Raw genomic sequence first — 55,639 nt, forward strand, 5'->3', positions numbered from 1 at the left:
CATCGCCTCAATCCAACTCTTCACCCGCCGCATCGCAAGGCTATGAAATCACGACCGATAATTATGAATCAGGCTCTTAGAGAGGGAGTAGCCGAACGGCGCAACCAGGTTGTTCATGGTGCCCATAAGGATGCGGAAGGCGTCGAAACGACGCTAACCATGGTGCGATGGGCAGGTGACCGCCGCGAGAAACGAATGACCGCGATGGAGATTTCGCAACTCGCAACCGAAATTCATGAGCTTGGCTCGGAAGTGTGGGCGATACAGATGGAAATCCTAGCGCGCGCGCTTCGAAAACATGGCGCGGAAAATCGCGATGACGATCTCGCTGGCCGTTGAACCATCACCTTCTTCGAAGTCAATGTAGGCATACACCCCCGCCTCAATCATCTCGGGCGTGATAAGGATATCAGCATCGGCCTGTCGGCTTTCGTTCTGCATCTGGTATGTCCTATGTCAAGTATATAATGTCCAGAACTCTTGTCAGGTAACGGGAGCGAGTCGGCGTTGGAAAACCGCATCAGGGATCATCGCGAGGCTCGCGGGTGGAGTCAGGGCGAACTGGCCCGGCTGCTGGGTGTATCGCGGCAGACGATCAATGCGGTGGAAACCGATAAATACGATCCCAGCCTGCCGCTGACATTGCGCATGGCCAAGCTGTTCGGCGTCGCGGTGCCCGATCTGTTCATCGATCCATGGGAGCCGGAACAATGAATGCCGATCAATCTCGATCCGCGCGAAAGGATATGGCCTGGTGGGCGAAGCTGGCGCTGTGGGGCGCGGCTGGCGGCTTGGTGGGTTACGCCGTGGGCCGCTTCTGGCCGGCGGAGGATCCCGGCCTCGACGCCTCCGGCCTGATCGCCCTGCTCGTGGCGACGATGTATGCGGTGCCCGGCATTCTGGTGTTGGTCGGATGCCTTGTCCCCCGCGCAGGCATCGCCCTGAGGATGTTTGCCGATCACGAGGCATGGGAGGATGAGCGCGCGATCACGCTGCACAGCGGTATCGGCTGCCTGCTGATCGCGGTGTTTCTGATGACCTTGATTGCCGCGCATCCGCTGGGGCTGCTGACCGCAGAAGCCGCGTTTGCCCTGTGCCTGCTCACCGGCGCAGCGGCCGGCTGGATGACATGGCGCAGCTGGGCGCTGATGGATGAATTGTGGCGGCGCGTATCGGCCGAGGCGACCGTGGTGGCGTTCTATCTGGTGCTGGTGCCGGGCCTTGCCTGGTCGCTTGCCGCGCATCTGCAACTGGCCGCCGCGCTGGCCCCGCTTGACTGGATCAGCCTGATCCTTGCCGCATCGCTTGTTGCCAGCGTGATTGCCACGGCGCGGCGCGGGATGCTGGAAGACCGGATCTAGAACGCGCCCACGGTGAACAGGGTATAGGTGCCGTAAAGCGCCACCAGGGCCGCGCCTTCCAGCCGGTTGAGCCGCCCCCCGGTCAGTGCGAAAAGCATGACCGCCAGAGACGCGCCCAGCACCACCCACAGATCGACTGCCAGTATCGATGGCGGAACCACGGTTGGTGCAATCGTGCCGGTCACCCCGCCAATGAACAGCACGTTGAAGATGTTGGAGCCGAGCACATTGCCCAGCGCAATCTCGCCTTCCTTCTTCAGCGCGGCGATCACCGATGTCGCCAGTTCGGGCAGCGAAGTCCCGATCGCCACAACGGTCAGCCCGATCACCTCGTCGCTCACGCCCAGTTCGGCCGCAATGGTGATCGCCGATGTGACCAGCAGGTTGCCGCCGCTGACAATCAGCACCAGCCCGATCAGCACCAGCGCGATCGGCTTCCACAGGGTTTCCCCATCGGGTTGCTGCGGTGTCAGCGCGGGGTCGGCTTCAACCACGGCGGTGGCCCGGTCATAGGCGGCGCTATGGTCGCGGCCCAGTCGTTCCTGGCGGTAGGCAAAGACGATGTAGCCGACGAGACAGGTCAGCAGCGCCAGCCCGGCCACGCGGCTCAACCCCAGCGTATGCCCGCACAGGATCAGCGCGATGGTCGCCGCCACGCCCACGCCGCCATCGCGCCAGAGCGCGCTGCGCGGCACCAGCATCGGCGCAATCAGGGCAGATGACCCGAGGATCAGAAGCAGGTTGGCGATATTGGAGCCGGCAATATTGCCCAGCGCAATGCCGGGTGAACCCGCAAAGCTGGCCTGCACGCTGGCGGCCAGTTCGGGGGTGGAGGTGCCCATGCCCACCACCGTCAGCCCCACCAGCATCGGCGATATGCCGATATGTGCCGCGATCCGCACCGCGCCGCGCACAAGGAATTCGCCCCCCAGCACAAGCAGGACAAGACCGGCGACAAGCAGGAGCGAGGTCAAAACCATCGAGGCTGTGTGCTTTCAGGCAGAGGGGCAGGCGCGGTGTTCGCGCGACGCCTAGCAGGTGTCAGACGGCAAAAAAAGAGGCGTCCGGATCGCTCCGGCCGCCTCCCTTTTCGTGTGATCGCAAGCGTGGCTTACGAGCTGTAATACATATCGAATTCGACCGGGCTGGGGGTCTGTTCCCAGCGATACACATCGGCCCACTTGAGTTCGATATAGGCTTCGATCTGGTCCTTGGTGAACACATCGCCCTTCAGCAGGAAGTCGTGATCGGCTTCCAGCGCGTTGAGCGCTTCACGCAGGGAACCGCACACGGTCGGCACGGTGGCCAGTTCTTCCGGCGGCAGATCATACAGGTTCTTGTCCATCGCATCGCCCGGATGGATCTTGTTCTCGATCCCGTCGATGCCTGCCATCAGCAGCGCGGAAAAGGCGAGATAGGGATTGGCCAGCGGATCGGGGAAACGGAACTCGACGCGCTTGGCCTTCTCGCCCGAACCGTAGGGGATGCGGCACGAGGCCGAGCGGTTGCGGGCCGAATAGGCCAGCAGCACGGGCGCTTCAAAGCCCGGCACCAGGCGCTTGTAGCTGTTGGTGGTCGGGTTGGTGAAGGCGTTGATCGCCTTGGCGTGCTTGATGACGCCGCCGATGTAGAACAGGCAGGTTTCCGAAAGGCCGGCATAGCCATTGCCCGCGAATGTCGGCTTGCCGTCCTTCCAGATCGACATATGGGTGTGCATCCCGCTGCCGTTGTCCATGCGGATCGGCTTGGGCATGAAGGTCGCGGTCTTGCCATAGGCATTGGCGACCTGCTGCACGACATACTTGTAGATCTGCACGTTGTCGGCGGTCTTCACCAGCGTGTCGAAGGTGATGCCCAGTTCGTGCTGCGCGCTCGCCACTTCGTGGTGGTGCTTGTCCATCGGCAGGCCCATTTCGAGCATGGTCGAGACCATTTCGGCGCGGATGTCGACGCAATGGTCAACCGGCGCGACGGGGAAATAGCCGCCCTTGGCGCGCGGACGGTGGCCCAGATTGCCGCCTTCATATTCCTTGCCGGTGTTGGTCGGCAGTTCGATATCGTCGATGGCGAAGCCCGAACCGGCATAGCCATCTTCGAAGCGGACATCGTCGAACATGAAGAATTCGGGTTCCGGGCCGACGAACACGGTGTCACCGATGCCGGTGGTCTTGAGATAGGCTTCGGCGCGCTTGGCGGTGGAACGCGGATCGCGGCTGTAGAGTTCGCCGGTCGAAGGTTCCACAATGTCGCAGTTGAGCACCAGCATCGGGGTGGCGCTGAACGGATCGATCCAGGCGGCATCCAGATCCGGCTTGAGGATCATGTCGCTCTCGTTGATTGCCTTCCAGCCTTCGATCGACGAACCGTCGAACATCAGGCCTTCTTCCAGATTGTCTTCGTCAATCGCACCGGCGCAGATGGTCAGATGCTGCCACTTGCCCTTGGGATCGGTGAAGCGCAGGTCGACCCATTCGATCTCTTCTTCCTTGATACGCTTCACGATTTTGGATGCACTCGACATGTCGTTTCCTTCCTTCAGATCACAGGATCATTCGTGTCATGGGCATTGCGAGCAAGGTGCGACCCGGCTCGGCAAAGGTATTCAGAGCAAAGGCTCAGATAGCGGCATCGTCCTGCTCGCCCGTGCGGATGCGCAGGGCGGACTGGATTTCGGATACGAAGATCTTCCCATCGCCTATCCGGCCGGTATGCGCCGCCCCGGCAATGGCATCGACCACGGCCTGCGCCTGGCCATCGGCAACCACCACTTCCAGCTTAACCTTGGGCAGGAAATCCACCACATATTCGGCGCCGCGATACAGTTCGGTGTGGCCTTTCTGGCGGCCAAAGCCTTTTGCTTCGGTCACGGTGATGCCGGATACGCCCACATCGTGCAGCGCTTCCTTCACCTCGTCCAGCTTGAACGGCTTGATGATGGCTTCGATCTTCTTCACGCTTTTGTCCAACTCAATGTCGGGGCCGGTGGCCCGGTATCATCTGCCTGCCAAATGGTGCGCGCGAGACCGCGCCCCGGCGTTTACGATCCTTCAAGAATCGTGCCAGCTTTCTGATGTCGATTAGACAATCGCGGGCGAAACAGGAAGGCGTATTCGCAAGAATGGAACGATTTCCGCACGGCCACAGAAAGAAAATGGCCTGCAAATGATCAAATATTGCCCAAAATTTCAGCAACGCTTTGCCTAAATATTGAGCAGGGTCGGGCGCTACAGAACCAGCCCGGCGGTTTGTGCGCAGCCGCTCATCAGATTGAGCGACTGCACCGCCGCACCGCTGGCGCCCTTGCCCAGATTGTCCAGCATGGCGATCAGCCGCGCCTGCGTGCCATCGGCATTGCCCAGCACGAACACATCCAGCCGGTCGCTCGGCCCCATCGATGCGCGCAGCAGCAATTCGTCGGGTGTGTCCTCGCGCACGCGCACAACCGGGCTGCCGGCATAGAAGGCTTGCAGCGCTGCACGCAATTCTGCCGGGGAAGCGGCCCCCGGCATCGCCATGAGCGGCAGAGGGATTTCCACCACCATGCCGCGATGCGCGGGGATCACCGCGGGGGTGAACAGCGGCGGGAGGGCAAGGCCGCATTGCGCCTGCATTTCGGGCACGTGCTTGTGCCCCAGCGCCAGCGCATAGCCGCGCCAGGCAATGTCGGGATCGGCGGCATACCGCTCGATCAGCGCCTTGCCGCCGCCCGAAAAGCCGGAGACCGCGTTGCAGGTGTAGGGCCAGTCGGCAGGCAGCAGCCCTGCGCGCACCAACGGGGCGAGCAAGGCGATAAAACCGGTGGAATAGCAGCCCGGATTGCTCACCCGGTCAGCCTGCGCAACCGCATCACAGCCTACCACCTCAGGAAAGCCATAGGTCCAGCCACGCGCCACGCGGTGCGCGGTGGAGGCATCGATGATCCGCACTGCGCTGCCCTGCGCCAGTTCCACCGCTTCGCGCGCCGCGTCGTCGTGCAGGCACAGGATGGCGAAATCGGCCGCGTGCAGGGCGTCGCGCCGCGCCTCGGCCGATTTGCGGCTGGCATCATCGAGAATCAGCAGATCGAATTCGGCCCGGCCTTCCAGCCGCTCGGCAATTTCGAGGCCGGTTGTGCCCGCTGCCCCGTCAATAAACACCCGCAGCGCCATCAGGATACCGGCTCCAGCCGGTCGATATGGATATAGCCCGCCGGGCCATCCAGAGAGAGGCAGCCCCACGCCCATTGCCCGGTAATGTCGAGCAGTTCGAAGCTGTCGCCTTCCGCCAGTTCGGCCAGTACCGGCGCATCCGCCCTTGGCGCGGCCATCAGCGATGCGCCGCCGGGCATCACGCTGCGCGGCTGGGGCACGGCGTAATGCGGCACGAAATAGCTCCCCGCCAGGCCAATATGCGCCAGATCGCCGCGGATCGGCACGCGCGTTTCATCGGGCTTTGTTACCGGGCCAGCCAGCACAAAGGGGCCCTGCGGATGCGTGGCGGGAAGGGATGAGGATGAACTGCTGGTCACGTGTGCCAAATTACCTGCAAGATTGCTCGGCTGGCGCTTAGACGCGGGCGCGGCCAAGGGCAAGTTTGCGTGGGGCGGCCGGCGCGCATGGCGTTAACCGTATCGTCCTTTCAGCATATGGAAGCTGGCGCGAAGGCCCAGCGCCGCACCGCCTTTCGGACGGCCGGGCCGCGCCGCGGGGCGCCAGGCAAAGGTATCGAAATGCGCCCAATCAATGCCATCCCCCACAAACCGGTCGAGGAAGCTGGCGGCGACGCTGGCCCCGGCAAAGCCGTTGCTGTGCGTGTTGTTCAGATCGGCAATGTCGGAGGCGAGATATTCGGCATAGGGCGCATGAAGCGGCAGGCGCCAGCACGGATCGTCCTGCGCGCGGCCAGCGGCCAGCAATTCCTCTGCCGTGGTGTCGGCCCGTGTAAACAGGGCGGGCAGATCGGGCCCGACCGCTACGCGCGCCGCGCCGGTCAGCGTGGCGAAATCGAGGATCAGTTCGGGCGATCCCTCGCTGGCATAAGTCAGCGCGTCTCCCAGGATCAGGCGGCCTTCGGCATCGGTATTGCCGATTTCCACAGTGAGGCCCTTGCGGCTTTTCAGCACATCGCCGGGGCGGAAGGCATTGCCCGAAATCGCGTTCTCCACCGCCGGCACGAGGCATTGCAGCCGCACCTTGAGGCCCGTCTGCATCACCAAATCGGCCAGCGCCAGCGCGTGCGCCGCGCCCCCCATGTCCTTTTTCATCAGCAGCATTCCGGATGCAGGCTTGATATCCAGCCCGCCCGTATCGAAGGACACGCCCTTGCCCACAATGGCGATGCGTGGATGGCTGTCCTCGCCCCAGTTCAGCTCGATCAGGCGGGGTGCGTGCTCGCGCGCGGCGGCGCGGCCCACCGCGTGCACCATGGGAAAGCCGGTTTCCAGCGCATCGCCGCGCACCACGGCAAAGCCTGCGCCATGCGCCTCGGCAATGCGGCGGCCCTCGGCCTCCAGCGCTTCGGGGCCCATGTCCTCTGCCGGCGTGTTGACCATGTCGGCCACCAGCGCGCAGGCGCGCACTTCAGCGGTGATCGTCGGAATCTTCCCGACCTCGCCGGTCAGCAGGATGCGCGGGCCGGGTGCATCCGCCGGGGCCGCGCGGTAGCGGGTGAAGCGGTATTGCGCGCTCTGCCAGCCGAACATGGCTGGCCCGGCTTGCGCATTGGCGAGCCGGTAGGTGCCGCCCGGCAGGGCTTCAGCGCATTTGGCAAGGCACCAGCTGTTCAGCGCCTGCGGATCGGCCACGCCCGCCACCACGAACCAGCCCTCGCCATCGGGCACCACGGCCACCTGTCCCGCGGCACCGGTGAACTTCTGCCCCGCCAGCAAAGCGCGCTGCGGCCCGCTGAGGCTGCGCGCGAATTCGGGCAGGCTTTCCTTGGTGACAAGGTGGATCGCGGCGGCATCCTGCCCACGATCCGGCTGGATCAGATCATCATTGTCGCTCATAAGGCCGCTTGTGCCCCGGCCGGGGCGGTTTGAAAAGGCAATCGAGAAGAGAATGATGAGGGTTTGTGCGGGGATGGTTGCGGCAGCCTTGTTGGCATCGTGCCGGGAATCGCCTCCTCCACCGCCGGAGCCGACGCCCACCGTTTCGGCTACCGCGACCGCGACCGCGACCGCTACGCCCGAACCCAGCGGCGCGCGCAGCGTGGCGGAGGAGACGGACGATTTCCTGTTCGAATACGCCTATCCCGCCGAAGCCGGGAATATCCCGGCGCTCGCCCTGTTGCTCGACGCCCGGCTGACCCGTGTGCGCGCCGGTCTGGCGCGCGAGGCGGCGGAAGGGCGCGCGGCGGCGCGCGACAACGGCTTTCCCTTCAACAAATATTCCACCGGCATCACCTGGGCGGTGGTGACCGATACGCCGCGCTTCCTCAGCCTCTCGGCGCAGATCAGTTCCTATACCGGCGGCGCGCACGGCAATGCCGGGTTCGATGCGCTGGTGTGGGACCGGGAAGCGGGCAAGGCGCTGAAGCCGGAAGATTTTTTCACCTCGACAGAGGCGCTGGACGACGCGATCGGCACGCGCCTGTGCGAGATGTTGCAGCGCGAACGCAGCGCGCGGCGCGGCGGCGAGGCGATGGGCGGGCAGTTCGACGACTGCGTGAAACTGGCTGACACGACCCTGCTGCTCGGTTCCAGCAATGGCCGCGCCTTCAACCGGCTGGGCGTGATGATGGGGCCATATGTGGCCGGGCCTTATGCCGAAGGCACCTATGAATTCACCGTGCCGGTCGATGCCCGCGTGATCGCGGCGGTGAAGGAGGAATATCGCAGCGCCTTTGCCCCCTCTCGCAATTCGGGCGCATAGGCGCTACATCCCTGCCCATGGTCGAATATCAGCACGTAACCGCCGATATGTCCGTCTACCGCGACGGCACCATCAAGCTGCACGGGCCGGAAGGCTTTGCAGGGATGCGCCGTGCCGGCAGGCTGGCGGCGGAAATCCTTGATGAACTTACCACCTTTATCGTCCCCGGCGTGACCACGCAGGCAATTGACGACAAGGTGCGCGGCCTGATGCTGGATGGCGGCGCGGTGCCTGCAACGCTGGGCTATCGCGGCTTTACCCATTCGTGCTGCACCTCGATCAACCATGTCGTGTGCCACGGAATACCCGGCCCGAAAGTGCTGAAGGATGGCGACATCGTGAATGTCGATGTCACCCCGTTGCTCGATGGCTGGCATGGCGATACCAGCCGGATGTATCTGGTGGGCGATGTTCCGCTGAAGGCGCGGCGGCTGGTCGATGTGACGTATGAATGCCTTATGATCGGCGTCAACATGGCACGCCCCGGGGTGCGGCTGGGTGATATCGGTGCGGCGATTCAGGCCCATGCTGAAAGCCACCGCTACGGCGTGGTGCGCGAGTTTTGCGGCCACGGCCTCGGTCGCCTGTTCCACGATGCGCCCGAAGTGGTGCACGCCGGGCGCCCCGGCACCGGGCCGGAATTGCGCGCCGGTATGTTCCTCACGATCGAACCGATGATCAATCTGGGCCGCGCACCGGTCAAGATGCTGAGCGACGGGTGGACGGCGGTAACGCGCGACAAATCCTTGAGCGCGCAGTTTGAACATTCGATCGGCATTACCGAGGATGGCTGCGAGATTTTCACCCTCAGCCCCAAGGGCCTGCACAAGCCGCCTTATTGATAGAGGTCAAGGCAATGGCGCGGCGGCACTCTAGACCGGATGCTGGATCAATCGGGAGAAATGCCATGAAACTTCGCCTTGCCGCCGCGGCCCTTGTGCTTGCTGCCAACACTCTGCCTGCCGCCGCATCGGCGCAGGGCGATACATCGGTGCAGGAACTCGCCAACCGCTGGACGGCAGCCTATAATTCGATGGATATTCCGGCGCTTGCCCGCCTCTATTCCGACAATGCCGAACTGTATATCCACTGCGAGGGGCGCATCATCGGCCAGGCCGCCATTGGCGATTACTGGGCCGCAGACGTGCAGCGGGCGCACCCCATCACCGTGCTCAATGTCACCGATTCGGTCGTCGATGCCGAAATGATGCTGGTGCATGGCAATTACCAGGTGCTTGACCGCAATACCGGCGTCCCGCTGGGTGGGGGGCGCTTTGCACATATCTGGGTGCTGGGCGAGGATGGCTGGATGCTCGACCGCGATGTGTGGGTGGATCGCAGCCAATGAGGCGAGGAATTGCCTTGCTCGGTGCGGTTTCTTCCGGGTTGGCGGCGTGCCAGCCGCTGCCTGCCGCGCAGGAACCGGCACCGCCTCCGCATCACGAGGTGCTGGCCTTTGCGCAGGCGGCCTGCGGGGGATGTCATGCGGTGGAAGCCGATGCGATTTCCCCCGTGGCCGAAGCGCCCGAATGGCCGCGCATCGTCAATGCGCAAGGGCTGACGCGCGCCACCTTGCGCAGCTGGCTGGTGGATGCGCACAATTATCCCGAAGAGATGGATTTCACGCTCGACCCTCCGCAGGTGGACGATCTGGTGGATTATATGCTCACCCTGCGACGCAGCGATTACCGCCCGCCCAGCCTTTGAGGCTCGGCGTTTAGCCTTCGCGCGCGGCGCGGATGGCAGCCCCGCCGGCAAAGGGGGCAATCGCCACCAGCAGCAGGCTGATCGCCGCGGTGAGCGCAAGGCCGCCTTGGCCGCCGGTGGAGAGGCTTCCCGCGCCAAACACCAGCAGCGGCACGGCGAGCGGAATCACAAGCAGGCCCGCCAGCGCCGCCCCGCCGCCGCGCAGGCTTGTCGTGACAGCGGCGATGATGATGCCGATCGCGGCAAGCCCCGGCGTGCCCGCCAGCAGCCCAAGTTCCACCGTGCGCAAGGTCTCCCCGTCAATCCCCACCAGCGCGGAGGCGGGCAGGGCGGCGAGCATGATGAACGGCCCGAAGCTGAGCCAGTGCGCCACCAGCCGCACCGCGACCACGACTTCTTCCGCTATGCCGCGCAAGGCCCACTGGTCGAAAAAGCCCTGTTCCAGATCGGGGGCCAGCAGCCGGTCAAGCGGCAGGATCGCCGCCAGCAGCGCGGCGACCCAGATCACCCCGCCGCCTGTGCGCGCCAGCAAGGTGGGGTTCGGCCCTACGGCAAAGGGGTAAAGCATTGCCACCGCCAGGAAGAACAGCAGCGGCAGCAGCGTGCCTCCGCCGCGCATCCCCGGCAACAGCCGCGCCAGATCGCGCCAGAACAGGGCGGCCAGCAATCTCATGGCACATATTCCTGCAATTCCAGCCGGGTAAGGCCCGGTATGGCGAAAGGCTGATGGCTGGCGATCAGCGCAATTCCGCCGCTTTCGCAATGCTGCGCCACCAGCGCCTGCACCAGTTCCACGCCCCGCGCATCCAGCCCGTTCAGCGGTTCGTCGAGAAGCCAGATCGGTGCCGCCTGCCCGATCAGCCGGGCCAGCGCGGCGCGCTTCCTCTGGCCCGTGGAGAGGTACCGCACCGGTACATCGAGAAGGTCGGCAAGGCCGAGTTTCTCCAAAGGGACAGAAGCGGGGTCCAGCCGGCCCCAGAAGGCAAGAGAGGCACCGAGCGGCTGGTGTTCGTCCAGAGCGGGCCGCTCATCCAGCAGGCCCGCCATGCCCACCCGTTCCACGCTGCCGGCAAAGGGCCGCGCAAGGCCTGCCAGCAGCCGGATGAGGCTGGATTTGCCAAGCCCGTTCGGCCCCGCCACATGGCAGGCCTCCCCAGCCGCCATTTCCAGCGACAGGCCCGCAAACAGCACGCGGTCCCCCCGGCGGCAGGCAAGGTTGGTGGCGGTGATGCGGCAGGCTTCCATTGGCGGCAGCGTTAGGGCAAGCTCCCCCGCTCGACAAGCAAGCTGAAGGAGCGCCTGTGAACCCGCTGACCGCAGACGAACGCGCCGCCGCACTTGCCGCGCTGCCCGGCTGGACACTGCGCGATGATGGCAAGGCGATTTCGCGCAGTTTTGCCTTTGCCGATTTCCGCGCCGCCTTCGGCTTCATGGCGCAGGTGGCGCTGCTGGCGGAAAAGCAGGATCACCACCCGGAATGGGCGAATGTCTACAACAGGGTCGATATCACGCTGACCACGCATGACGCCAATGGCCTCACCCAGCGCGACATACGGCTGGCCACGGCGATAGACCGGCTGGCCTAAAGCCCCGCGATAAACTCGCGCCCCGCCGGGATCTGCGCGGTGGAGGCGGCAAGCTCTTCCGCCATCGGCTCGCACCGCCCACCCAGATTGGTCGCCAGAAACCCTTCGACCACCGCGTTGAACGCGATGGAATTTTCCGGCCGGGCAAAGCCGTGCCCTTCATCGGGGAACAGCACATAGGTCACCGGGATGCCATGCCGCTGCATCGCGGCGACGATCTGGTCGCTCTCGCTCTGCTTCACGCGCGGATCGTTGGCGCCTTGCCCGATCAGCAGCGGGCGCACGATCCTGTCCGCGCGGTGGATGGGGGAGCAGTCCTTCAGCAGTTGCAGCCCTTCCGGCGTGGTCGGGTCGCCCATCCGCTCGTGAAACTGCTTCACCAGCGGCGCCCAGTAAGGCGGGATCGTCTCCAGCAGCGTCTCCAGATTCGACGGTCCCACAATATCCACCCCGCAGGCGAACAGTTCGGGGGTGTAGGTGAGGCCCACCAGCGTGGCATAGCCGCCATAGCTGCCGCCCATGATCGCCACCTTGCCCGCATCGGCAATGCCGCGCGAAACCGCCCATTCCACTGCATCCACCAGATCATCGTGCATGGTCTTCGACCATTGCCGGTTGCCCGCATTGATGAAGCCTTTGCCAAAGCCGGTGGAGCCGCGGAAATTGACCGACAGCACGCCGTAACCCCGGTTTGCAAGCCATTGATGCGTGCGGTTGAACCCATAGGCATCGCGCGCCCACGGCCCGCCATGCACCAGCAGCACCAGCGGCACGGGCGCATCGGGCACACCGTCGCCATCCGCATCGCTGGCCGGCGGCAGAGTGAGATAGGAGGGCAGCACCAGCCCGTCGCGCGCGGTAATCTCAACCGGGTGCATCGGCTGCAAGGGCGCGCCTTCCAGCGCGGGCTTGGTGACATAGAACAGGCGCAGCGAATCCTTCGCCCGGTCATACAGGTAACAGCGCACAGGCGCGGTCAGCGGATCATTCCACACCAGCCATTTCAGATCATCATCGCTGCGCGACAGCACGCCGAAATCGCCATCCAGCTGCGCACGCAGCCAGTCGAAGGCCGAACCGATGCCTTCGTCGATGCAATGCCATTCGGTGCGCAGATAGGTGACGCTGAAGGCCTGCACCACGCCCGTCTTTGCATGGCGCAGCGTGCCGCCAATATCGGCCCGCGGGTCTTCGGCCAGCAGCGTGCGGGCGCCGGTGGCGGTATCTTCCTCTAACAAGGCGGCGGTGTCGCGGCCCCGGCTGTCGAGCCAGTAAAGCACGCTGCCATCGGTGGTGTAACCCGCCATATGCGTGGTCAGCGCATCGTCCATCGGGATGACTTCACGCGGGGCTTCGGCAATCACGCCATCGGTAATCTCGTGCAGATCGGTGCCGCCGCTTTCGTTCTGCCGCATCGCCCAGCGCAGGGTCAGGGTGTCATCGGTTTCAAAGCCTGCCCAGGCGTTGTTCTCCAGCACCAGTTCCAGCGCGCCGGTCGTCAGGTTCAATGACCAGACATCGTGCCATTGCGGATCGCGGTTGTTGAGGCCCACCAGAATCCGGTCGCGGATCGTCTCGGACGCGCCGACAATCTGCACGCGCGTATTCTCGAAAGGGGTGAGGCAAGTCTCCTCAGCCGTGGCGACATCGACCTTGTAGAGCAGGTAATTCTCGTCCCCCGCCTTGTCCTGCACATACAGGATGGCGGTGGAATCGGGCGACCAGAAATATTGCGGGATCGGGCGATCCTTGGCGCTGGTCATCCGGCGGGCGGAGGCGGGATCGGTGAAGGGGGCCATGAAGACATTCATCACGCCTTCCCACGGCGCCATCCAGCTCAGCCACTGGCCATCCGGGCTGATCTGACCGCCCGCGCGTTCCGGATTGCCGAACAGCACATCGCGCGGGATCAGGGGAATTGCGGCGACGCGTTCGGCGGCATTGGTGGCGGTCATGATGGCTCCGGCAGATAAGGCGTTACGCCGTGGCAGGTAGGGAGCGACGGCCGCCAAGGGAAGGGCGCGCGGTGTGAAAGCGAGGGATTGTGGGGTTAATGCCGGCTCTCAACCTGTCGTCGCCCCGTGCTTGACACGGGGCTTGGCTTTTCTTTCTAGGCCGTTGAGGCGATAGTTGCCGCATGGAAAAGGGTGGCTGGGTTTACATCATGGCGAACCGCTACCGCGGCGGGATGTATGTCGGGGTAACTTCGGATGCGCTCGCCCGCGTGCATCAGCACCGCGAGGGCATGGGTTCGCGCCATGTCGCTGATTTTGGCAAGACCCGGCTTGTTTATGTCGAGCACCACGAGGAAATCGAACAGGCCATCGCCCGCGAGAAACTGGTCAAGAAATGGCGCCGCGAATGGAAGTTTGCGCTGATCGAGGCGAACAATCCCGCTTGGGACGATCTTTGGGAACAATGGTTCGCACTCCCGGCGGATCAGAATAAGCCAAAGCCCGGATTAAGCCCGGGGTTACGGAGCGGGAAAGGCGGGTTTCGGGATCGGGCGATGGCTCCGGTTCTGACTGGATGTGGGTGGATAGGCGACCTTGCGTCAGAGCGCGGGTTCCGTGCCGTCTCCAAGGTGTAAGCGACCGTGCCGAACCGAGAACCAGCGGGGCAAGTCATCCCGGCGGTCCACTAAGTCCCACTGCGGCTGACCGTCGGTGGTCGAGAACGATAGAAAGCGGACTCCTCGGTCCGTCAATAGTTCCACCTCGTGCAACCTGCCGAACAGCTTCAAGCCTGCGACCCGCGCGTTGCGAAGTAGAGCGAAGGTTGGCTCCCACAACTCCTCCTCGCTCCAGCTGCCGCAAAGGATGCTGGAGTCGTCTTCAACCCGCCAACTCCATTCGACGCCAAGCGAGATTTGACCTTCAGGATGTCCCGGAGAGCCGTCCCGATTAGCCCTCGGTGACAGGTATCCAAACTCAATGAAGACCGCTGATCCATAGCCCCGCCAGATGTAACTAATCGGCTGCCCTATTAGGCTTGCAGCCAGTCCTTCGAAGGCATTTGATGCTTCCATTTGCGGCTAACTGCCTGAGCAGCCTCAGGTCCGCAACGGAGTCGTAAACTGACCGGCAACTTTTGCACCGCAAATGCCGCTTGCAGACACCCCTTCACACCGGCGCGCGGCTTTGCGCATACCAGTGCCAGGTAAAGATCGCCACCGCGCCCCGGTGCGGGCGCCAGTTTTCGGCGAGCAGGCGGGTGGCCTTTTCGTCTGGCCGCTCATCCAGCCCCAATATCCCGCCCAGCGCCGCCATCACCGCCAGATCGCCCGCGGGCCAGATGTCGGGCCGCCCTTCGGCAAACAGCAGATAAATTTCGGCGGACCAGCGGCCCACGCCCTTGATGCGCGTCAGCTGCGCAATCGCTTCCTCGTCATCATCAGGCAGGTTGCTGAAATCGAGGCCGCCTTCCACCAGTTCGCACAAACTGCGGGCATAGGCCTGCTTCTGCCGCGACAGGCCGCAGGCGCGTAAGCTGTCGAAATCGCGCGCCAGCAGATCGGCGGCGCGCATATTGGTGCCCAGTTCCGCCTCCAGCTTCGCCCACATCGAATTGGCCGCCGCAACCGATACCTGCTGGCCCACAATGGTGCGCAGCAAGGTATGCCAGCCGCGCGGGCGCAGGCGCGGGGCGGGGTAGCCTGCCGCCTCCACTGCGCGCGCAATCGCCGGTTCGCGCGCGGCAACCCAATCGAGGCTGTTGCGGATCTGTTCGGCGCTGAGGCCCATTGTGCTTCCTCCTTTGGCCCTGCTTGCGAAACGCGGCGCGATTGCCTAGCTGCGCATCTCACATCACTGCAAAAACGCAAAGCCACAGGATAGGTGCCCATGCCCAAGCTGATCGTCGTCAACCGTGCCGGGGAAGAACGCGCCGTGGATGCGGGCGATGGCCTGACCGTGATGGAAGCCATCCGCGACAACGGGTTTGACGAATTGCTGGCGCTGTGCGGCGGGTGCTGTTCCTGCGCCACCTGCCATGTGCAGGTCGACCCCGCCTTTGCGGAACTGCTGCCGCCGATGAGCGAGGACGAGAACGATTTGCTCGATTCCAGTGACTTCCGCGTGGCGACCAGCCGCCTGTCGTGCCAGATCCCCTTCACGGCGGAGCTGGATGGCTTGCGCGTGACGATTGCGCCCGAAGATTGAGTTCATCCCGGCCAAGCGCAACTGCCGTTGCGCGTCGCCGCCATTGGGCTTAACCCGCTTGCCATGACCACTGCCGCTGCCCGCACCAAAACGCTCGACCTGATCGGCAACACGCCGATCGTGCTGCTCGAAGGCCCCAGCAAGGCTGCGGGCTGCGAAATCTGGGGCAAGTGCGAATTCGCCAATCCCGGCGCATCGGTGAAGGATCGCGCGGCGCTGTGGATCATCCGCGATGCCGAGGCGCGCGGCGAACTCACGCCCGGCGGCACGGTGGTGGAAGGCACGGCGGGCAATACCGGCATCGGCATTGCGCTGGTCGCCAATGCGCTGGGTTACAAGACGATCATCGTCATGCCCGACAACCAGTCCAAGGAAAAGATGGACACGCTGCGCGCGCTGGGGGCCGAACTGGTGCTGGTGCCGCCGACCAAGTTTGCCGATCCCAACCACTTCGTTCACACCAGCCGCCGTCTGGCAGAGGAAACGCCGGGCGCGGTCTGGGCCAACCAGTTCGACAATGTCGCCAACCGCCGCGCGCATATTGACGCCACCGCGCCCGAAATCTGGGAACAGTTGGGCGGGCGCATTGATGGCTTCACCTGTGCGGTGGGCACGGGCGGCACGCTGGCAGGCACCGGCATGGGGCTGAAGGCGTTTGACGAAAATATCCGCATTGCCCTGACCGATCCGCACGGCGCGGCGCTGTTCAATTACTACGCGCATGGCGAGTTGAAGGCCGAAGGCACTTCGGTGGCCGAAGGGATCGGGCAGGGCCGCATCACCGCCAATCTCGAAGGCGCGCCGATCGATACGCAGTTCCGCATCTCGGACGAGGAGGGGCTGCAATGGGTTGCCCGCCTGCTGCGCGAAGAAGGGCTGTGCCTTGGCCTGTCGAGCGGGATCAATGTCGCGGGCGCGGTGGAACTGGGCCGGCAATTGGTGGCCGAAGGGCGCGAAAATCCGCGTGTGGCGACGATCCTGTGCGATACCGGTTTCCGCTATCTCTCCAGCCTCTACAATGCCGACTGGCTGCGTTCCAAGAAGCTGCCGGTTTTCGACTGGCTAGGTTAATCTGCCTGCGTTAGAATGCCCGCAATGGCATTCGACCCCCACCAGATCCTGCGCGGCGGCGCGGATTCGTCGGCAGGCGCTGCCGGGGAAACCGGCTTGGCGCAACCGCTCGGCGGCACCCGCCGTCAGCGCATCCAGCGGCTGCAATTCGGCTTGTTCGGCCTGTCCGCCGTGCTGCTGATGGTGGGCCTTGCCAATATCATCATTGCCAGCGTGGAGCAGAACCGTGCCGCGCTGCCCGAAGAACTGCCGCCCGTGCAGAACGAGGACGTGCCGCGCCCGCGCGATCCGCTGGCCAATGCGGGGGTGGTTCCCGAATTGCCTGCCGGGTCGTCTGCCGAACCGAATGGCGCGGCAACCTCGATGGGCACCGATCCGGCGGCTGTCGCTCCTTCTTCGCCGGCATCGCCCAATGCGCCGGGCAATTAAGGCCGCGCTCGCCGCGGGCGGGGTGCTGCTGGCCGGGCTGGTCAGCCCGGTTCTGGCGCAGGATGCCGCACAGGATATGGCCGAACCGCGCCCCGTGCTGGCGCTGATGGGCACAGTTCCGATCTATTGGGGCGAGGCCGAGGGCCTGACCGATCTGCTTTCCGGCGCGCAGGAGGGGCACTGGGCAAGGCCCGTGCTGGAACGCCGCTTCACTCTGGAGCCGGTATCCTATCTCTCGGCAGAGGCGCTGGCCGGGCACAGTCTGTTGCTGCTGGCGCAGCCACGTGCCTTTTCGGCGCAGGAAAATGTGGCGCTCGACGCCTGGGTGCGCGCCGGCGGGCGACTGCTGCTGTTTGCCGACCCGATGATGACGGGGGAATCGCGCTTCAATCTGGGCGATCGGCGTCGCCCGCAGGATGTCGCGCTGCTGTCCCCCATCCTGACCCATTGGGGGCTCGCCCTGCGATTTGACGAGGAACAGGACGATGCCTTGCGCGCAGTCGATCTGTGGGGGGCGGCGGTGCCGGTGAAGCTGGCGGGCCAATTTGCCCTGCTTTCGCAGGAATCGCCGTGCCGCCTGCTGGCCCAAGCCGTGATCGCGCAATGCCGTCTGGGCGCGGGCGAGGCGCTGATCGTGGCGGATGCGGCCCTGCTCGATATCGAAGGGCCGTGGCCCGCTGCCGAGGACGCGCTGGGCGCGCTTTCCGCCCTGCTTGCGGGAGAGACTGGGGAAATTGCGGGAAGCGGCGTGATTCCGGCTCTGGCGGCGCGGGAAATCGACGGAAATCCGGGCCTTTCCGGCATGGCCCCTGATGCCCGAAGCGGCACGGGGCCGCCCTAGAAGCCACAGGATTCCGAAGATTTGCGGGCCAATCCCCAAAAATCCCGCAATTTCCCCTTCCATACCGCATCTGCCCGCGTTACAACCGTCTCAATCGGACAGGCCACCCGCGTTGCATCCTGATTCCTGACGGACGGATGGACGGGCCGCGCACCCGCGCGGCACGAAGCGGGGAACCTGTATTTTCCGGGATGGCGCAACACCCGCCAGTGGGGGACGGGGCTTGGTACAGGGGTTTGCAGGATACGGAGGACAGGGCTTTTCGCTTCGCGGCGAAAAGGATCGCTTCGTGCTGCCCCCCAAGCTGCGCAACACCATTGCCGAACGTTCCGGGCAGCGCGTGCTGTGCATCGGCGTCCACGAAAAATGGCCCTGCCTCACCGGCTTCGGCAAGGAGCGGGAGGAGGATTTTGCCCGCATCCTCGACCGGGAAGAGAAGCGCCGCACCGATCTGGGGCAGGAGTTTGATCGCGCCGCCTATATGATGAACCTGTGGGATTTCGAGGAAGCGCCCTTCGATTCCAGCGGCCGTTTTGTCCTGCCCGCCGTGTCCGGCCAATTGGGCGGCATTGGCAATGCGCTCTATTTCCAGGGTGCTGGCGATTACATCACCATCTGGAACCCCGAAACGCTGCTGGCGCAAACCGATCCGGTCTTTGCCGGGCCGCAGGCGCGCTGCCGCGCGGAAATGGCCAACGCCAAGGGGAAGGGCAAGTGACGGCTGCTGCCCACATCCCTGTCCTGCTCGATGAAGTGGTGGCCGCGCTCGCCATTCAGCCGGGCGATGTGGTGATCGACGCTACCTTTGGTGCCGGCGGCTATACCCGCGCCTTCCTCGATGCCGGCGCCACCGTCCATGCGTTCGACCGCGATCCCGATGCGATTGCCGCCGGCGCAAACTGGCCCGAAACGCGCGAGGACCCGCCCCGGCTGGTGCTGCATCCGCGCCGCTTTTCCGAAATGGTTGGTGCGATGGCGGAGGCGGGAATTTCCCGCGTGGATTGCGTGGCGATGGATATCGGCGTCTCCTCGATGCAGCTTGACCAGGCGGAGCGCGGCTTTGCCTTCAGCCAGGAAGGCCCGCTGTCGATGCGGATGGATCGCGGCCATCCCGATGCCGCCGATTTCCTGAACAGCGCGGACGAAGGCGAAATTGCCGATGTGCTGTATCTTTATGGCGAGGAGCGCCAGTCACGCCGCGTGGCCCGCGCCATCGTGGCGGCTCGCCCGCTGTCCACCACCACGCAGTTGGCCCAAGTGGTGCGCCGCGCGCTCGGCTATCGCCCCGGTGCGCCGAAGGATCCTGCCACGCGCAGCTTTCAGGCGATCCGCATCCATGTGAACGGCGAGCTGGACGAGCTGGCGCAGGGGCTTTCCGCGGCGGAATCGCTGCTGCGCGAAGGCGGGCGGCTGGCCGTCGTCAGCTTTCACAGCCTGGAAGACCGGATCGTGAAGCAGTTCCTGCGCGATGCCGCCAATGCCAGGGCGGGCGGGTCGCGCCATATGCCGGTGCAGGCGCCCGCCGCGCCCGCGCGCTTTATCCGTGTGTCGAAGGCCATTCGCCCCTCCGAGGCCGAAATCGCCCGCAATCCGCGCGCGCGTTCCGCCACCTTGCGCAGCGCCACGCGCACCTCCGCCCCCGCTCTCTTGCCCAAAGGACAGGCCGCATGACCCCGCAAGCCCGCCTTCGCCGCATCGGATGGTTCGCCTTGATGGCGGTGTGCACCGCGCTGTACGGCGTGCTGCATTTTCAGGTCTGGTCGGTGGCAAGCGAGGTGAAGAAGGCCGAGCGGCGGATCGTGATGCTGGAGCAGGGCAACCAGCTGCGCGAGACCGAGTTTCTCACCCGCTCCAGCCAGGTGCAACTGGCCGCGTGGAACCGGGTGGATTTCGGCTACAGCGCACCCAGGTCCGACCAGTTCATCGATGGCGAGCGGCAGCTGGCGCAATTTGCTTCCGCGCGCGGCAGTGACCTGCCCGAGCCGATCCGCCTGGCCGGGTTCAACGCGGATGAAGAGGCCGAACCTTTTCCGCAGCTTGTTTCCCCCATCACCGGAAAGCCGGTGGATGTGGCGTTGATCGATCCGGCTGCCGAGGATGACGGGGGCAGGGTGATCCTGTCGGCCGCTTCCGGTGCGGGTGGCGAGCCGGTGCGCGTGCCGCTGAGCAGCCGTTCCGCCACTGGCGCGGTGGTGCGCATCGCCCTTGGTGGAGGGCGGCCCTGATGGCATCGCAGCCCAGCTTTGCCGCGCAATCCCGGTGCTTTGCGGGCGGACGTGTGCGGCTGGTGGATTACCGGCGCAAATCGCTGCTCACAGCGCGCCTACGCGTGCTGATGATCGCGGCCGGATTTCTGCTCATCGCCAGCGCCGCCATGGCGCGGATCACGTGGCTGGGGACGGTGCAGCCTGCGCCTTCGGAAATCAGCATGGCCGAAGCATTGCTGCCGCCGCGTGGCGAGTTGACCGATCGCAATGGCGTGCCGCTGGCGCGCGCTTTCCCCGCTTATGCGCTGTGGTTCAACCCGCGCGCGATGGATGATGGCGGATCGCCGCTGGTGCGCCCGGTAGAGGACGTGGCGCGCGATCTGGCCGCCATCTTCCCCGATCTCGACCCGGCCGAAATTGCTGCCAAGCTGCGCAGCAAGCGCGGAAGCTATATCCGCCGCCGCGTGTTGCCCGAAGATGCGAACAAGGTGATGGCGCTGGGCGAACTGGCGCTTGAACTCCCGCGCGAGACCGATCGCTATTACCCGCAAGGCTCGCTCGCCGCCCATGTGCTGGGCTTTGTGCAGGATGGGCAGGGCCATGTCGGGATGGAGGAGGTGCTCAACGCACGCCTGACCGATCCGGCGCAGCGGTCGCGTCCGGTCGCATTGTCGATCGATGTGCGCGTGCAGGGCGCGCTGGAGGATGAACTGTCACGCGGTATGCTGGCCGTGGAAGCGCTTGGTGCGGCGGGGATCGTGCTGGATGTGGACAGCGGCGAAGTGCTCGCCATGGCCTCCTTTCCCGAATTCGATCCCAATTCGGTCAAGCCCAGCGATCTGACCGTGTCGCCCGATCTGGCCGCACAGGGGGTGATGCCTGCCGCCTTCAACCGCGTGACCAACCAGGTGTACGAGCTTGGCTCCACCTTCAAGCCGCTGACCGTGGCAGCCGCGATCGATGCGGGCTCCATCACCAATCTGGCCCGTCCCTATCAGTCAAGCCAGCCGGTGCGCATCGGTGGCCACCAGATCCGCGACAGCCACCCGATCGGATCCTATCTTAACGCGCCGCAATCGCTGATCCATTCCTCCAACATCGTCACCGCGCAGATTGCCGACGAATTGGGGCCGGATGTGCTGCGCCGTTACATGATGGAATTGGGCTTTGCCGAGCGGCCCTATATCGAACTGCCGGGCCGCGGTTTTCCGCTGTGGCCCAAGGGCAATTGGCCGCGCATCACCGGCATGACGGTGGGCTTTGGCCACGGTGTCGCGGTCACGCCGCTGCACCTCGCCAGCGCTTACGCCGCGATGGTGAATGGGGGCATCTGGCGCCCCGCCACCCTGCAAAAGGTGGAGCCGGGAATGGCCCCGCGCGGCCGCCGCGTGTTCAAATCCAGCACCAGCGCCCGGATGAACCAGCTGATGCGGATGATCTCGGTCTATGGCACCGGCCGCAACGCGAATGCGCCCGGCTTCCGCGTGGGCGGCAAGACAGGCTCTGCCGAAAAGCCGGGCGCGGGCGGATACCGCCGCTCCTCGCTGGTGGCGACCTTTGCCGCCGCGTTTCCGATGGACCGGCCGCGCTATGTCGTCATCATCATGCTGGATGAACCGAAAGGCACCGCTGCCAGCTCTTATCAGCGCACCGCCGCCTGGAACGCCGCGCCGATTGTGGGCCGGTTGATTCCGCGCATCGGCCCGCAATTGGGCGTTCTGCCCGATGAAACGCGCGATATCGACCTCACCGACCTTGCCCCGCTGGTGGGCGGCGGAGAGCATTGATGCGGCTGGCTCAGCTGGCTGCGGCGCTAGGTCAGGATGCCGGAGAGGCAGGCAGCGCCGCCGTCACCGGATTTGCCATCGATCACCGCAAGATTGCCCCCGGAAATGTGTTCGGCGCGTTTCAGGGCGCGGCGGTGAACGGGGAGGATTTCATCCCCGCCGCCATTGCCGCAGGCGCGATCGCCGTGGTCGCCCGGCCAGAGGCGAAGGTCGAAGGCGCGCTGCATCTGGCCGATCCAAATCCGCGCCGCGCCTTTGCGAAGGCTGCCGCGCCCTTCTTCCAGCCAGTGCCCCCCGTGGTCGCCGCGGTGACCGGCACCAATGGCAAGACATCCTGTGTCGAGATGCTGCGGCAGATCTGGCGGATGTGCGGCCATTCCGCCGCTTCGATCGGCACGCTGGGCGTCACCACGCAGGATGGCAGCATCTCCACTGGCCTCACCACGCCCGATATCGTCACCTTCTTCCACAATGTGTCGGGCCTTGCGCGTGAAGGGGTGACGCATCTGGCTTACGAGGCGTCGAGCCATGGCCTTGCGCAATACCGGAACGAGGGCGTGCCGGTGATGGCGGGGGCCTTCACCAATCTGTCGCGCGATCACCTCGATTACCATGGCACGATGGAGGAGTATTTCGCCGCCAAGATGCGGCTGTTTGCCGAAGTGGTGCAGGATGGCGGCCATGCGGTGATCTGGGCGGATGACGCCTGGTCCGCCCGCGCCAATGCAGCCGCGCAGGCGCGTGGTCTGGCACTGTTCACCGTGGGCGAGGCGGGCGAGGCCTTGCGCCTGATATCACGCAAGCCAAGCCAGTTGGGGCAGGAACTTGCCATCGTCTATGAGGGTTTGGAGCGCCGGGTCAATCTGCCGCTGATCGGCGCCTATCAGGCCGCCAACGCACTGGTCGCGGCGGGGCTGGCGCTGGTCACGGATTGCGAGGCGGCACAGGTGTTCGATGCGCTGTCGCGCCTGCAACCGGTGCGCGGGCGGCTGGAGCGCGCGGCGATCTGCCCCAATGGCGTTCCCGTCTATGTCGATTACGCGCACACGCCCGATGCGGTGGCAGCGGCGATTGCGGCGCTGCGCCCCCATGTGGCTGGACGGCTCATCACGGTTCTGGGCGCCGGCGGAGACCGCGATGCGGGAAAGCGTGCCCCCATGGGTGCGGCGGCTGCGGCGGGCAGCGAACTGGTGATCGTGACGGACGACAATCCGCGCGGCGAAGACCCCGCTGCCATCCGCGCCGCCGTTCTGGCAGGCGCGCCGGGCGCGCGCGAGATCGGTGACCGGCGGACAGCCATTGCCGCCGCGCTCGCCGCGGCCCGGCCGGGCGACATCGTGCTGGTAGCCGGCAAAGGGCACGAACAGGGACAGATCGTGGGATCGGGTGCCCATGCCCGCATCCTGCCTTTCGATGATGTGGCCGTGGCGCGCGAATGCGCCGCTGAACTTTCTGGAGCGTCTTGACCATGAATGCCCTCGCCAAGGTTCTGCGCTGGCCCGCATCGGATGCCGACAGGCTGCGCGCGGCGCTGTGGACATCGGCCGAAATCGCCGCCGCGACCGGCGGGACCGCTTATGGTGAATTTCAGGTTAGCGGCGTGGAAATGGACAGCCGCGATGTGCGCAGCGGCGATATGTTCGTGGCGCTTCGCGGCGAGGCGATGGACGGCCACGCCTTTGTGCAGAAGGCCTTTGCCAATGGCGCGGTGGGCGCGCTGGTCGATCGTCCGGTTGACGGGCCGCACGTGCTGGTTTCCGATACCTCAAGTGCACTTGAGATGCTGGCGGCCGCGGCGCGGAGCAGAGTGCAGGCGCGCATTGTCGGGGTGACAGGTTCAGTCGGTAAAACCGGCGTCAAGGAAGCAATCTTCGCAAGCCTTGAAAGGTGCAGCCGGGGCGCAGCGCACCGCTCGATCCGTTCCTACAACAACCATGTCGGCGTGCCTCTGTCGCTTTCGCGGATGCCGCCGCGCAGCCGCTTTGGCGTGTTCGAAATGGGCATGAATCACGCAGGTGAAATCACCCGGCTTACCGCGCAGGTGCGCCCGCACGTCGCCGTCATCACCACCATTGCGCCCGCGCATATCGAAAATCTGGGCAGCATGGAGGCGATTGCGGATGCCAAGGCCGAAATCTTTGGCGGATTGGAACCCGGCGGCACGGCGGTAATCCCGGCGGACAGCCCGTGGTTTGCCCGATTGCGCGATGCAGCCGTGGCCTGCGGTGCGCGCATCCTGTCCTTCGGCACGGCGGAAGGGGCGGATATGCGGCTGCTTGATGCGCTGCCGCTGGCAAGTGGCGGATCCTTGGTGACAGCAGCGCTGATGACCAAATCAGGCCCGCAGCGCCTGTGCTATACCGTGGCCGAACCGGGCGAGCATTGGGTCGCCAATTCGCTGTGCGTCATGGCGGCGGTTCATGCAGCCGGAGGCGATCTGGGCGCGGCGGGCCTTGCGCTGGCCAGCATGGGCGGGCTGAAAGGACGGGGCGCGCGGCTGCGCGTGGCGGTGCCCGGCGGCCATGCGCTGCTGGTGGATGAGAGCTACAACGCCAACCCCGCATCGATGCGCGCCACGCTGGCGCAATTGGGGCACACGCCCGCCACGCGCCGGATCGCGGTGCTGGGCGCGATGAAGGAGCTGGGCGATTTCGCGCCCGGTTTCCACGCGGCCCTTGCCGAGCCGCTGATGGCGGCAAATGTCGATTTTGCCGTGCTGGTGGGCGATGAAATGACCGCTTTGGCGCGCGAACTGGGGAAAGGGCTTGCCAACCCGCTTGGCAAGCCCTTGCACTTTGCGCATTGCGCTGATGCGGGCGAAGCGATTTCCGCGCTGGAGGAATACGGACTGGCTGGTGGGGACGCCGTGCTGGTCAAGGGCTCCAACTCGGTCGGCCTTGCGCGCGTGGTGGCGCATTTCGGTGCGCGGGAAGGCTGATCGACGGGAACCGATGCTGTATTTTCTTGCCTCTCTGCTGGAATTCGAGGGCCTCTTGAACCTCATCCGGTATCAGACGTTCCGCGCGGGCGCGGCGATGATGACCGCGCTGCTGATCGGCCTGGTCATTGGCCCCAAATTCATTGCCATGTTGCGTGTGCGGCAGGGCAAGGGCCAGCCGATCCGCGAGGACGGGCCGCAAAGCCACCTCGCCAAGCGTGGCACGCCCACAATGGGCGGGCTGATGATCATCACCGCGCTGGTGCTGTCGATGCTGCTGTGGATGGATCTGCGCAGCCCGTTTGTGTGGGCCTGCATTGCGGTATGCCTGGGCTTTGGCGTGATCGGCTTCCTCGACGATCTGGACAAGGTGACCAAGGGGCACCACAAGGGGCTGTCGGGCAAGGCGCGGCTGCTGGCCGAGTTTGTGGTGGCAGGGATTGCCGCCTGGCTGATCGTCAGCGAGATCAACACCAACCTCTATATCCCCTTCGTCAGCGGCTATTCGATCCCGCTGGGGCCGTTCTATTACGTGTTTGCCGCCGTGGTGATCGTGGGTGCGGGCAATGCGGTGAATCTGACCGACGGGCTGGACGGCCTGGCCACAATGCCGGTGGTGATCGCGGCGGGCGCCTTCATGCTGATCTGCTATCTGGTGGGGCGTGTCGATTATTCCGCCTATCTGGGGATTCCGCACGTTCCGCTGGCGGGCGAACTGGCGATATTGTGTGCCGCAATCATGGGGGCGGGCCTTGCCTTCCTGTGGTTCAACGCGCCCCCCGCGGCGGTGTTCATGGGCGATACCGGATCGCTGGCGCTGGGCGGGGCGCTGGGCGCGATTGCGGTGGCGAGCCATCACGAGATCGTGCTCGCCATCGTGGGCGGATTGTTCGTGCTGGAAGCGGCCAGCGTCATCATTCAGGTGTTCTGGTTCAAGCGCACGGGCAAGCGCGTGTTCCGCATGGCGCCGATCCATCACCATTTCGAACAGCTCGGCTGGAAGGAATCGACCGTGGTGATCCGGTTCTGGATCATTGCCATCGTTCTGGCCGTGATTGGCCTGTCCACGCTGAAAATCCGATGATCACCGCGCGCGCCTTTGCCAACAAGCACTATGCCGTCCTCGGCCTGGCGCGGTCGGGCATGGCGACGGTGGAAAGCCTGCTGGCGAGCGGCGCGCGGGTGACAGCGTGGGACCGGCAGCAGACCCCGCGTTCCAAGCTGGAAGGGCGCTGCACGCTGGCCGATCCGATGGAGATCGACTTGGCAGGTTTCGATGCGCTGGTCGTGTCGCCCGGTGTTCCGCTCAACACCCATCCGCTGGCGGACAAGGCGCGGGCGGCGGGCGTGCCGATCATTGGCGATATCGAATTGTTTGCACTCGCCCGGCCCGAACTCCCCCCGCACAAGGTGGTGGGCATAACCGGAACCAACGGGAAAAGCACCACGACCGCGCTGGTGCATCACCTGCTTGAAGCGGCGGGCCTGCCAACCCGCATGGGCGGCAATATCGGCCTCCCGATCTTGGCGCAGGACCCGCTTGAGCAAGGCGGTGTCTATGTGCTGGAACTGTCGAGCTACCAGATCGACCTCACATACAGCCTCGATTGCGATGCAGCCGCGCTGACCAATATCACGCCCGATCATCTGGACAGGTATGACGGCTTTGCCGCCTATGCCGCGGCCAAGGCGCGCTTGTTCGCCATGCAGTCGGCACAGCACTTTGCCAGCTTTGGGTGCGCGGATGAGCCGACGCGCGCCATTCAGGCGGCTGAGGCGGCGCGTCGCCCGGCGGGGCGCGCGGCCTGTGCCGATCTGGCGGCGCTTGCGGTGCATCAGGGCGAATGGCCCAGCCTGCAAGGGCCGCACAATCTGCAGAACGCCGCGATTGCCGCGTCCCTGGCTGAAGAAATCGGGCTGTCACGGGAACAGGTGCTGGCGGGCCTCGCCAGTTTTCGCGGATTGGCGCACCGGATGGAAGTGCTGGCGACGCACAAGGGGGTGCTGTTCATCAATGACAGCAAGGCCACCAATCCTGCCTCTACCGCGCCCGCGCTGGCCGCATGGCCGCCGGCACCGCAACCGCGCATCCACTGGATCTGCGGTGGTGTGCCCAAGGCGGACAATCTGGACGAATGCGCGCCCCATTTCGGCAATGTCGCGGCCGCTTATACCATCGGGGAGGCCGGCCCGATGTTCGCCAGACTGCTTGAACCGCATTTGCAGGTGGAACGGTGCGAAATGCTGTGCGAGGCGGTGACGCGCGCGATGGCGGCGGCACGGCCCGGCGATGTCGTGCTGTTCAGCCCTGCCTGCGCCAGTTTTGACCAGTTCCGCGATTACGAGGTGCGCGGCAATGCCTTCCGCGAGCTTGTCGACGGGCTGACCGGCGCGGGCGATCCCGAAAGGCCCGCGGCATGAAATCGGCGCGGCCCTATGTCCCCATGCCCGGTGTGCGGCCCGCACCAACCCCCGCCTTTCCGCAGGATCGACGGCGGCAATTGCTGGTCTGGTGGCGCGAGATTGACCGGGGCCTGCTGGCGCTGGTGCTGCTGCTTATGGTGGCAGGCACGATCGCCGTATACGCTGCATCGCCCGCCAGCGCGGGTCGCCTGTCCACATCGGAAACGGCGCTGGGCGAACATCACTTCTTCTGGCTGCATCTGCGCTGGCAGGCGCTGGGCCTGATGGTGCTGTTCGCCACCGCGCTTCTGCCGCTGGATCGGGCGCGGCGTGGGGCGATCCTGCTGGGCGCGCTGATGCTGGCATTGCTGGTGCTTGTCCCGCTGATCGGGGTGGAGCGCAACGGCGCCACGCGCTGGCTCAATCTAGGCCTCACCTTCCAGCCTTCGGAATTCCTGAAGCCTGCCTATGCCGTGGTGCTGGCGTGGATCCTGTCGTGGAAGCTGCGCGATCCCAGCCTGCCCGTGATCGGCGTGACGGGCGCGCTGCTTGGCCTGATCGTGATGCTGCTGATGCTGCAACCCAATCTGGGCGAGGCGATCCTGTTTGTCGCCTGCTGGTTCGTGCTGGTATTGCTGGCAGGCCTGCCGATCCGCAACATTACGATTTTTGTAGGCATCGCGTTTGCCGCGCTGGCGCTGGCCTATGCCTTCTACGACAATGCGCGCAACCGCATCAACGCCTTCCTGGGCGGCGGCACGGCTTATGACCAGGTCGATCTGGCCAAGCGCACGCTGCTGGGCGGCGGATGGACGGGAACAGGTCTTGGCCTGGGCAACCAGAAGATGCGCCTGCCCGAAGCGCATACAGACTATATCTTCTCCGTCATCGGGGAGGAGTTCGGCCTGCTGATCTGCGCCGCACTGGCGCTGCTGTATCTGGCAATCGTGCTGCGCGTGCTGGTGCGGCTGGTGGAGGAGGACCGGCTGTTCATCATTCTGGCCGCCACGGGCCTGATCGCGCTGTTCGGCGGGCAGGCCTTCATCAATATCCTGATGAACCTGCAACTGTTTCCGTCCAAGGGGATGACGCTGCCGCTCGTCTCCTATGGCGGATCGTCCACCATCGCGCAGTGTTTTACCATCGGGCTGCTGCTGGCGATCACGCGGCGCAACCCCTTCCTCAGCCGCGAGGCGTTTGATTTCGGCGCGGCGCTCGATACGGAACTGGGGCGCGAATCTGCGCCCAAGGAGAGAACACGATGACTTCGGTGACGCGCCACTATGTGCTGGCCGCAGGAGGCACGGGCGGGCATCTGACCCCGGCTTTCGCGCTGGCGGCAGAGCTGGCGGCGCGCGGCCATCATGTGGCGCTGGTCACGGATGATCGCGGTGCGGCGATTCCCGGAAAGCCCGATTTCCTGCCCGCGCATATCCTGCCCGCAGGCCGTTTCGGCAAGAACCCGCTGGGCTGGCTGGCCGCGATCCGTGCGGTGCTGGAAGGGCGGCGGATGGCACGGCGGCTGAACGAGACGTTCCAGCCTTCCGCCGTGGTCGGCTTCGGCGGCTACCCCGCTTTGCCCGCGCTGCTGGGTGCGCAGGCCGATGGCATCCCCACGATCATTCACGAACAGAACGCGGTGCTGGGCCGGGTCAACCGCCTGCTGGCAGGCCGGGTGAACGCGATTGCCACCGCTTACCCGGATGTGGCCCGGCTGAAGGGCAAATTCGCGCCCAAGGTGCATCTGGTGGGCAACCCCGTCCGGCCCGAAGTGCTGGCCCTGCGCGACCGCGAATATCCGCCCTTCACGGCAGAGGGCATCTTCCGCGTGCTGGTGACCGGCGGCAGCCAGGGCGCGCGTGTCCTGTCCGAAGTGGTGCCCGATGGCCTCGCCATGCTGCCGCCTGCCTTGCGCAGCCGCCTGCAAGTGACGCAGCAATGCCGGCCAGAGGATCTGGACGCCGTGCGCGCACGCTATGCCAGCCACGGCATTCCGGCGGAACTGGGCACTTATTTCGAAGATATGCAGGCCCGCCTTGCCGATACGCATTTGTTCATCGGGCGCGCCGGGGCCAGCACGATTGCCGAACTCACCGCGGTGGGCCGCCCCGCCATCCTTGTGCCGCTGCCGATTGCGACCGACGATCACCAGACCGCGAATGTGCGCGAAATGGTGAAAGCGGGCGGCGCGCGCGCCATCCGGCAGACCGGCTTTACCGCGCCAGAACTGGCGAAGCAGATACAGGCTATCGCGCAAAGCCCGGCATCACTTGCCAATGCGGCCCATGCTGCGTGGAATTGCGGGCGGCCCAAGGCGGCAAGCGATCTGGCCGATCTGGTGGAAAGCTTTGGCGCCGCGCCCATTCAGGACGTGATCCGCGTGGGTGCATCGCCCGGCCGCGCCACCGATGGGGTGGCCGCTGCCACGGCAAGGGTGCGCGGCGAATGAAGGGCGTTCCCACCGATATCGGCACGATCCACTTTGTCGGCATTGGCGGCATCGGTATGTCGGGCATTGCCGAGGTGATGCACAATCTGGGTTACAGCGTGCAAGGCTCCGACATGGCGGAAGGCTATGTCGTGGAAGGGCTGCGCGCGCGTGGCATTCCGGTATTTATCGGGCATGATGCGGCCAATCTGGGCGATGCGGCAGTGGTGGTCACCTCCACCGCGGTAAAGCGCGACAATCCCGAAGTTGCCGCCGCGCTGGAGGCACGCATCCCGGTGGTGCGCCGCGCGGAAATGCTGGCCGAACTGATGCGGCTGAAAAACACCGTCGCAGTGGCGGGCACGCATGGCAAGACCACGACGACCAGCATGGTGGCAACGCTGCTGGATGCAGGCGGGGTCGATCCCACGGTCATCAATGGCGGCATCATCGAAAGCTACGGCTCCAACGCGCGGCTGGGGGCGAGCGACTGGATGGTGGTGGAGGCTGACGAAAGCGATGGCAGCTTCCTGCGGCTGGACGGCACCATTGCCGTCGTCACCAATATCGATCCCGAACATCTCGACCATTACGGCAGTTTTGATGCGGTGAAGGACGCCTTCCTGCAATTCATCGAGAATGTGCCGTTTTATGGCGCGGCCGTGCTGTGCATCGATCACCCGGAAGTGCAGAACCTGATCGCCCGCGTGCGCGACCGGCGTGTGATAACCTATGGCTTTTCCCCTCATGCCGATTGGCGGGCGGAAAATCTGGTGGCCGAGGGCGGGGCCAGCCGGTTCGACGCGGTGCACCGTGACCGTGACGGGCGCGAACAGCGCATCGCCAATATCCTGCTGCCCATGCCGGGCCGCCACAATGTGCAGAACGCGCTGGCCGCGATTGCCGTGGCGCACGAGATGGAGTGCGCCGACGACACGATCCGCGCCGGGTTCGCCCGGTTTGGCGGGGTGCGCCGTCGCTTCACGCTGGCGGGCGAGGTGGACGGGGTGCGCGTGATTGACGATTACGCGCATCACCCGGTGGAAATCCGTGCCGTGCTGTCCGCTGCGCGCGAGGCGGTGGGTGCGGGTGGCCGCGTGATCGCGGTGGTGCAGCCGCACCGCTTTACCCGGCTGCGCGACCTGATGGGCGATTTCCAGTCCTGCTTTGGCGATGCCGATATCGTGCTGGGCGCGCCGGTATATCCTGCGGGTGAGGCACCGATCAATGGCGTGGACAGCGCCGCGCTGGTGGCCGGGATCAAGGCGCGGGGCCATCGCCATGCCGCCACGATTGCCGGGGCGGACGCGTTGGCGGAGGAACTCGCCGGGCTGATCGCGCCGGGCGACATTGTGGTGTGCCTTGGCGCGGGTGATATCACCAAATGGGCGGCGGGTCTTGCCCCTGCCATTCGCGCGATCCGGGCCAAGGGGGCGGCGGCATGAACTGGTCGATGCAGCCCGGCGATTTCGATCCCGCGATGAACGCACCGGGTGCCGGTTCGGGCGGAGCGGGTGCCTTGCCGCCCATGCCGCCCGTGCGGGGGAAACTGACGCCGCACGCGCCGCTCGACAAGCTGGTCTGGTTCAAGAGCGGCGGCCCTGCGGACTGGTTGTTCGAACCGGCCGATCTGGATGACTTGACGACCTTCCTGGCGCATCTTCCCGAAGACACGCCGGTCATGGCCATTGGCCTTGGCTCCAACCTCATCATCCGCGATGGCGGGGTGCCGGGCGTGGTGGTGCGGCTGGGCAAGGCCTTTTCCACCGTTGAGGTGCGGCGCGACCATGTGCTGGAATGTGGTGGCGGCGCGCCGGGCATTCTGGTTGCCTCCACCGCGCGCGATGCAGGGATTGCGGGGCTGGAGTTTCTGCGCGGCATCCCCGGCACGGTGGGCGGCTTTGTGCGGATGAACGGCGGGGCCTATGGCCGGGAAGTGGCCGATATCCTGATCGATTGCGACGTGGTGCTGCCTGATGGCAATTGCGTGAACATCCCCAAGGCTGATCTGGAATATTCCTACCGCCATTCGCGCCTCCCCGAAGGGGCCATTGTGGTGGCCGCGCGGTTTCAGGGGACGCCGGGTGATCCAGCTGTCATCGGCGCGGAAATGGACCGCATCGCCGCCGAGCGCGAGGCGAGCCAGCCTTTGCGCAGCAAGACGGGCGGATCGACCTTCAAGAACCCGGCCGGGAAAAAGGCGTGGCAATTGGTGGACGAGGCAGGTTGCCGGGGCCTCGCGATAGGCGGCGCGCAGGTGAGCGCGAAGCACGCCAATTTCCTGATAAACACCGGCGAGGCGACCAGCGCCGATATCGAGGGGCTGGGCGAGGAAGTGCGCCGCCGCGTGGCGGAGAAAACGGGCGTCAGCCTTGAATGGGAAATCAAGCGGGTCGGAAGGCCCTGAAATATGCCTTTGAAGGTGACAGAAGAATGAGCCGTTTGCCGCATCTCCACGTTGTTGTCCTGATGGGCGGCCCTGCCAATGAGCGGGAGGTGTCGCTCATGTCGGGCAAGGGCGTGGCCGACGCGCTGGAAGGGCTGGGCCACCGCGTCACGCGGATCGACCTTGGCCGCGATGTCGCTGCAAGGCTGGCGCAGGCAGCGCCCGATGTGGTGTTCAACGCGCTGCACGGCGTGCCGGGAGAGGATGGCACGGTCCAGGGCATGATGGATCTGATGGGCATCCCCTACACCCACAGCGGGATGGTCACATCGGTGATCGCCATCGACAAGGAATTGACCAAGCAGGCGCTGGTGCCGCACGGCATCCCCATGCCCGGCGGGCACGTGGTGCGCAGCGAGAGCCTGTTTGCCGGCGATCCCCTGCCGCGCCCCTATGTGCTCAAGCCGGTCAACGAAGGCAGCAGCGTGGGCGTCGCCATCGTGATGGAGGACAGCAATTGCGGCAATCCCATCCGCCGCGATGCCGCAGGGCCGTGGCAGCAGTTTGATGAGCTTCTGGCCGAACCCTATATTCGCGGGCGTGAACTGACGGCAGCGGTCATGGGCAGCGGGGACGATGCACGGGCGTTGCTGGTGACCGAACTGGTGCCCAAGAGCGGCTTTTACGATTTCACCGCCAAATATACCGATGGGATGACACAGCACGTGTGTCCTGCGGATATTCCCGACAGTATTACGCGATTGTGCCAGCAATTTGCGCTGGCGGCGCACCGCAAGCTGGGCTGCCGGGGCGTGTCGCGCTCCGATTTCCGCTGGGATGACAGCCAGGGCGAGGATGGATTGTTCCTGCTGGAAACCAATACCCAGCCCGGCATGACGCCGCTCAGCCTGGTGCCCGAACAGGCGCTGGCCTGCGGCATTTCCTATCCCGAACTGGTGGAAATCATCATCGAGGATGCGCTGAACCAGGCGGGGAAGGGCATCTGATGGTGCAGACCGTCCGCCGCAATTCCTCCGGCGTGCGCCGCCAGACGCGGGCGCAGGGGCGTGCCGGGCAGGTGCGCAGGGCGCGTGCGCAGACGGCAGGCTTCCTCGACCGGACGATGAACGCGCTGCCTTTTACCGAGGAACAGTGGCACCGCTTCTTCACCGTGCTGATTCTGGCGGCGGCGCTGGCTGTTCTCGTGGTGGTCGCGCGCGTCACCGGGCTGACCGCGCTGGCAGAGCGGCAGGTCGCGGTGATGGCGGCCAATGCCGGGTTCAAGGTTGTGAATATCGATGTGCGCGGCACGCAGCGCATGAACCCCGCGCGCGTCTATGAAAAGGCGCTGGCGGCCGAAGAATCCTCGATGGTGCTGCTCGATCTGGCGGCATTGCGTGAAGATATTCTGCGCCTGAGCTGGGTGGCCGATGCCCGCGTGTCGCGCCAATTGCCCGATACGCTGGTGATCGACATTGTGGAGCGGCAACCCCACGCCGTGCTGCGACGGGGTGACCGGCTGGTGCTGATCGACCTGGACGGGGTGGAGCTGGAGCCGGTGGCGGCGAGCGAGATTGGCGATCTGATGGTGGTGCAGGGGCCGGGCGCGCAGGGGCGCGTGCGCGATCTCGAAAAACTGCTCGATGCCGCCCCCGCCTTGCGCCCGCAGATCCGCGCGGCGGAATGGGTGGGCAACCGCCGCTGGAACCTGACCTTTGCCACCGGGCAGCAATTGTTCCTGCCCGAAGGACGTGAATTGTCCGCCGCCTCGCTCATCAGCTTTGCCCGCGCCGACGGGGTGCATCGCCTGATCGGCGGCGAAGTGGTGCGGTTCGATATGCGCAACGCGCCGCGCACCTATTTGCAGGTGCCGGGCCGGGCGGACCGTGAACTCGATATGCAGCAGGGGAGTGAAAGCTGATGGCCAGCCAGCCGCGCATCACCAGTGTCATCGGGGCGGTCAATATTGGCTCGTTCCGCATCTCTGCCATGATCGCCGGGATTACGGACAACGGCGAGATGCAGGTGCTGGGGAGCGGGCAGCGCGCCTCGCAGGGGATCAAGCGCGGCTATGTCACCGATATGGCGGCGGCCACCTATGCCGTGCGCGATGCGATCGAACGGGCGGAGAAGCTGGCGGGCACCAGTGTCACATCCGTGTGGATCGGATGTTCGGGCGCGGGGCTGGCCAGCGTCATCAACCCGGTCGAAATCGACATTGGCGGGCGGCGGATCGAGGAGGAGGATATCGAGCATCTCCTCGTCACCGCGCGCGAAGGGCTGGAGCCGGACGGGCGCATGGTGCTGCACGCGCAGCCCGCCTGCTATTTCCTCGACGGGGCGGATGGCGTCGCCAATCCCAAGGGGCTTCATGCCGATCGGCTGGGCGTGGATATCCACGTGATGCTGGCCGATGGCGCACCCATGCGCAATGTGACCGAAGCGGTGCAGAACGCGCATCTGGAGGTGGAGGGCATCGTTGCCGCGCCGCTTGCCGCAGGGCTGGCCTGCCTTACCGCTGAGGAACGCGATCTGGGCGTGGCGCTGGTGGAATTTGGCGGCGAGGTCACCAATGTTTCGGTCTATGCCGCCGGTATGCTGCTGGGGCTTACCACTATTCCGCGCGGTTCGGCGGATATCACCGATGCCATTGCCTCGGCCTTTTCGATCAAACGCTTTCAGGCCGAACGGCTGAAATGCGTCAATGGATCGGCCATTGCCAGCCGGCACGATCACCGCGAGATGATTGCCGCTACCGGCCCGGACGACGAGGCTTCGGCCAGCGTCGCGCGCGGCGCGGATGCATCGGGGCGCATCCGCCGCTCGGAACTGATCGCGGTGATTACCGGCGAACTCGATTGCCTGATGCGCGATGTGGGCCGCGCGCTGGAATCGATGGGTTTTGCCAATGGCGGCAAGACCGGCGCGCGCCAGGTGGTCCTGACGGGGGGCGGGGCCGAGATGGCGGGCCTTGCCGATTACGCGCAAAGCGTGCTGGGAATGCCGGTGCGGATCGGCAAGCCGCCGGCGCTGCGCGGCCTGCCCGAAGCGCACAGCGTCCCCGGCTTTGCCACGCTGGCAGGGCTGGTGCTTTACGCCGCGGAAGACCCGGTGGACATCCGTTCCATCGGATCGCCTTTTACCGAAACCACGCGCTGGACCGGACTGTCGGCCATGCGCCAGATATGGAAGGCCGTGCGCGACTATTTCTGAATGCACTGCGGCCCGCGTTCAGCACCCGTGCAGGCCAATCGTGCAGGGCTGTGGAAACATTGATTTTGCCCTTAACGCGGCCAATCGGTTTTATGGCACAAGCGTGGCAGGAATATTCGCGCAAGGCTCCATCAGGAGACGAGGACAATGAGCATCAATATCGGACCCCCTTCGGTGGAAGAACTTCGCCCCCGCATCACGGTGATCGGCGTGGGCGGCGCGGGCGGCAACGCCATTGCCAACATGATCGAGGCGGAGATCGAAGGCGTCGACTTCATCATCGCCAATACCGATGCGCAGGCATTGAACAATGCCGTGGCGGAACATCGCATCCAGCTGGGCCCGGACATCACGCAGGGGCTGGGCGCTGGCTCGCGGCCCGAAGTGGGCCGCGCCGCGGCAGAGGAAACGGTCGAGGAAATCGAGCGTGCGCTTGACGGGGTGAACATGGTGTTCATTGCGGCCGGCATGGGCGGCGGCACCGGCACCGGCGCTGCTCCCGTGATTGCCGAAGTGGCGCGGCGCAAGGGCATCCTGACCGTGGGCGTGGTGACCAAGCCGTTCCTGTTCGAAGGCACGCGCCGGATGCGCGCCGCCGAGGCCGGGATCGAGGAGTTGCAAAAGCACGTCGATACGCTGATCGTCATTCCCAACCAGAACCTGTTCCTGGTGGCCAAGGCCGATACCACCTTCAAGGAAGCCTTCGTCATGGCCGACGAGGTGCTGCAACAGGGCGTGCGCTCGATCACCGATCTGATCGTCAACCCCGGCATGATCAACCTCGACTTTGCCGATATCCGTTCGGTGATGAACGAAATGGGCAAGGCCATGATGGGCACGGGCGAGGCGGAAGGCCCCAACCGCGCGCTGGAAGCTGCCGAACGCGCCATCGCCAACCCGCTGCTCGACGGCGTGTCGATGCAGGGCGCAAAGGGCGTCATCATCTCGATCATCGGCGGCGACGACATGAAGCTGCTCGAAGTGGACGAAGCAGCCAACCACATCCGCGAACTGGTGGACAGCGAAGCGAACATCATCTGGGGCACCGCGTTCAATCCCGATCTGGCAGGCAAGATCCGCGTGTCGGTGGTCGCCACCGGTATTGAGCAGAGTGCAGATCACCAGATCCCGCCGCATCAGCCGGTCAATCTTGGCGCCGCGCGCGGCCCCAAGGCACCCGGTTCCATGTCCGGAATGGCCGCGCCTGGCGCAATCGGCGGAGTTGCCGGCGCAGCCCCCTCGGCCTTCGCGCAGGAGCCGGAACCGGTCGCGCCCGCTCCCGTTACCGATGAACTGCTCGATCTGGCGGATTCGCTGGAGCAGGAGGATGCCGGGGGCGATCTTCCCGATCCGGCCGATGATAGCGAATTCGGGCGGTCGAGCGAGGATGGCTTTGCCTCGCTCACCGGTTTGCGCTCGTCCCATGAAGATGATGATGACGATGCGCTCGACCTGTCGGGCGCGGCGGAATTGGCGCCGGCCCGCCCAGCCGTATCTGCGGTGCAGGACGAACTGACACTCGATGCCGGGCGGCTGGCGCAGGCCGATGGCGAGGGAACAGGCGGTCTGCGCCGCCGTCGTCTGTTTGGTGCAAGCGACGTGGCGGACGAGGCGGGCGATCCGGTCGCTGCGCCCGCTCCCGCTCCCGCTCCGGCACCTACGGGTAGCACACTGTTCGAACGGATGGCCAATATTGCGCCGCCCGCTTTGGAATCCGACCGCGCCGAGGAAGATGACGACAGCGAGAGCGGCAGTGCCGGTTTCCGGATTCCGCGGTTCCTCAACCGCACCAATAATCAGTAATCTGGCAGGGCGCAGCGGGTTCGACGATCCGCGGCGCCCGCCCGAACAGGAGCATGAGCTCCTTCAAGCCAAGTGAGATGACATTGCGCAAATCTGCCACCGGGGGGCACACACCATCTGGCTGGCGATCCGGGCGATCGGGGGGATCGGCCAAGGGATCCGGCGGCAGGACCGCTGTTGCAACCGCGCTGGCGGGGATGGCCCCGCTGCTGGCCGGTGCGCCGCTTGCGATCACGCTTTTGCCGCAGGCTGGTGTTGCACAGGAAGTGGTGCAGCAATTGCCCAACCCCGCCTCCGCCGTGCTCAACGATGCGCTGCGCCGCTTGTCGCGCAGCCCCACATCGCTGGCTGCCTTGCTCGATGCGGGGCAGGCGTCGCTCGATCTGGACGATCCGGATGCCGCAGAAGGCTTCTTCGAGCGCGCGCGCGCGGTTGCGCCGGGAGACGGCGCGGTTCTGGCTGGCCTTGCCTTGGTGGCGGTGCGCCAGCTTGAACCCGCGCTGGCGCTCGACCTGTTCGAGCAGGCGCGCGCGGCTGGCGCGAATATTGATGTGCACGCTGCCGATCACGGGCTCGCCTATGATCTGGTGGGGATGAATGCCGAAGCACGCGAGCGTTATGGCGTGGCACTGGCGCGCGGGGGAGATGCCGAAGTCGAACGGCGGCTGGCCCTGAGCTATGCCATTTCAGGCGATGCCGCAGCATCGGATGCGACACTTTTGCCATTGCTGCAAAGGCGCGATGTCAACGCCTACCGCGCGCGGGCCTTTGCACTGGCGATACTGGGACGCGAGGAAGAGGCGGTGTCGATATCGGACGCCATGCTGCCTGCGCGCCTCGCCCGGCGAATGGACCCATATCTGCGCCATATGCGGCAATTGACCCCTGCGCAGCAGGCGGCCGCCGCCAATCTGGGCGTGTTTCCGGCCGCGGCCGAGATTGGCCGCGATGGCCCGCAATTTGCCCGCCGCATGGTGATGCCCAGCACACCGGCAACGGGTGCGTCGGGTGGAAGCGACGCGCGGCTGATCCCTTCGGGCGCACCGCTGGGCGCGGCGGAGGCTTCGCAAACACAGGAACTGCCGCCGGTCAGTGTGGCTGTCGTGCAGGCGGTGCCGCCACCGCCTCCTCCGCCACCGCCGCCACCGCCGCCACCGCCACCGCCACCGCCGCCTCCGCCTCCGCCTCCGCCTCCGCCTTCGCCGCCACCCGCACCGGTCGTGGTCGCTTCGGCGGAATTGCCCCCGGCGCAGCCTGCGGGGTCGCCCGCGCCCGAGCCATCCTTTACGCTTTCGGGGCCAGATCTGGCGGCGGCTGAACCGCAACCTGAAGCCGAGGCCACCGCGCCGCCCAGTCTGGAGGAAGCCTTTGCGGCTTTCACCCTGCCTGCCGGGCAACCCCTCGTCCGGCCTGAGCCGGGCGCGGTGGACATCACCTCGATCATTCCCCTGCGCGAAGTACGCACGCCTCCTCCGCCCCCTCCGCCTCCGCCTGCCCCGCCGCCTCCGCCGCCACATCCCAGCCGCCACTGGGTGCAGGTGGCGACCGGTCAGGATGTGGCCGCGTTCCGCTTTGACTGGCGGCGGCTGGTGCGCCAGTCGGACGGTCTGCTGGCCAATCGCGAGCCGTATCGGGCGCGCTGGGGGCAGACCAACCGCCTCGTCACCGGCCCCTTTGCCAGCGCGCGCGAGGCAAACGAGTTTGTCGCGCGGCTGGGCGAAAAGGGGATCGATGCGTTCCGCTTCACCAGCGCTGCGGGCGAGGAAGTGGTCGAACTCAACTGATGGGTTGGGGCCTGCGTGCCCTTTCCCTTTTCCCCAGGCTTTCCACAAGCTCTGCCCGCAATCCCCGGCTTGTTTTGCACATCTTGCCAACAGGCTTGTGCAGGTTCTCCCCCGTCAAGGCAGGCGGCGGCGTTGCGCCAGGGTGCGCGGGCGGGGCATTGCTGCGGCCACACCGCATTAACCAGGAACCGGCTGCACAGATGGACATCGGGCAAGACAGGATGGACGAGAATGACGATGCCGCCCCGGTGGAAATGCTGGGCGCGCTGTTCGAAGCGAATGGCTGGTCGTTCGAATATGTGAGCGATGACGAAGTCTGCGCCGAGATACCCGGCAGCTGGACGACCTATCAGTTGCGCGGCGTGTGGCGCGCCGAAGACCGCGTGCTGCAATTGCTGTGCCTTCCCGAAGTGCGCGTGCCATCGGCCAAGCGCCGCCCGGCCCACGAATTGCTGGCGCTGATCAACGAACAGTTGTGGCTGGGCCATTTCGACATCTGGTCGCAGGGCGGAGTGCTGCTCTACCGGCACGGCCTGATGCTGGGCGATGACGGAATGCTCAGCCTTTCGGTCGCGCAGGCGGCGGTGGAAAGCGCGATTTCGGAATGCGACCGCTTCTATCCCGCCTTCCAGTTCGTGCTGTGGGGTGACAAGACCCCGCGGGCCGCGCTCGATGCGGCGCTGGTGGATGCGGCGGGCGAAGCCTGATAGGCACAGGGGCATGATCGATTCCCTGCTTGTAATCGGCTGCGGCAATATGGCCGGTGCCATGCTGGAAGGCTGGCTGGCGGCGGGCCGCGCGGCCTCCTGCTTCACCATAGTTGATCCGGTGCGCGAAAATGCGCCGGGCGGCATCCCGGTGCTGCGCGATGTGCCGCAAGCGGGTGCTTTCGATGCCATCCTTCTGGGCGTGAAGCCGCAGAATCTGGCCGAAGTCGCTCCCCTCATCGCTCCGCTGGCAGGCGGTGGGACGCTGATGCTCTCGCTGCTGGCAGGGGTGGAACTGGACGTGCTGGCGCGCGAATTTCCCGCCGCGCGCGGCCATGTTCGGGTTATGCCCAACCTTGCCGTGTCGCTGGGCAAGGCGCCCATCGCGCTCGCGGCGCAGGGGCTGGAGCAGGACGAAACTGCCGCTGTCACCGCGCTGATGCAGCCGCTGGGCACGCCCGAATGGATCGGGCAGGACCGGTTCGATCTGGTGACAGCCCTTGCGGGGAGCGGGCCCGCCTTTGTCTACCGCTTCATCGATGCGCTGGGCGCGGCGGCGATCCGGCTGGGTTTGCCAGAGGAGCAGGCGCGCCGGCTGGCACTGGCGATGGTGGAAGGGGCATCTGCGCTGGCGGCAGGATCGCCGCACGATCCGGGAAAGCTGGCCGAAATGGTGGCGAGCAAGGGCGGCGTTACGCGCGCGGGGCTGGATGTGCTGGATGATAACGGCGCGCTTATCCGCCTTGTTACCGACACCTTGCGCGCAGCACGCGACCGCAGCGCGGAAATGGCGCGCGAGGCGCGGGGCTAGGCTGGCGACAGCTAAACCTAGAATCGACCTCCGGCGATGGCCTAGGCTGTCCGGTTTTGCTTGAAATTGGGGGCCGCACCCCTGATATTGCACCCAATCCGGTCCGCCTGTTTGCGAGATCGGGCAGAGGAGTTTTGGATCACATGGCTAATTGGAACGACGACCAGGCAACCCGCCAGGGTTTCGGCATGGCGCCGCGCCAGGCGGGCGATCTTGCGGGCCGCACCACGTATGATGCGGGCCTGCGCAAGCATATGCTCTCGATTTACAACTACATGACTTCCGGCGTGCTGCTGACCGGCATCGTTTCGATGCTGTTTGCCGGCTCGGGCATGGCCGCACAGGTGATGACCGGAGGTCTGCTCACCTGGCTCATCATCCTCTCGCCGCTCGCCATTGTCATGGCGATGAGCTTTGGCGCGAACAAGTTCAGCACCGGCACGCTGCAGATGATGTTCTGGGGCTTTGCCACGCTGATGGGCCTGTCGATGTCGACGATTTTCCTCGTCTACACGGCGTCCTCGATCGCGGTGACCTTCTTCGCCACGGCAGCGGCTTTCGCGGGCCTCAGCCTGTTTGGCTACACCACCCAGAAGGATCTGTCGGGCTTCGGCAGCTTCCTCATCATGGGTGTGGTCGGCCTGATCGTGGCGAGCCTGCTCAATCTGTGGCTGCAATCGCCGGGCCTGATGTGGGCGGTGAGCTTCCTGGGTGTGCTGATCTTCGCAGGGCTGACCGCCTATGACACGCAGCGCCTGAAGAACGAGTATTTCGTTCTGCGCGGCACGGCATATGCCGGCAAGGCGGTGATCCTTGGCGCGCTGAGCCTGTATCTGGATTTCATCAATATGTTCCAGTTCCTGCTCAGCTTCCTGGGCAACCGGGAATAAGCCTTCGGCCTGTCGCGCCGGCGATTCGCTTCATCGTGCCCGGAGTGCGCCCATGCACTCCGGGCATTTTCTTATGCCGCGCGGCGCGCTAGGCTGAAGGGGTGACGCAATGCGGGCAAATTAGCCCGGCGCAGGGGCACATACGCCCAATGCATGAGAGAGGGACACGCAGGTGACGATCACCATTCGCTGGAAAAATGTGATGCTGGCAGCCGTGCTGGCGGCTTTGGCCGGATGTGCCACGCCGGCACCTCCTCCGCCTCCTCCCCCTCCTCCGCCACCGCCACCACCGCCCGTGGCCGAGGTGGAACCCGTACCCTATCGCCCGGTGCCGCCGGGCGGCGCACCCTATGTGCTCGATCTGCCGCAAAAGGATGCGAATGGCCGATGGATCACGGTGAACAGCGATCTGGACGACCAGCAGGCGGTGTGGAATTTCCGCGCCGCCTGGAATGTGGCCGCGCTCAATTGCGTGACGTCCGAAGATAATCAGATCATCGAGGCGTATGGCGGGTTCCTGCGGCATTTCCAGCGCCAGCTTGCCAGCCTCAATACCGCGCTCGATCAGCGCTACCGCCGCGCGGAAGGGTCGACCCGCGCTGCAACCCGCGCGCGCGAGGAGGATCTGACACAGACCTACAATTATTTCGCGCAGCCAGCCGTGCGTCCTGATTTTTGCGCCGTGGCGCGCGTGGTTTCCGCGCAATGGCTGGAATTGCAGCCGAGCGATCTTACAAGTTTTGCCGTGGGCAATCTGGCGCTGTTCGAAAACGCGTTTGCGCGGTTCTACACGGCGTATGAAGAATACCAGATCGCGTCTGCCGCTTGGGATGCGCAATACGGCCTGCAATACGGGGCATCGCAGCCGGGATATGTGGCGGTTCACGGGGAAGGCGGAATGCCGGCCAGCACGCTTGCCGTAGAGACGGTGGTGGATCCACTTACCGGCCTGCCGGTTCCGGTTATTCCTGCGAGCGAGAGTTTGGTTTCCACGCCCATCATTCAGCCATTGCCAGCAGCGGCGCCTTCCGGCGGCGGCAGCGATCGTTGAGGTGCTGCGGCCGGAAGGCCGGGGGCGTTATTTTTCGCTTTCAAGCGGCGGGGCCATTCGCTAAAGGCCGCGCTTCCCGCGCTGGTTGCAATGCGTTTCGGCCGCCGCGGTGATGACTGGAACGGGGCCGTAGCTCAGATGGGAGAGCGCGTCGTTCGCAATGACGAGGTCAGGGGTTCGATCCCCCTCGGCTCCACCAGTTTCCCCTTGTTTGGCCCCCGCTCGGCCTCCCCAGCGTCAGAGGCTGAATCACAATGCATTTTCTCGATCAGGCAAAGATATTCGTGAAATCGGGCGGTGGCGGGCCGGGCGCGGTCAGTTTTCGGCGCGAGAAGTTCATCGAATATGGCGGCCCGGACGGCGGCAATGGCGGCAAGGGCGGCGATATCGTGTTCGTGGCGGTGCCCGGTCTCAATACGCTGATCGACTTTCGCTATACCCAACATTTCAAGGCGCAGCGCGGGGGGCACGGCATGGGCCGCAACCGCACCGGGGCGGGGGCTGATGATCTGGTGATCGAAGTGCCCGTGGGCACACAGATCCTGTCCGAAGACAAGGAAGAGGTGCTGGCCGACTTTACCGAGGCGGGGCAGCGCGTCGTGCTGCTCGAAGGCGGCATGGGCGGGCGCGGCAATGCCAGCTACAAGTCCGCGACCAACCGCGCGCCGCGCCAGCATCAGCCGGGTATTCCGGGCGAGGAAATGTGGGTCTGGCTGCGGCTCAAGCTGCTGGCCGATGCGGGTCTGGTGGGCCTGCCCAATGCGGGCAAATCCACCTTCATCAACGCGGTGTCCAATGCCGGGGCCAAGGTGGGCGATTACGCCTTCACCACGCTCGTGCCCAAGCTGGGCGTGGTGCGCCACAAGGGCCGCGAATTCGTGATCGCCGATATTCCCGGCCTGATCGAAGGCGCGGCGGAAGGCGCGGGGATTGGCGACCGGTTTCTGGGCCATATCGAACGCTGCCGCGTGCTGATCCATCTCGTCGACATTTCGGGCGATGACCCGGTGGAGGCGATGAACATCGTCGAGGGCGAACTGGCGGCCTATGGCGCCAAGGAGATGGGCGGGCTGGAAGGCAAGCCGCGCATCGTGGCGCTGAACAAGGTCGATCTGGCCGATGCCGATCTGGCTGCTGCCTATTCTGCCGAACTGGTGAAGGCCGGGGCGGAGCGGGTGTTCCCCATTTCCGGCGCGACAGGCGCGGGGATCGAGGCGCTGCTGGATGCGGTGCTCGAATACCTGCCCGCGCGAACCGCGACGGAAAATCCCGGCCATGTCGTTCCCGAGGGGCACGAGCATGATGCCGAGGACGAAAAACCCTGGGATCCGCTCGGCTGATCGCGGCGCCGACCGGGGGCTGACCGGCCGCTATTGCAACGCGCGCATTGGCGCGGGCCGCGCCATTCGCTAAGCGGCTTGGCCATGACGATCGAAACACTCGCCGATCTTGCCGATCCTGTCCGCACGCCGCGGCTTGTGGTCAAAGTGGGCTCCGCCCTGCTGGTGGGCAAGGATGGCCTGCCGCGCCGCGAATGGCTGGCGGGGCTTGCCGGGGAAATCGCGGCCGCACGCGCGCGCGGGCAACAGGTGATCGTGGTGAGTTCCGGGGCGATTGCGCTGGGCGCGGCGAAGCTGGGCCTTGCCAAGGGAGGGCGCGGCAGTCTGGCCGATGCGCAGGCCGCCGCTGCCGTGGGGCAGATCGCATTGGCGGGTCTGTGGGCGGAACTGCTGGGAGCAGAGGGGCTGACTGCGGCGCAATTGCTGGTGACGCTGGAGGATCTGGACGACCGGCGGCGTTATCTCAACGCTTCCGCGACAATCTCCAAGCTTCTCGAATCGGGCGCGGTGCCGGTGATTAACGAGAACGATTCGGTTGCCACGCAGGAAATCCGCTTTGGAGATAATGACCGGCTCGCCGCCCGTGCCGCACAGGCCGCACAGGCGAGTGCGGTGGCGTTGCTCTCCGATGTCGACGGGCTGTATGACCGCGACCCGCGCCAGCCCGGCGCCACCCTTTTGCCGCGCGTGCAGGGCGTGACCAGGGCCATTCACGACATGGCGAGCACCGAATCCACATCCGGCATGGGGTCGGGCGGGATGACATCCAAATTGCAGGCGGCTGAAATGGCAGGGCGTGCAGGAATCGTTCTGGCCATCATCAACGGCACGCATGACCGGCCCATTGCCCGCGCGATTACTCAGGATATCGGCACACTGTTCCTGCCCCGGCGGCGCGACAAGTCGCTGAAGAGCTGGCTGGGTGGGCGGCAAAGGCTGGCGGGCGCACTGCTGGTGGATGCCGGCTGCGCCGAGGCGCTGGCACGCGGCGGCAGCCTGCTTGCCACCGGCATCACCGCGACCGAGGGCACGTTCAAGCGCGGCGATCCGGTCGCGGTGAAAGGCGCGGATGGCCGCGTTCTGGCGCATGGCCTGGTCGAATATGACGCGGGCGAAGTGGCCGCAATACAGGGCCACCGCACCGAGGAACTGGAGGCGCTGCTCGGCTATGCGCCGCGTTCGGCGGTGATCCACCGCGACCAGATGGTGCTGCTGTGAGCGCGGCCCCGCCGATCGCGCTGACCGGCGGCACGGGCTTTGTGGGACAGGCGGTGCTGGACGAAGCTGCCCGGCGCGGCCTGCGCGTCAGAGCGCTCGCCCGGCGCGCCATGCCGCCGCGCGAAGGCGTGGAATGGATACGCGGCGATCTGCATGATGACGCGGCGCTGGCCGATCTGGTCGCAGGCGCGGGCGGCGTGCTGCATATTGCCGGCGTGGTGAACGCGCCCGACAAGGCCGGCTTTCACGCAGGCAATGTCGTGGGAACGGCCAATATGCTGCGCGCGGCCAAGGGCCTGGATGCCGCGCGCTTCGTGGCGGTATCCTCGCTTTCCGCGCGCGCGCCGCATCTGTCCGATTACGGCGCGTCCAAGCGCGCGGCGGAAGAGCTGGTGGAAGCAAGCGGGCTGGACTGGACGCTGATCCGCCCGCCCGCGATCTATGGCCCGCGCGATACCGAAATGTTCGAACTTTTCCGCGCCGCCCGGCTGGGCGTGGTGCCGATGCCGCCTGCGGGGCGCGCCTCGGTCATCCATGCCGATGATCTGGCGCGGCTGCTGCTTGATGCGCTGGGTGCAGAGGCGGAATGGCAAGGCGCCGTGTTCGAGCCCGACGATGGGCGGCCTGGCGGCTGGCCGCATGGCGAACTGGCGCGGGCGATCGGTGAGGCTGTGGGCCGCCGTGTATGGGCGCCGGCCATGCCTGCCGCACTGGTGAAGGCCGCGGCGCGGATCGACCGCCTGCTGCGCGGGGACAAGGCGCGGCTGACGCCTGATCGGGCGCGCTACATGATCCATCCCGACTGGGTGGCCGACCCGGCCCGGTCGGTGCCCGCTTTCTTGTGGCAACCGCGTATCGCCACGCCGGAAGGGTTGGCGCAGACCGCGCGCTGGTATGCGCAGCAGGGGTGGTTTGGCCGGGGTGGCTCCGGCACCTGACAGCGTTTGTCACATCGGCGGGAGCTTGAAAGGCGCGCGGACTTGTGCAAATTCGGCAAAGGGAAGCGCCGCCGGGTTTGGGCCTGCCAGCGCAAATTCGGGGGAATTTTCATGAGCAAGAAGACCAGCCGTGTGTCGCGGCGTTCGTTTGTGGGCCTCGTCACCGGCGCGGCAGCCAGCGCGTTCATCGCGGCGCCCGCCAAGGCGCAGCAGACCGGCCGCACCGACAGCGATCCCAATGACACATCGGGCTATGGCCGCACGGGCGTGTCGGACAGCGATTCGGGCGACCGCGCAGGCTATGGCCGCACCGGTGTGACCGATGCCGATAGCAGCGACCGGGCCAGCTATGGGCGGGGCGGCAACCGCAGCGGCGGGGGTGGGTCTGGCCTTTCGGATTCGGACAGCGGCACCAATGCGGATCGCGCAGGCAATGGGCGGGGTTCCAATACCGGCCGCACCGACAGCGATCCCAATGACGGCGTGGGCCGTGGCCGCACGGGCCTGACCGACGCGGACGATGCCGACCGCGCAGGCTATGGCCGGGGACGCGGCACCGGCCGTTAACGCGGCGGTTCGGCCATTCTCCCGGCACGCGTGATGCAGGAAAGCGCAACTGATGGTAATCCGGGGTTGCTGGCGCGGTTGATCGCGCCGCTTGCGCCGGAGGAGTTCTTCGCCCGCCATTACGAGAAGAGCTGGTATTGCACGCCTGCGCCGGTGGGCGAATTTGCCGATCTGCTCACCATTGACCGGATCGACGAGATTCTGTCGGACAGCGAACTGCCCCCCGGTGCGATCAGCATGGCGCAAGCCGGCCGCAGTCTTCCGGCCGAGGATTATCTCCATGCAGGCGGCGCGGTCGATCGCGGCGCGGTGATCGACAATTTCCGCAATGGCGCCACGATTGTGCTGCCGCAGCTCCATTTTGCCGATGGCAAGCTTTATGCCTTTTGTCTGGGGCTGGAGCGTGATTTCGGCGCGCGCATCCAGACCAATATCTATCTCACGCCCACCAACGCATCGGGCTTTGGCATCCATTACGACGATCACGATGTGCTGGTGCTGCAAATGGCGGGCGCCAAGAAGTGGGAAATCTACGGCCAGCGTGAAGGTCTGCCTTTCCGGGGCGAGAAGTTTTCGAGCGAGCGTGACGACCCCGGCCCCTTGCAGGCCGAGTTTGTGTTGCAGCCGGGGCAATGCCTCTATGTGCCGCGCGGGCTGTGCCACCGCGCCGCGAACGAAGGCGATGGGCCGAGCCTGCATATCACCATCGGCATACTGGTGCAGACCTGGGCGGAGTTTGTGCTCGAAGCCGTGGCGGAGGCCAGCCTGCGCATCCCGCAGATGCGCGAATCCTTGCCGCGCACGCTGTTTCTTGACGAAAGCGCGCACGCGGCGAATGCGGCGATCTTTCACCGGCTGATGGATCAGGTGCGCGCGTCGGTGCGATTTGACGCGACGCGCGCGGCCATGGGCAGCAATTTCGTGTTGGGACAAGGCCCGCGGGTGCGCGGGGCGCTCACCACGCTGGCGGGCGGACTGGCGGAAGAGGATGTGCTGCGCGTGCGGCCCGATACGCTGTTTGCGATCGATCCTGCGGGAGAGGAGCCGCAATTGCGCATCGCGGAAACCGCCGTGGCGCTTGCCGCCGATCTGGCGCCGCAATTGCAGGCGCTGCTGGCCAAGGGCCGCTTTGCAATGGCCGATTTCGCGGTGGAGGACCGCGCTGACCTGCGCGACACGGTGGAAACGCTGGTCGCCTATGGCCTGCTCGAACGCGGCTGATCTTTTTGCCTGATGATGGACAAAAAAGTGGCCCGATCGTTGCCGACCGGGCCTGAAAAGTTTTTGGGAGAGGATGCCTGAAAGGCCATTTCCCTATGCCGGCCGGGCCTGATTCGGACAAACGCGATTACTGCATCACCTGTTGCATTTGACGCAACATAGCCGCGAAACAGTCGCAACCCGCTTACAGAAACGGCTCGTAACCGGGGGGCAATTCGCCTTCACTGGTCTTGCCATCGCCTGTGGGCGAGTGGATTCCGCATTCGGTCTTGTCCCAGCCGCGCCAGCGTCCGGCGCGCGGATCTTCGCCCGGTTTCACCACGCTGGTGCAGGGCGCGCAGCCGACCGAGAGATAGCCTTGCGCCTCCAGCGGATGGCGCGGCAGGTCGTGCGCGGTGAAATAGGCTTCCAGATCGTCCTTGGTCCAGTCGCCCAGCGGATTGATCTTCAGCCGCCCGTCCTCGATCTCGAAGCGAGGCAGGTTCTGCCGCGTGACGGACTGGAACGCCTTGCGCCCGGAAATCCACGCATCCAGCCCCTGCTTGGCGCGGGCGAGGGGCTCGACCTTGCGGATCTCGCAACACCCGTCCGGGTCCCAGCTCCAGCGCAGGCCGTTCTCGTCTTTGGCCGCGATGATTTCGGGCAGCGGTTGCACCACGCTGGAATTGGCGAGCCCCAGCAGGCTCGTCAGCGTCTCCCGATAGGCGAGCGTTTCGGGAAACATCTTCAGCGTATCGACAAAGATGACCGGCACGGAAGGGTCGGCCGTGGCGACAAGATGCAGCAACACGGCGCTTTCGGTGCCGAAGCTGGAGACAACCGCGACCCGGCCCAGCTCGCCAGAGGCAAACAGTTCGGCCAGCATCGCGCCTGCATCCACCCCGGCGAAACGCGCATTGAGGCGATCGGCGTCAGCCTGCGTGAAGGCGGGGCCGGTGTCGATCATGTCGCGGGTGCGGGTGGTGGCCGCGTCAGCCATGCCGCAGCTTCCAGATGGGCACCCGGCCATCGGTGGTCGGCTGATACACTTCGGGCCAGGTGGAAAAGGCAGCGGCCACATCGGCTTCGTCCAGCGGCACGGCGGGGGCAAAGCTGTCGAACCCGCAGCGCCGCATGAAGGCGATCTGATCGACCAGCACATCCCCCACCGCGCGCAGTTCGCCGGTATAGCCCGCCTCGCGCAGGATGCGGGCCGAGGAATAGCCGCGCCCGTCTCCAAACACGGGGAAGTTCACTTCCACCAGCGCCAGCCGCTCCAGATGCGGCAGCAGCGCGCGCGCATCGTCGCCCGGCTCGATCCGCACGGCGGCGGCGTTCGACTGGTCGAGGAAAGCGTCCACGGTCACCGCGGCGTGATCCACCTGCGCGTCGTCGCGGAAACGGAATTGCACAACGTCTGATCCGGTGCCGATTGCATCAGCCATAAAGCGCCTCCTTGAACGGTTCCATGCCGATGCGGCGATAGGTATCAAGGAAGCGTTCCCCGTCCTGCCGGTTGGCGAGATAGACATCGGTGGCCTTTTCGACCGCGTCCACAATGCCCGCCTCGTCAAAGCCGGGGCCGGTGATCTTGCCGAGCGACGTGTCCTCCGCTTCCGATCCGCCCAGCAGCAGCTGGTAGTTTTCCGTGCCTTTCTTGTCGACGCCAAGGATGCCGATATGGCCCGCATGGTGATGCCCGCAGGCATTGATGCAGCCCGAAATCTTCAGCTTCAGCTCGCCGATCACATCCGCCTTGCCATTGGCGGCAAAGCGCTGCGAAATCTTCTGCGCCACCGGAATGGAGCGGGCATTGGCGAGGCTGCAATAATCAAGGCCGGGGCAGGCGATGATGTCGTCGATCCGGTCAAGGTTCGGCGTGCCAAGGCCAGCGGCCTCCAGCTCTGTCCACAGCGCGTGCAGCTGGCCGATCTCGACGTGCGGCAGGACGATGTTCTGCGCGTGGGTCACGCGGCATTCGTCGAAGGAATACTCCTTCGCCAGCCGCGCCATCAGGCGGATCTGGTCGGCGCTGGCATCGCCCGGAATGCCGCCCACCGGCTTCAGGCTGATCGTGGCGGAGACATAACCCGGCGCCTTGTGGGGGTGCGTGTTGCGGTCCACCCACAGCGCAAAATCGGGATCGCTGCGGTCGATTTCGGTCGGCAAGCCGGTCTTGAAAGCCGGATCGGCAAAATGGGCCTTGATCCGCTCCAGCTCGGCCAGCGGCGGTTCGATGCCCTGTGCCAGCAGATGGGCGAATTCCTCCTCAACCTGCTGCGTGTATTCGTCCTTGCCCAGTTCGTGGACGAGGATCTTGATGCGCGCCTTGTACTTGTTGTCGCGCCGGCCATAGCGGTTGTAGACGCGCAGGCACGCCTCGGCATAGGTGATGAACTGATCGAGAGGCACGAAATCGCGGATGCAGGGGGCCACCATGGGCGTGCGACCCATGCCGCCGCCGACATAGAATGCCGCGCCGATTTCGCCCGCATCGTTGCGCACGATTTCGACGCCAATATCGTGCAGCCGCATCGCCGCCCGGTCGCGCTTGGACGCGATCACCGCGATCTTGAACTTGCGCGGCAGGAAGCTGAATTCCGGGTGGAAGCTCGACCATTGGCGCAGCAATTCGGCATAGGGGCGTGGATCCACCAGCTCATCCGCCGCGGCCCCTGCGAAATGATCGGAGCTGATATTGCGGATGCAATTGCCGCTGGTCTGGATTGCGTGCATTTCCACGCTGGCAAGGTCGGCCAGAATATCGCCCGCATCTTCCAGCTTGATCCAGTTATACTGGATGTTCTGCCGCGTGGTGAAGTGGCCATAGCCGCGGTCATACTTGTCCGCGATATCGCCCAGCATATGCATCTGCGCGGAACTGAGCGTGCCATAGGGCACCGCAACGCGCAGCATATAGGCGTGGAGTTGCAGATAGAGGCCGTTCATCAGCCGCAGCGGCTTGAACTGGTCTTCGGTCAGCTTGCCTTCGAGGCGGCGGCGCGCCTGATCGCGGAACTCGGCCACGCGGGCATCGACCATCGCCTGGTCATATTGGTCGTATCTATACATCTCAGATCACCCAGTTGAGCGCGGCCGGATCGGCGGGCTTAAGCGTCAGATCGGGCCGCACGGTGGGGCCAAGCGCACGGACGCGGTCCTTGATATGCGCGGGGCGAACAGTGCCGTCGGCCTGTCTTTCGGCATCGATGGCGTAAGCGGCGTTGACGCGGCGGGCGGCGCTTTCGCGGCCCAGAATCTCGTCGGCATTGTCGCCCACGTCCACCGCGTCATCGACATGAAGCGACCAGTTCTGCCCGTCCCACCATGTGACAGCGCCGGTTTTCAGATCGTTTCCGGTCAGGATTTTCACTTCGCTTCTGCTCCCTCGGCAATTCGGGTTTGCGCCGTGCTGATGGCGGCGGTGACATCACCGATAACGATCAGCGCGGGGCTTTTGACTTTTTCGCGCGCCACCAGATCGGGCAGCGCCGCCAGCGGGCCGCGCAGCACGCGCATTTCGGGGCGGGCGGCATTCTCGATCACCGCCACGGGCATATCGGGAGCAAGGCCATCAGCCATCAGCTTTTCCGAAATCTGCGCGGCGGTGGATACGCCCATATAGATCACCAGCGTGCGGCCCACGCCGGCCAGACCTGCCCAGTTCTGATCCGACAGGCCCTTGCACTGGCCGGCCACGAAGCTGACGATGCTGGCGTGATCGCGATGCGTCAGCGGGATTTGCGCGGCAGCGGCGGCCCCGTTGGCGGCAGAGATACCCGGCACCACTTCCACCCGAACGCCTGCGGCACGGGCGGCTTCCATTTCCTCACCGCCGCGGCCGAAGATGAAGGGATCGCCGCCTTTCAGCCGCACCACATCCTGCCCTTTCAGCGCTTCGGCTACCAAGAGGGCGCAGATATCTTCCTGCGCCATGGTGTGGCGGGCACGGGATTTTGCCACGCAGACCAGCTTTGCATCGGGCCGCGCCATTGCCAGAATCTGCGGATCGACCAGCCCGTCATGCACGATCAGCCGGGCGCGCGCGATCAGCCGCGCGGCGCGCAGCGTCAACAGGTCGGGCGAGCCGGGACCGGCCCCCACCAGATAGATCGTTCCGGATGTCATGGGCGGGAAATGCCGCCCCCACTCCGCCAATGCCAGCGAGAATGCTTTGGGCAGGGGGTAGGTCAGCTTTAGTGGCGGCTATTCGGCCCTTTGCTCGCCTGCCTTGGCTATCCCGCCCATCGCGCCAAGCAGCGCCTGAAAGGCCTCCCCGTCGCGCAAATGCAGGTCGCGCTGGGGGAAGGGGATTTCGACCCCATGTTCGCGGAACAGGTGCCATACGCGCTTCAGCACGTCGGAGCGGATATTGCTCATCCCCTCCTCCGGATCGCTGATCCAGAAACGCAGTTCGAAATCGATCGAACTGTCGCCAAACCCCATCAGCAATACGCGCGGTTTCGGTTCGTCCAGCACGCGCGGCACTTCGTCGGTGGCTTGCAGCAGCAGCTTTTCGACGAGGTCAATATCGCTGCCATAGGATACGCCCACCGGGGCCTTCACCCGCACATCGCGGCTGGAATAGGACCAGTTTTCGACCTGATTGATCATCAGGTTTTCATTGGGAATCAGATATTCCTTGCGATCGCGCGTGATCATGGAAATCGCGCGGATGCCGATCTTGCGGATCTGGCCATACGCCTCGTTGCCGCTGGTGTCCGTTACGGCGATCACGTCCCCCGGCTTGATCGACTTGTCCATAAGCAGGATGATCCCGGCGATCATGTTGCCGAAGGTCTTTTGCATCCCAAAGCCGATGGCAAGGCCGAATGCGCCCGAAAATACCGCCAGCGCGGTCAGGTCGATGCCCAGCATATCGATCCCGATCAGGATTGCCAGCGCCCAGACGAAGATGGAGACAAGCTTTTCCGCGAGCAATTGCTGCGAGGGGTCAAGACTGGTCACGCGACTGAAGCCGCGCTTGGCCAGCTTTGCGCCCAGCCGCGCGAACACCAGCACGGCCAGCAATACGGCGATGACCACCAGCACGCTCCAGACCGAAAAGCGCGTGTCGTTGAGCGTGAAACCCCAGCTGTCGAGCAGGGTGATTATGTCGCCGATCGTGTTGCTGCGGCTGCTCACCGCGTCGCGCAGCGCCTCTGCGCCGTCGAGCAGTTCGGGTGAAGGAGCCGCCGTGGGGGAGGGTGCGGGAGGTGGGCTGGCGGTCATTCGGAATCCATCGCGGCAAAGGCAGCTTCCAGATCGGCAATCAGGTCGCCCGCGTCTTCCAGCCCTATCGAGAGGCGAACGCCCAGCCTGTCCTCCGGGTTCCAGCCATTGGGCGGCCAGCGTGTCTCGCTGCGGGCACGCTGCGGATCAAAGGGGATGACAAGGCTTTCAAACCCGCCCCAGGAATAGCCGATGCCGAACAGCTTCAGCGCATCGATCAGCGCTGCGCGGTGGGCCGGGGTGCGGCCTTTCAGCACGAAGCTGAACAGGCCGCAGCCGCCGGTGAAATCGCGTGCCCACAGATCATGCCCCGGCGCGCCTTCGAGCAGGGGGCACAGCACCTGGGCGACTTCGGGCCGGGTGCGTAGCCATCCGGCCACCGCCCGCGCGCTCGCCGCCCCACGCTCCAGCCTGAGGCCCATCGTGCGCAGGCCCCGCAGCGCCAGCGCGGCATCGTCGGGCGAGACGACAAGGCCGAGCGCCTGCGCCTTGGCGCGCAGCTTGGCGTAAAGCTCTGCTCCTGCGGTGGCGCTGCCCATCATCAGGTCGGAATGGCCGCCGATATGCTTGGTCAGGCTCATGATCGTAATATCCACCCCGCGTTCCAGCGCCGGGAAGCCCAGCGGCGTGGCCCAGGTGTTGTCGATCAGGCTCACCGCGCCGCGTGTCCGCGCCATGGCGGCAAGCGCGGGGACATCGCACACCTCCATCGTCAGGCTGCCGGGGCTTTCCAGCAGCACGGCGCGGGTGCGCTCGCAAAAGCGGGCGGGAAATCCGGCAAGGTCAAGCGGGTCGAAAAAGCGCGTCTCGATCCCGCAATCGGCCAGCAGGTTGCGCGCCATCGCGCGGCTGGGCTCATAGGCGTTGTCGGACACCAGCAGCACGTCGCCTGCGCGCAAGACCGCCATCACCGACGCCGTGATAGCCGACACGCCGCTGGGATACAGCACGGTGCCCGCCGCGCCCGGCTCCATTTCGGTCAGCGCCTGTGCCAGCGCCCATTGCGTGGGTGCACCGCGGCGGCCGTAATAGAACTCGCCATCGCGGTCGGCCCGCCCGCGCGCCAGATCGGCGCAGTTTTGATACAAATGGGTGCTGCCGCGCCAGACGGGAGGGTTGACGACCGGCCCGGTCCATTCGGGCGCGCGCCCTGCCTGAACCAGCCGCGTGGCGGGCGTGAGGTTATCCGGCTTGCCCGACTTCACCGCGCGGGGCCTGTTTCCACCGGCAAGGCAGGGTCCGCGCCCCATTCGCTCCAGCTGCCGTCATACAGCGCGACATCGTGTTTGCCCGCCAGTTCCAGCGCGAAGGAGAGCACCGCCGCTGTCACCCCGCCGCCGCAAGTGGTGACCACCGGCTGCGCCAGATCGACCCCGGCCGCTGCAAACACGGCACGGATTTCAGCAGGCGATTTGTAGGTGCCATCGGCGTTGAGCACCTCGTCAAACACGACATTGCGCGATCCGGGAATATGGCCGCTGGCGATTTCGGGCCGGAAATCGGGCATTTCCCCGGTAAAGCGCGCCGCGTGGCGGGCATCCACCACCTGTTCGGCACGGGAATCGATATTGGCAAGGATATCCGCCTTGAACCGCACGGGCGCGGGGCCGGTGCCGGGGGTGTGTTCCACCGGGGTGATGGCAGGCGTGCCGCTCTCCAGCGGGCGGCCTTCGCTGCGCCATTTGCCAAGGCCACCGTCGAGAATGGCGACCGGCATCCCGTGCATCCGGCAGATGAACCAGGCGCGCGCGGCGGTCTTGATGTAGCTGTCGTCATACACCACCACCCGCGCGCCCGACGGCACGCCCAGCGCGCCCATGCGCTCGGCAAATTGCTGCGCCGTGGGCAGGGCGGAGGGGACAGGGGATGCCGGATCGAAGAAGCTGGGCAGGTCGAGATAGCGCGCGCCGGGAATGTGCCCTGCCGCAAAATCGGCCGCCGGATCGCGCCCCGCATCGGGCAGATGGGCCGAGGCATCGAGGACGAAGAGATCAGCCGCGCCCAGATTGTCGGCCAGCCATTGGGTAGAGACGAGGTTTTCCATGCCGCCGACGATAGGCCAAGCCGCCCCGCGGGACAATGCACCTGCTTGCCAGATGGGCTGCAAGGCGGCATCAGGCGGCGCATGACGAACGAGACGACGCCCAAGTTCCTCGGCCAGCAGACCGGCCTGCCAGCCTCTCCTGATGAAGCCGTGCTGGATTACGTGCCCAATCCGCGCGCCGGGGCGCTGTATCTGGTGCGCTTTGCCGCGCCCGAATTCACCAGCCTGTGCCCGGTGACGGGCCAGCCCGATTTCGCGCATCTGGTAATCGATTACGCGCCGGGCGAGACGATTGTTGAATCGAAAAGCCTGAAACTGTTCCTCGGCTCGTTCCGCAACCATAACGGCTTTCACGAGGATGTGACCGTGGGCATCGGCCAGCGCCTGTTTGGCGAGATGCAGCCGCGCTGGCTGCGCATCGGCGGTTACTGGTATCCGCGCGGCGGCATCCCGATCGACGTATTCTGGCAATCCGGCCCCGTGCCCGATGGGCTGTGGGTTCCCGATCAAGGCGTTGCGCCCTATCGCGGGCGTGGTTGAGGCGGGCATCCGCCAAGGCTTGCCCGCCGGCTGACCACTGGCTAGACCGCCGCGCAAGGAAGGGGTTTCGTCCATGCATATCGTGATGATCGGGACAGGCTATGTGGGCCTGGTTTCGGGGGCCTGCTTTGCCGATTTCGGCCACC

General features: G+C 65.5%; 58 protein-coding genes, 1 tRNA gene and 1 pseudogene (1 of these 60 cut by a window edge). 42 read left to right on the forward strand and 18 right to left on the reverse strand.

Going from position 1 to position 55,639, the window contains the following annotated elements; all coding sequences use genetic code 11:
* The 3 genes from WFP44_RS09525 to WFP44_RS09535 form a co-directional block, all read left to right on the forward strand.
* Window positions 1–339 (forward strand): hypothetical protein (locus WFP44_RS09525; RefSeq protein ID WP_336926329.1); only part of this gene is annotated, 339 nt, incomplete at its 5' end.
* Between the two features lie 168 nt (window positions 340–507).
* A complete protein-coding gene (locus WFP44_RS09530; RefSeq protein ID WP_336926330.1) occupies window positions 508–714 on the forward strand; it encodes a helix-turn-helix transcriptional regulator in 207 nt (68 codons plus the stop codon).
* Window positions 715–746: 32 nt separating this feature from the next.
* Window positions 747–1,361 (forward strand): hypothetical protein, encoded by a 615-nt coding sequence (locus WFP44_RS09535; protein WP_336926331.1) that lies wholly within the window; start codon window positions 747–749, stop codon window positions 1,359–1,361.
* Here the strand turns inward: WFP44_RS09535 and WFP44_RS09540 are convergent.
* From WFP44_RS09540 to WFP44_RS09565, 6 genes are all read right to left on the reverse strand, one after another.
* Window positions 1,358–2,341 (reverse strand): calcium/sodium antiporter, encoded by a 984-nt coding sequence (locus WFP44_RS09540; protein WP_336926333.1) that lies wholly within the window; start codon window positions 2,339–2,341, stop codon window positions 1,358–1,360. The two genes, WFP44_RS09535 and WFP44_RS09540, sit on opposite strands and share 4 nt — an antisense overlap.
* Window positions 2,342–2,472: 131 nt before the next feature.
* On the reverse strand, window positions 2,473–3,882 hold the full coding sequence (gene glnA / locus WFP44_RS09545) for a type I glutamate--ammonia ligase (protein ID WP_336926334.1): 1,410 nt from the start codon (window positions 3,880–3,882) through the stop codon (window positions 2,473–2,475).
* Window positions 3,883–3,976: 94 nt separating this feature from the next.
* Window positions 3,977–4,315 carry a P-II family nitrogen regulator gene (locus WFP44_RS09550; protein WP_336926335.1) on the reverse strand — a complete coding sequence of 113 codons (339 nt, stop codon included), beginning with the start codon at window positions 4,313–4,315 and terminating at the stop codon, window positions 3,977–3,979.
* Between the two features lie 270 nt (window positions 4,316–4,585).
* Window positions 4,586–5,509: an N-acetyl-gamma-glutamyl-phosphate reductase gene (gene argC, locus WFP44_RS09555; protein WP_336926336.1), complete on the reverse strand. Its 924-nt coding sequence runs from the start codon at window positions 5,507–5,509 to the stop codon at window positions 4,586–4,588.
* The gene (locus tag WFP44_RS09560; protein WP_336926337.1) at window positions 5,509–5,868 is read right to left on the reverse strand and encodes a hypothetical protein; all 360 of its coding nucleotides are present in this window, start codon (window positions 5,866–5,868) and stop codon (window positions 5,509–5,511) included. Before WFP44_RS09560 ends, argC begins: the two co-directional genes overlap by 1 nt.
* A 93-nt stretch (window positions 5,869–5,961) precedes the next feature.
* Window positions 5,962–7,347, reverse strand: a complete 1,386-nt coding sequence (locus WFP44_RS09565) for a leucyl aminopeptidase family protein (RefSeq protein WP_336926338.1) — start codon at window positions 7,345–7,347, stop codon at window positions 5,962–5,964.
* Window positions 7,348–7,399: 52 nt separating this feature from the next.
* On the opposite strand from WFP44_RS09565, the gene WFP44_RS09570 reads away from it, so the two are divergent.
* The 4 genes from WFP44_RS09570 to WFP44_RS09585 all read left to right on the forward strand — a co-directional run bounded on the left by WFP44_RS09570 (window position 7,400) and on the right by WFP44_RS09585 (window position 9,919).
* Window positions 7,400–8,212 carry a DUF4163 domain-containing protein gene (locus tag WFP44_RS09570; protein WP_336926339.1) on the forward strand — a complete coding sequence of 271 codons (813 nt, stop codon included), beginning with the start codon at window positions 7,400–7,402 and terminating at the stop codon, window positions 8,210–8,212.
* Window positions 8,213–8,229: 17 nt separating this feature from the next.
* Window positions 8,230–9,054 carry a type I methionyl aminopeptidase gene (gene map, locus WFP44_RS09575; RefSeq protein ID WP_336926340.1) on the forward strand — a complete coding sequence of 275 codons (825 nt, stop codon included), beginning with the start codon at window positions 8,230–8,232 and terminating at the stop codon, window positions 9,052–9,054.
* A 65-nt stretch (window positions 9,055–9,119) separates the two neighbouring features.
* Window positions 9,120–9,560: a YybH family protein gene (locus WFP44_RS09580; RefSeq protein ID WP_336926341.1), complete on the forward strand. Its 441-nt coding sequence runs from the start codon at window positions 9,120–9,122 to the stop codon at window positions 9,558–9,560.
* On the forward strand, window positions 9,557–9,919 hold the full coding sequence (locus WFP44_RS09585) for a c-type cytochrome (protein WP_336926342.1): 363 nt from the start codon (window positions 9,557–9,559) through the stop codon (window positions 9,917–9,919). Before WFP44_RS09580 ends, WFP44_RS09585 begins: the two co-directional genes overlap by 4 nt.
* A gap of 10 nt (window positions 9,920–9,929) precedes the next feature.
* Here the strand turns inward: WFP44_RS09585 and WFP44_RS09590 are convergent, their stop codons facing one another.
* Both WFP44_RS09590 and ccmA read right to left on the reverse strand, forming a co-directional pair.
* Window positions 9,930–10,592 carry a heme exporter protein CcmB gene (locus WFP44_RS09590; protein ID WP_336926343.1) on the reverse strand — a complete coding sequence of 221 codons (663 nt, stop codon included), beginning with the start codon at window positions 10,590–10,592 and terminating at the stop codon, window positions 9,930–9,932.
* Entirely contained in the window at window positions 10,589–11,164 is a 576-nt protein-coding gene (ccmA, locus tag WFP44_RS09595) for a heme ABC exporter ATP-binding protein CcmA (RefSeq protein ID WP_336926344.1), read from the reverse strand. The genes WFP44_RS09590 and ccmA overlap by 4 nt, the downstream gene beginning before the upstream one ends.
* A 56-nt stretch (window positions 11,165–11,220) precedes the next feature.
* On the opposite strand from ccmA, the gene WFP44_RS09600 reads away from it, so the two are divergent.
* Window positions 11,221–11,505: a 4a-hydroxytetrahydrobiopterin dehydratase gene (locus WFP44_RS09600; RefSeq protein ID WP_336926345.1), complete on the forward strand. Its 285-nt coding sequence runs from the start codon at window positions 11,221–11,223 to the stop codon at window positions 11,503–11,505.
* On the opposite strand, the gene WFP44_RS09605 is transcribed toward WFP44_RS09600, so the two are convergent.
* Window positions 11,502–13,460 carry a S9 family peptidase gene (locus WFP44_RS09605; RefSeq protein WP_336926346.1) on the reverse strand — a complete coding sequence of 653 codons (1,959 nt, stop codon included), beginning with the start codon at window positions 13,458–13,460 and terminating at the stop codon, window positions 11,502–11,504. The genes WFP44_RS09600 and WFP44_RS09605 overlap by 4 nt on opposite strands.
* 182 nt (window positions 13,461–13,642) lie before the next feature.
* On the opposite strand from WFP44_RS09605, the pseudogene WFP44_RS09610 reads away from it, so the two are divergent.
* Window positions 13,643–13,921, forward strand: a pseudogene (locus tag WFP44_RS09610) (GIY-YIG nuclease family protein); the annotation flags it as partial.
* A 706-nt stretch (window positions 13,922–14,627) separates the two neighbouring features.
* Here the strand turns inward: WFP44_RS09610 and WFP44_RS09615 are convergent.
* Window positions 14,628–15,248, reverse strand: coding sequence for a DNA-3-methyladenine glycosylase family protein (locus WFP44_RS09615; RefSeq protein ID WP_336926347.1), 621 nt, complete (start codon window positions 15,246–15,248; stop codon window positions 14,628–14,630).
* Window positions 15,249–15,347: 99 nt separating this feature from the next.
* Here WFP44_RS09615 and WFP44_RS09620 point away from each other — a divergent pair, with 99 nt between their 5' ends.
* From WFP44_RS09620 to WFP44_RS09770, 31 genes are all read left to right on the forward strand, one after another.
* Entirely contained in the window at window positions 15,348–15,665 is a 318-nt protein-coding gene (locus WFP44_RS09620; protein ID WP_336926348.1) for a 2Fe-2S iron-sulfur cluster-binding protein, read from the forward strand.
* A 63-nt stretch (window positions 15,666–15,728) separates the two neighbouring features.
* Window positions 15,729–16,736: a cysteine synthase A gene (locus WFP44_RS09625; protein WP_336926349.1), complete on the forward strand. Its 1,008-nt coding sequence runs from the start codon at window positions 15,729–15,731 to the stop codon at window positions 16,734–16,736.
* Between the two features lie 24 nt (window positions 16,737–16,760).
* Window positions 16,761–17,165, forward strand: a complete 405-nt coding sequence (locus WFP44_RS09630) for a hypothetical protein (protein WP_336926350.1) — start codon at window positions 16,761–16,763, stop codon at window positions 17,163–17,165.
* The gene (locus WFP44_RS09635) at window positions 17,149–18,006 is read left to right on the forward strand and encodes a Gldg family protein (protein WP_336926351.1); all 858 of its coding nucleotides are present in this window, start codon (window positions 17,149–17,151) and stop codon (window positions 18,004–18,006) included. Before WFP44_RS09630 ends, WFP44_RS09635 begins: the two co-directional genes overlap by 17 nt.
* Before the next feature lie 289 nt (window positions 18,007–18,295).
* Window positions 18,296–18,724: a division/cell wall cluster transcriptional repressor MraZ gene (locus WFP44_RS09640; protein WP_336926352.1), complete on the forward strand. Its 429-nt coding sequence runs from the start codon at window positions 18,296–18,298 to the stop codon at window positions 18,722–18,724.
* Window positions 18,721–19,677 (forward strand): 16S rRNA (cytosine(1402)-N(4))-methyltransferase RsmH, encoded by a 957-nt coding sequence (gene rsmH / locus WFP44_RS09645; protein ID WP_336926353.1) that lies wholly within the window; start codon window positions 18,721–18,723, stop codon window positions 19,675–19,677. The genes WFP44_RS09640 and rsmH overlap by 4 nt, the downstream gene beginning before the upstream one ends.
* Window positions 19,674–20,231, forward strand: coding sequence for a hypothetical protein (locus WFP44_RS09650; RefSeq protein ID WP_336926354.1), 558 nt, complete (start codon window positions 19,674–19,676; stop codon window positions 20,229–20,231). The genes rsmH and WFP44_RS09650 overlap by 4 nt, the downstream gene beginning before the upstream one ends.
* Window positions 20,231–22,000 (forward strand): peptidoglycan D,D-transpeptidase FtsI family protein, encoded by a 1,770-nt coding sequence (locus WFP44_RS09655; RefSeq protein ID WP_336926355.1) that lies wholly within the window; start codon window positions 20,231–20,233, stop codon window positions 21,998–22,000. Before WFP44_RS09650 ends, WFP44_RS09655 begins: the two co-directional genes overlap by 1 nt.
* Entirely contained in the window at window positions 22,000–23,466 is a 1,467-nt protein-coding gene (locus tag WFP44_RS09660) for a UDP-N-acetylmuramoyl-L-alanyl-D-glutamate--2,6-diaminopimelate ligase (protein ID WP_336926356.1), read from the forward strand. Before WFP44_RS09655 ends, WFP44_RS09660 begins: the two co-directional genes overlap by 1 nt.
* A gap of 2 nt (window positions 23,467–23,468) precedes the next feature.
* Window positions 23,469–24,938: a UDP-N-acetylmuramoyl-tripeptide--D-alanyl-D-alanine ligase gene (locus WFP44_RS09665; RefSeq protein ID WP_336926547.1), complete on the forward strand. Its 1,470-nt coding sequence runs from the start codon at window positions 23,469–23,471 to the stop codon at window positions 24,936–24,938.
* Window positions 24,939–24,951: 13 nt separating this feature from the next.
* A complete protein-coding gene (gene mraY, locus WFP44_RS09670; RefSeq protein WP_336926357.1) occupies window positions 24,952–26,022 on the forward strand; it encodes a phospho-N-acetylmuramoyl-pentapeptide-transferase in 1,071 nt (356 codons plus the stop codon).
* Window positions 26,019–27,359: a UDP-N-acetylmuramoyl-L-alanine--D-glutamate ligase gene (gene murD / locus WFP44_RS09675; protein WP_336926358.1), complete on the forward strand. Its 1,341-nt coding sequence runs from the start codon at window positions 26,019–26,021 to the stop codon at window positions 27,357–27,359. Before mraY ends, murD begins: the two co-directional genes overlap by 4 nt.
* Window positions 27,356–28,606: an FtsW/RodA/SpoVE family cell cycle protein gene (locus WFP44_RS09680; protein ID WP_336926359.1), complete on the forward strand. Its 1,251-nt coding sequence runs from the start codon at window positions 27,356–27,358 to the stop codon at window positions 28,604–28,606. Before murD ends, WFP44_RS09680 begins: the two co-directional genes overlap by 4 nt.
* Complete coding sequence (gene murG, locus WFP44_RS09685) at window positions 28,603–29,790, forward strand: undecaprenyldiphospho-muramoylpentapeptide beta-N-acetylglucosaminyltransferase (protein WP_336926360.1); 1,188 nt, start codon at window positions 28,603–28,605, stop codon at window positions 29,788–29,790. The genes WFP44_RS09680 and murG overlap by 4 nt, the downstream gene beginning before the upstream one ends.
* Window positions 29,787–31,214: a UDP-N-acetylmuramate--L-alanine ligase gene (gene murC / locus WFP44_RS09690; protein WP_336926361.1), complete on the forward strand. Its 1,428-nt coding sequence runs from the start codon at window positions 29,787–29,789 to the stop codon at window positions 31,212–31,214. The genes murG and murC overlap by 4 nt, the downstream gene beginning before the upstream one ends.
* Before the next feature lie 35 nt (window positions 31,215–31,249).
* Window positions 31,250–32,176, forward strand: a complete 927-nt coding sequence (gene murB, locus WFP44_RS09695) for a UDP-N-acetylmuramate dehydrogenase (protein WP_336926548.1) — start codon at window positions 31,250–31,252, stop codon at window positions 32,174–32,176.
* A gap of 26 nt (window positions 32,177–32,202) precedes the next feature.
* On the forward strand, window positions 32,203–33,162 hold the full coding sequence (locus WFP44_RS09700) for a D-alanine--D-alanine ligase (RefSeq protein WP_336926362.1): 960 nt from the start codon (window positions 32,203–32,205) through the stop codon (window positions 33,160–33,162).
* Window positions 33,162–34,076, forward strand: a complete 915-nt coding sequence (locus tag WFP44_RS09705; RefSeq protein WP_336926363.1) for a cell division protein FtsQ/DivIB — start codon at window positions 33,162–33,164, stop codon at window positions 34,074–34,076. Before WFP44_RS09700 ends, WFP44_RS09705 begins: the two co-directional genes overlap by 1 nt.
* Window positions 34,076–35,368: a cell division protein FtsA gene (ftsA, locus tag WFP44_RS09710; RefSeq protein WP_336926364.1), complete on the forward strand. Its 1,293-nt coding sequence runs from the start codon at window positions 34,076–34,078 to the stop codon at window positions 35,366–35,368. Before WFP44_RS09705 ends, ftsA begins: the two co-directional genes overlap by 1 nt.
* A gap of 147 nt (window positions 35,369–35,515) precedes the next feature.
* Window positions 35,516–37,171 carry a cell division protein FtsZ gene (ftsZ, locus tag WFP44_RS09715; protein WP_336926365.1) on the forward strand — a complete coding sequence of 552 codons (1,656 nt, stop codon included), beginning with the start codon at window positions 35,516–35,518 and terminating at the stop codon, window positions 37,169–37,171.
* Window positions 37,172–37,368: 197 nt separating this feature from the next.
* Window positions 37,369–38,955 (forward strand): tetratricopeptide repeat protein, encoded by a 1,587-nt coding sequence (locus tag WFP44_RS09720; protein WP_336926366.1) that lies wholly within the window; start codon window positions 37,369–37,371, stop codon window positions 38,953–38,955.
* 200 nt (window positions 38,956–39,155) lie between these two features.
* Window positions 39,156–39,662, forward strand: a complete 507-nt coding sequence (locus tag WFP44_RS09725; protein WP_336926367.1) for a type III secretion system chaperone family protein — start codon at window positions 39,156–39,158, stop codon at window positions 39,660–39,662.
* 13 nt (window positions 39,663–39,675) lie between these two features.
* Complete coding sequence (locus WFP44_RS09730) at window positions 39,676–40,473, forward strand: pyrroline-5-carboxylate reductase family protein (protein WP_336926368.1); 798 nt, start codon at window positions 39,676–39,678, stop codon at window positions 40,471–40,473.
* Window positions 40,474–40,616: 143 nt separating this feature from the next.
* Window positions 40,617–41,363: a Bax inhibitor-1/YccA family protein gene (locus tag WFP44_RS09735; RefSeq protein ID WP_336926369.1), complete on the forward strand. Its 747-nt coding sequence runs from the start codon at window positions 40,617–40,619 to the stop codon at window positions 41,361–41,363.
* Between the two features lie 172 nt (window positions 41,364–41,535).
* The gene (locus WFP44_RS09740) at window positions 41,536–42,414 is read left to right on the forward strand and encodes a hypothetical protein (protein ID WP_336926370.1); all 879 of its coding nucleotides are present in this window, start codon (window positions 41,536–41,538) and stop codon (window positions 42,412–42,414) included.
* A 123-nt stretch (window positions 42,415–42,537) separates the two neighbouring features.
* Window positions 42,538–42,613: transfer RNA gene (locus WFP44_RS09745), tRNA-Ala, on the forward strand.
* A 55-nt stretch (window positions 42,614–42,668) separates the two neighbouring features.
* Window positions 42,669–43,754, forward strand: a complete 1,086-nt coding sequence (gene obgE / locus WFP44_RS09750) for a GTPase ObgE (RefSeq protein ID WP_336926371.1) — start codon at window positions 42,669–42,671, stop codon at window positions 43,752–43,754.
* An 84-nt stretch (window positions 43,755–43,838) separates the two neighbouring features.
* Window positions 43,839–44,972 (forward strand): glutamate 5-kinase, encoded by a 1,134-nt coding sequence (gene proB, locus WFP44_RS09755; protein WP_336926372.1) that lies wholly within the window; start codon window positions 43,839–43,841, stop codon window positions 44,970–44,972.
* Window positions 44,969–45,910, forward strand: a complete 942-nt coding sequence (locus tag WFP44_RS09760; RefSeq protein WP_336926373.1) for an NAD-dependent epimerase/dehydratase family protein — start codon at window positions 44,969–44,971, stop codon at window positions 45,908–45,910. Before proB ends, WFP44_RS09760 begins: the two co-directional genes overlap by 4 nt.
* A gap of 111 nt (window positions 45,911–46,021) precedes the next feature.
* Window positions 46,022–46,477, forward strand: a complete 456-nt coding sequence (locus tag WFP44_RS09765; RefSeq protein ID WP_336926374.1) for a hypothetical protein — start codon at window positions 46,022–46,024, stop codon at window positions 46,475–46,477.
* Window positions 46,478–46,510: 33 nt separating this feature from the next.
* On the forward strand, window positions 46,511–47,698 hold the full coding sequence (locus WFP44_RS09770; RefSeq protein WP_336926375.1) for a cupin domain-containing protein: 1,188 nt from the start codon (window positions 46,511–46,513) through the stop codon (window positions 47,696–47,698).
* A 184-nt stretch (window positions 47,699–47,882) separates the two neighbouring features.
* On the opposite strand, the gene WFP44_RS09775 is transcribed toward WFP44_RS09770, so the two are convergent.
* The 8 genes from WFP44_RS09775 to WFP44_RS09810 all read right to left on the reverse strand — a co-directional run bounded on the left by WFP44_RS09775 (window position 47,883) and on the right by WFP44_RS09810 (window position 54,953).
* On the reverse strand, window positions 47,883–48,677 hold the full coding sequence (locus tag WFP44_RS09775; RefSeq protein WP_336926376.1) for a phosphoadenylyl-sulfate reductase: 795 nt from the start codon (window positions 48,675–48,677) through the stop codon (window positions 47,883–47,885).
* A complete protein-coding gene (locus WFP44_RS09780) occupies window positions 48,670–49,122 on the reverse strand; it encodes a DUF934 domain-containing protein (protein WP_336926377.1) in 453 nt (150 codons plus the stop codon). Before WFP44_RS09780 ends, WFP44_RS09775 begins: the two co-directional genes overlap by 8 nt.
* Window positions 49,115–50,749: a nitrite/sulfite reductase gene (locus WFP44_RS09785; protein WP_336926378.1), complete on the reverse strand. Its 1,635-nt coding sequence runs from the start codon at window positions 50,747–50,749 to the stop codon at window positions 49,115–49,117. Before WFP44_RS09785 ends, WFP44_RS09780 begins: the two co-directional genes overlap by 8 nt.
* A 1-nt stretch (window position 50,750) precedes the next feature.
* Entirely contained in the window at window positions 50,751–51,050 is a 300-nt protein-coding gene (locus WFP44_RS09790) for a DUF2849 domain-containing protein (protein ID WP_336926379.1), read from the reverse strand.
* Window positions 51,047–51,805, reverse strand: coding sequence for a uroporphyrinogen-III C-methyltransferase (gene cobA / locus WFP44_RS09795; RefSeq protein WP_336926380.1), 759 nt, complete (start codon window positions 51,803–51,805; stop codon window positions 51,047–51,049). The genes WFP44_RS09790 and cobA overlap by 4 nt, the downstream gene beginning before the upstream one ends.
* A 78-nt stretch (window positions 51,806–51,883) precedes the next feature.
* Window positions 51,884–52,909: a mechanosensitive ion channel family protein gene (locus tag WFP44_RS09800; protein WP_336926381.1), complete on the reverse strand. Its 1,026-nt coding sequence runs from the start codon at window positions 52,907–52,909 to the stop codon at window positions 51,884–51,886.
* Complete coding sequence (gene metC, locus WFP44_RS09805; RefSeq protein WP_336926382.1) at window positions 52,906–54,159, reverse strand: cystathionine beta-lyase; 1,254 nt, start codon at window positions 54,157–54,159, stop codon at window positions 52,906–52,908. The genes WFP44_RS09800 and metC overlap by 4 nt, the downstream gene beginning before the upstream one ends.
* Window positions 54,111–54,953 (reverse strand): sulfurtransferase, encoded by an 843-nt coding sequence (locus tag WFP44_RS09810; RefSeq protein WP_336926383.1) that lies wholly within the window; start codon window positions 54,951–54,953, stop codon window positions 54,111–54,113. Before WFP44_RS09810 ends, metC begins: the two co-directional genes overlap by 49 nt.
* A gap of 81 nt (window positions 54,954–55,034) precedes the next feature.
* On the opposite strand from WFP44_RS09810, the gene queF reads away from it, so the two are divergent.
* Window positions 55,035–55,493, forward strand: a complete 459-nt coding sequence (queF, locus tag WFP44_RS09815; protein WP_336926384.1) for a preQ(1) synthase — start codon at window positions 55,035–55,037, stop codon at window positions 55,491–55,493.
* Window positions 55,494–55,566: 73 nt separating this feature from the next.
* Window positions 55,567–55,639: the beginning of a UDP-glucose dehydrogenase family protein gene (locus tag WFP44_RS09820; protein WP_336926385.1), read on the forward strand. 1,229 nt of this gene lie beyond the right edge of the window; 73 of the gene's 1,302 nt are visible here — the first part of the coding sequence; the start codon lies at window positions 55,567–55,569; its stop codon lies beyond the right edge, outside the window.

The organism is Alteraurantiacibacter palmitatis, assembly GCF_037154115.1.
In the GTDB taxonomy this organism is placed as follows: domain Bacteria; phylum Pseudomonadota; class Alphaproteobacteria; order Sphingomonadales; family Sphingomonadaceae; genus Alteraurantiacibacter; species Alteraurantiacibacter palmitatis.

Bases quoted from the DNA above. Each gene is read 5' to 3' on its own strand.
- metC (WP_336926382.1), bottom strand. From the start codon at position 54,159: ATGGGGCGCGGACCCTGCCTTGCCGGTGGAAACAGGCCCCGCGCGGTG.
- WFP44_RS09775 (WP_336926376.1), bottom strand. From the start codon at position 48,677: ATGGCTGACGCGGCCACCACCCGCACCCGCGACATGATCGACACCGGC.
- murD (WP_336926358.1), top strand. From the start codon at position 26,019: ATGATCACCGCGCGCGCCTTTGCCAACAAGCACTATGCCGTCCTCGGC.
- queF (WP_336926384.1), top strand. From the start codon at position 55,035: ATGACGAACGAGACGACGCCCAAGTTCCTCGGCCAGCAGACCGGCCTG.
- WFP44_RS09570 (WP_336926339.1), top strand. From the start codon at position 7,400: ATGATGAGGGTTTGTGCGGGGATGGTTGCGGCAGCCTTGTTGGCATCG.
- map (WP_336926340.1), top strand. From the start codon at position 8,230: ATGGTCGAATATCAGCACGTAACCGCCGATATGTCCGTCTACCGCGAC.
- WFP44_RS09810 (WP_336926383.1), bottom strand. From the start codon at position 54,953: ATGGAAAACCTCGTCTCTACCCAATGGCTGGCCGACAATCTGGGCGCG.
- WFP44_RS09730 (WP_336926368.1), top strand. From the start codon at position 39,676: ATGATCGATTCCCTGCTTGTAATCGGCTGCGGCAATATGGCCGGTGCC.
- WFP44_RS09650 (WP_336926354.1), top strand. From the start codon at position 19,674: ATGACCCCGCAAGCCCGCCTTCGCCGCATCGGATGGTTCGCCTTGATG.
- murG (WP_336926360.1), top strand. From the start codon at position 28,603: ATGACTTCGGTGACGCGCCACTATGTGCTGGCCGCAGGAGGCACGGGC.
- glnA (WP_336926334.1), bottom strand. From the start codon at position 3,882: ATGTCGAGTGCATCCAAAATCGTGAAGCGTATCAAGGAAGAAGAGATC.
- cobA (WP_336926380.1), bottom strand. From the start codon at position 51,805: ATGACATCCGGAACGATCTATCTGGTGGGGGCCGGTCCCGGCTCGCCC.
- WFP44_RS09590 (WP_336926343.1), bottom strand. From the start codon at position 10,592: ATGAGATTGCTGGCCGCCCTGTTCTGGCGCGATCTGGCGCGGCTGTTG.
- WFP44_RS09785 (WP_336926378.1), bottom strand. From the start codon at position 50,749: ATGTATAGATACGACCAATATGACCAGGCGATGGTCGATGCCCGCGTG.
- WFP44_RS09625 (WP_336926349.1), top strand. From the start codon at position 15,729: ATGACCACTGCCGCTGCCCGCACCAAAACGCTCGACCTGATCGGCAAC.
- WFP44_RS09780 (WP_336926377.1), bottom strand. From the start codon at position 49,122: ATGGCTGATGCAATCGGCACCGGATCAGACGTTGTGCAATTCCGTTTC.
- WFP44_RS09700 (WP_336926362.1), top strand. From the start codon at position 32,203: ATGAGCCGTTTGCCGCATCTCCACGTTGTTGTCCTGATGGGCGGCCCT.
- WFP44_RS09580 (WP_336926341.1), top strand. From the start codon at position 9,120: ATGAAACTTCGCCTTGCCGCCGCGGCCCTTGTGCTTGCTGCCAACACT.
- WFP44_RS09800 (WP_336926381.1), bottom strand. From the start codon at position 52,909: ATGACCGCCAGCCCACCTCCCGCACCCTCCCCCACGGCGGCTCCTTCA.
- WFP44_RS09770 (WP_336926375.1), top strand. From the start codon at position 46,511: ATGCAGGAAAGCGCAACTGATGGTAATCCGGGGTTGCTGGCGCGGTTG.
- WFP44_RS09735 (WP_336926369.1), top strand. From the start codon at position 40,617: ATGGCTAATTGGAACGACGACCAGGCAACCCGCCAGGGTTTCGGCATG.
- WFP44_RS09615 (WP_336926347.1), bottom strand. From the start codon at position 15,248: ATGGGCCTCAGCGCCGAACAGATCCGCAACAGCCTCGATTGGGTTGCC.
- WFP44_RS09605 (WP_336926346.1), bottom strand. From the start codon at position 13,460: ATGACCGCCACCAATGCCGCCGAACGCGTCGCCGCAATTCCCCTGATC.
- WFP44_RS09655 (WP_336926355.1), top strand. From the start codon at position 20,231: ATGGCATCGCAGCCCAGCTTTGCCGCGCAATCCCGGTGCTTTGCGGGC.
- WFP44_RS09765 (WP_336926374.1), top strand. From the start codon at position 46,022: ATGAGCAAGAAGACCAGCCGTGTGTCGCGGCGTTCGTTTGTGGGCCTC.
- ftsZ (WP_336926365.1), top strand. From the start codon at position 35,516: ATGAGCATCAATATCGGACCCCCTTCGGTGGAAGAACTTCGCCCCCGC.
- ftsA (WP_336926364.1), top strand. From the start codon at position 34,076: ATGGCCAGCCAGCCGCGCATCACCAGTGTCATCGGGGCGGTCAATATT.
- WFP44_RS09630 (WP_336926350.1), top strand. From the start codon at position 16,761: ATGGCATTCGACCCCCACCAGATCCTGCGCGGCGGCGCGGATTCGTCG.
- mraY (WP_336926357.1), top strand. From the start codon at position 24,952: ATGCTGTATTTTCTTGCCTCTCTGCTGGAATTCGAGGGCCTCTTGAAC.
- WFP44_RS09535 (WP_336926331.1), top strand. From the start codon at position 747: ATGGCCTGGTGGGCGAAGCTGGCGCTGTGGGGCGCGGCTGGCGGCTTG.
- WFP44_RS09660 (WP_336926356.1), top strand. From the start codon at position 22,000: ATGCGGCTGGCTCAGCTGGCTGCGGCGCTAGGTCAGGATGCCGGAGAG.
- WFP44_RS09725 (WP_336926367.1), top strand. From the start codon at position 39,156: ATGGACATCGGGCAAGACAGGATGGACGAGAATGACGATGCCGCCCCG.
- murC (WP_336926361.1), top strand. From the start codon at position 29,787: ATGAAGGGCGTTCCCACCGATATCGGCACGATCCACTTTGTCGGCATT.
- WFP44_RS09705 (WP_336926363.1), top strand. From the start codon at position 33,162: ATGGTGCAGACCGTCCGCCGCAATTCCTCCGGCGTGCGCCGCCAGACG.
- WFP44_RS09620 (WP_336926348.1), top strand. From the start codon at position 15,348: ATGCCCAAGCTGATCGTCGTCAACCGTGCCGGGGAAGAACGCGCCGTG.
- WFP44_RS09720 (WP_336926366.1), top strand. From the start codon at position 37,369: ATGGCCCCGCTGCTGGCCGGTGCGCCGCTTGCGATCACGCTTTTGCCG.
- argC (WP_336926336.1), bottom strand. From the start codon at position 5,509: ATGGCGCTGCGGGTGTTTATTGACGGGGCAGCGGGCACAACCGGCCTC.
- obgE (WP_336926371.1), top strand. From the start codon at position 42,669: ATGCATTTTCTCGATCAGGCAAAGATATTCGTGAAATCGGGCGGTGGC.
- WFP44_RS09665 (WP_336926547.1), top strand. From the start codon at position 23,469: ATGAATGCCCTCGCCAAGGTTCTGCGCTGGCCCGCATCGGATGCCGAC.
- murB (WP_336926548.1), top strand. From the start codon at position 31,250: ATGAACGCACCGGGTGCCGGTTCGGGCGGAGCGGGTGCCTTGCCGCCC.
- proB (WP_336926372.1), top strand. From the start codon at position 43,839: ATGACGATCGAAACACTCGCCGATCTTGCCGATCCTGTCCGCACGCCG.
- WFP44_RS09540 (WP_336926333.1), bottom strand. From the start codon at position 2,341: ATGGTTTTGACCTCGCTCCTGCTTGTCGCCGGTCTTGTCCTGCTTGTG.
- WFP44_RS09585 (WP_336926342.1), top strand. From the start codon at position 9,557: ATGAGGCGAGGAATTGCCTTGCTCGGTGCGGTTTCTTCCGGGTTGGCG.
- WFP44_RS09565 (WP_336926338.1), bottom strand. From the start codon at position 7,347: ATGAGCGACAATGATGATCTGATCCAGCCGGATCGTGGGCAGGATGCC.
- ccmA (WP_336926344.1), bottom strand. From the start codon at position 11,164: ATGGAAGCCTGCCGCATCACCGCCACCAACCTTGCCTGCCGCCGGGGG.
- WFP44_RS09680 (WP_336926359.1), top strand. From the start codon at position 27,356: ATGAAATCGGCGCGGCCCTATGTCCCCATGCCCGGTGTGCGGCCCGCA.
- WFP44_RS09635 (WP_336926351.1), top strand. From the start codon at position 17,149: ATGCGCCGGGCAATTAAGGCCGCGCTCGCCGCGGGCGGGGTGCTGCTG.